The organism is Pseudomonas sp. MWU12-2037 (assembly GCF_023242345.1).
GTDB classification, from domain to species: Bacteria; Pseudomonadota; Gammaproteobacteria; order Pseudomonadales; family Pseudomonadaceae; genus Aquipseudomonas; species Aquipseudomonas gingeri_D.
In genome coordinates this window covers 1-57671 of the sequence record NZ_JALLIZ010000012.1, presented here as the reverse complement: position 1 = coordinate 57671, position 57671 = coordinate 1, and the positions used below count along the sequence as shown (strand labels likewise).

Genomic DNA, 57671 nt, shown 5'->3' with positions numbered 1-57671 from the left:
GCTCTGTTCTTCCTGCAACTGGCCCAGGGCGTCATAAGCAAAGCCGAGCTTTTGTTCATTACCGTCGTTGTCGGTAAAGGTGATGGCGATGAGTTGGTCCTGCGGGTTGTAGGCGTACTCGGTACGCCCATCATCGGTGAGCTTGGCGATCAGCCGACCTACCGCATCACGTTCCAACTGGTGGACGATGGGGGCCACCGGCTGCGTCGGTACCAGCGCCAGTCCATTGCCGAACGCTGCCGGAACGTATTCGACGCGAGTCGCGTTATCCAGCACGTCATAGGCATAACAGCGGGCGCTGCCGTCGAGATCGCGTTGTTCGATCAGGCGGTCGCCAGCATCCCAGGCAAAGCGATAACTCTCGCCATTCTCGTTGGTCAGCGCTTGCAAACGCCCATAGGCGTCATAGCCGAACTGCACCTGCCGGCCATGGGCATCGATGCGTTGGCGTACCTGGCCGCGACGGTCGTACTGATAACCGGTGCTGTGCCCGGCCGGGTCGACATAACCGGTGAGCTGGCCGCTGCCGTCGCGCAGGTACTGTTCGACGCGACCGTCCGGCAACTGGCTCTGCAACAGACGACCCTGGGCATCGTGCTGATAGGTCACGCGTTCACCGAGGGCATCGGTGACCACCTGCAGATGACCGCGCCGGTCGTAGCTGAAGGTGGTCGGCGAACCCGAGCAGTCGACATGGCGAATCAACTGCCCCAGGTCGTTCCACTGCAAGGTTTTGCTTTTACCGGTGGCGTCGATGATCTCGACCACCTGACCCTGGGCATCGAAACGGTATTGGGTGACTTGCCCCAGCGGATCGGTCTCGTGGGTGCAGTTGCCACGCGGGTCATAGCGGTATTGCCAGCTGTTGCCCGCCGCGTCGGTTTCCACCAGCGGCAACGACCAGTGTTCCAGCCACAAGGTCGACTCGCTGCGCCCCAGCGGATCGACGCTGGCGCTGAGATTGCCCGCTTCGTCGTAGCTGAACTGATGCCGCCCGCCCTGGGGATCGGTGGCGCCGAGCAACTGGCGTTCGTCGTTCCACTCGAAGTGCCAGGTGTGGCCGAGGTTGTCGCTGTATTCGGTGATCTGGTGCTGCGGGTTCCAGCGACGGATGCTCACACGCTTCAAGCCGTCGGTGACACGGGTGATGCCCTTGCTCAGGTCGTAGTCGAATAGATATTCGTCGCCGTCATCGGTCCAGTGCCGAACCACTCTCCACTCAAGATTCTCGACTTGCGCCCACTGATAGAAACAGCGCAGCCCGGTGGGCAACTGATGTTCGGCCATCCGCCGTCCGTTATCGTAGGCAAAGCGCCGTTGCACTTGACCAAGGTTGTCGCGCACTTCGGCCAGATCGCCGCTGCTGTCGTAGTCGTAGCTGACCAGCACTTCGCGTTGCTGATCAGGGAACAGGCGTTCAATCTGGCTGACACGCCGAGGCCACTGGGCACTGTAGATCAGTTCCACTTGCACCAGATCGAGGGTATCGCGCAGTCGAACCAGCCGCCCCGACTCGTCGTAATCGAGATAGATCCGGTTGTCATTGCGGTCGCCCAGTTGGCTCAGGCGCAGAGTCGAAGGATCGGCCAGGGTCGGTTCGAACAGACGATACAAGCCGTCATCGCTTTCGATCAGCAGTTGTCCATTACCGTTGCGCCGCACCGCGAGGCCGTCCCCCGGACTGAACACCGCGCCGCCCAACGGAATCGAGCCCATATCGATACGTCGCGCCTGTTCATCGGTATAGATCAGCCGCTCGCCGCCTTCGGGATGCACCTCGATACGCACGCCGACTTCATAGGGCAGGCTCCAGCCTGTACCGAGCAATGTGTCGCGACGCTCATCACGACTGTTGTAGAAACGCTGCCAGTCGATGGGCAGGATGCCGGGCAGGACAAAGTCCAGCTCGTCCTCGCTGCCCAGCACCTTGGCGCCCGTCGCGGCATGCACCGGATTCGGCGAACCCGCGATAGCGTTGGTCAGCGCACCGATGGCCTGGCTGGTGACGAAGGAGTTGACCCCGGCCAGCAACATACACGGCAGGTTGCAGAGGAATTTGCCCTTGCTGCCCTTGAGCATCATCAGCGCGGTAATCGCCAATCCCACGCCGGGTGTCTTGCCGCTACGGATCTCACGCACCACCACCGAACCGCCGCCGATGGTGACATTGGGCGAGATCAGCCCAGCCGAAACCACGGTGGCATCGCAGGTGCTGCGATCGCCACTGCGCACGGCGGGTTGCCCGTTGATGCTGACCTTTTCCGAACCTTCGGCAAGAAACTGCGGCGGCATCGGCGGATGCTTCATGCAGGTCACCAGGTCCAGCGGTTTGGGCACCGCACCTGGTGCCGGTGTCGCCACCGTGGGCCGCCACATCTGCGCGAAAAAGCCCTTGGCCATATCGAGGAAGCCCGGTTCCTCGGCCTTGTCACCCTCGGCGGGAGCGGCGTCTTCGCTCTCGGGCGTCCCCGCCGGCGCGACATGGGACGGCACCGCACCGGCGGCGCGGGCGGCTGGAATCGAGTTGATCAGGGTGTCGGTGGAGCCGCTGAGAATCGTCGCCTGCACCATGGGCGGAAAGAGGCCGTTGCCGATGTCCTCGCACATCTTGCTCAGGCCCTTGTCGGCGCCGGTCTTGCTCATCGCCACGCCGACAATGACCCCGACCACCGCGCCGAGGACACAGGCGCCCAGCCCGCCGGTCGCAACGGTGATCCCGGTCGCGGCAACCACCGCTGCCGTCGCCAGTGCGGTGATTGCCACATTGGCCGCCACCTCCAGCACGCCGCCGAGAATATCGGCCATCATCGAGGTATGGGACAGTCCATCGCCCAGCCGGGCGGCCCACAGTGCGTCAGACATGCACGGCTTCCGTCACACCACCCGGTCGAATTGCAGGGACTGCTTGATCGTCGCCCAATGCGCCGCTTCGGCATCCCCCAGCTTGTCAGCCTTGACGTAGCTCAGGGCGAGCATCTTGCGGGTGCCCGGCAACACCAGCGCGAGCTGGTACTGGAAGACCTTCTCCGCACCCTTGCTGAACTGGCTGCGCAATTCGATGCCGTCCACCGACTGATCGGCGCCCAGGCGCACGGCCTGGCCCGGTTGGTAGCGCAGTTCCTGGACCTGCTGTTCCAGGCGCTTGAGCTGAGCGTCGAAGTTGCTTTGCAGGGTTTCACCCTCGGCCAGCTGGCTGCGGCTGACGATCAGCGAAGTCCCCAGCTCCGGGAACTTGAGGATATTGATCGAGGCGTCCAGCAGCTCGCTCTCGGGCAGGGCGAACTGGAATTCATTGAGGCGGTAGGTCATGGCTCGCGAATCTCGTTATTTGGGCTTGGGGAACATCGCGTTGACGCTGGCGTCGATGCTGCCTTTGACGCCTTGGCCTTCGGGCGACGCGCCGGGGCCGCCGCCGTTGTTCAGGTGCAGGGTGCCGCCGGTGTTGAACTCGGCATCGCCCGAGGCATGGAAGCTGATCTGCACGCCGCTCAGGTTGATCTGTCCGCTGGCGTTCAGCTCCAGCACGCTTTCGCCGCAGACCAGGCGCAGGTTTTCGCCGACCTCGATGACATAGCTCTGGCTGATGCTGTCGGTCTTCTTGCGGCCGACCACCAGGATGTCGTCGTCCTTGACCGCGCGCAGGCGCACCGAGCCGATAGTCACCGTCTCGTCGCGCCCCACGCTCTTGTTGCGGTCGTGGCCTACCGCATGGCTTTCGTCGACCTCGACCACGATGTCCTGGTTGCGCTCGGCATGGATGTACAGCTGCTCGGCGCCTTTCTTGTCTTCCATGCGGATTTCGTTGAAGTTGGCCGGGCTGCCGCCCTTGCTCGAACGGCTTTTCATGCCGCTCTGGGTGGCGTTGGCGGGCAGGTCGTAGGGCACCGTCTGTTCGGCGTTGTAGACCCGGCCGGTGATGATCGGCCGGTCGGGATCGCCTTCGAGGAAACTGACAATGACTTCCTGGCCGATCCGCGGAATCTGCATCGAGCCCCAGTTCTTGCCGGCCCAGGCCTGGGACACGCGAATCCAGCAGGAGCTGTTTTCGTTGGATTGGTCGTGGCGGTCCCAGTGGAAGTGCACCTTGACCCGGCCGAACTGGTCGGTCCAGATTTCCTCGCCGGCCGGGCCCACCACCACGGCGGTCTGCGGGCCCTTGACGGTGGGCCGCGCGGTGTTCGCCAGGGGGCGGAAGCTCTGTTGCGCGTCGATGCAGCTCAGGCTGCTTTCGAACTGCGCGCCGGCCCCTGTCGCGCCGGACTCCAGGTTTTCCTGGGCGATGTAGTAACGGGCGCCGACGATCAGGTATTCGCGATTCTGGTCCTGGCGACCGAAGCCGGTGAGGCTGAACAGGTGCCCGGAACCCACACCACGGGCATTGCCGTTGAGTTCGACCCGTTCATGCAGGCTCTGGATCGCTTCGATACGGGTGCGGGCGTAGTGCTCGCCGTCCTGGCTCTGCACGTAGGTGCCGGGGTAGTCGTACAGCGGATAGTCGCCGGCGGTGTGCGGGCGCGGCATCGCCGAGCGCACGTCGATCCGCGCGCTGGGGCGCTGGAAGTCGTAGTCGTTGAGTTCCAGAGAGCCGGGCTGGACTTCCTGGGCCAGGTGCCAGCCGTTGAGGTGGTCGCGCTCGCGATGCTGGCCGTCCGGCGGGTAGTAGGGCAGCGATTCGTAGCCCGGGGCGCTGTGGTGGGCGCCGTAGGCGTCGGCCAGGACCAGCACATGGCGGTCCTTTTCATGGCGGAAGTAGTAGTAGATACCTTCCTGTTCCATCAGCCGGCTGACGAAGTCGAAGCTGCTTTCGCGGTACTGGACGCAGTATTCCCACTCGCGATAGGGCTGGCTGAGGGCGTCTTCGAAGTCGGAGAAACCGAGGTCGCGGAACACCTGCTTGATGATCTGCGGGATGCTCTGGTGCTGGAAGATCCGGCAGTCGGAGGTGCGGGTCAGCAGCCAGAGCCAGGGGCGCAGGGTCACCGAGTAGCTGGCGAACTGGCCTTGGCTGACGTTCTGGCTGCAGCGGGCGACGATGCCGTGGAAGTGGCGCAGGCCGCCCTGGACCTGTAGCGACAGGCTCATGGGTTTGCCCAGCAACTGGTTGAGGTCCAGGGCGCCGTCGTTGGAGGTCAGGTGCAATTCGTAGTCGAACAGCCGCCCCAGCTCCTCGCCGCCGCCGAAATCCTTGAGCAACAGGACATCCGGCCCGAGGGGGCTGTTGATCTGGGCCAGGCGGGTGGCTTGGGTGAATAGCATGGGTTATCTCTGGGTATTGTGGTGTTCGGGCGGGCCTCTGTGGCGAGCGGGCTTGCCCGCGTTGGGGTGCGAAGCACCCCTGAAACCAGCGAATTCGGTGTATCAGGTAGACCGAAGTGACCGGTTTTGCGACTGCTTCGCAGTCGAGCGCGGGCAAGCCCGCTCGCCACAATTCGCTATAGGCTCAGGCGCCCGCGTCGCTGAACTGGTAATGCAGCTCGTTATCCCGCTCACTGATCCGTACCCCCGCCAGCGCCTTGCCTTCGAGCATGCGCGTGAGGAATTCGCGGCTCATGTCCGGCAGCAAACTGTTGGTCAGGATGGTGTCGATCATCCGGCCGCCGCTCTCAGTCTCGGTGCAGCGCGAAACGATCAGGTCCACCACTCCGTCGTCGAAATCGAAGGCCACCTTGTGGGTGCTTTCCACGCGCTTCTTGATCCGTCCCAACTGCAAGCGGGTGATCGCCTTGAGCATGGTGTCGCTCAGCGGATAGTAAGGAATGGTCACCAACCGCCCCAGCAACGCCGGCGGGAAAATCTCCAGCAACGGCTGGCGTAGCGCCTTGGCGATCTCCTCCGGGTCCGGCACGTTGCCGGCGTCCTTGCACAGATGCGAGATCAGTTCGGTACCGGCGTTGGTGGTCAGCAGGATCAGGGTGTTCTTGAAGTCGATCACCCGGCCTTCGCCGTCTTCCATCACGCCCTTGTCGAAAACCTGGAAAAAGATCTCGTGCACGTCCGGGTGGGCCTTTTCCACTTCGTCCAGCAACACCACGCTGTAAGGCTTGCGCCGCACGGCTTCAGTCAGCACGCCACCTTCGCCGTAACCGACATAGCCGGGCGGGGCGCCCTTGAGCGTCGAGACGGTATGGGCTTCCTGGAACTCGCTCATATTGATGGTGATGACGTTCTGCTCGCCGCCGTACATGGCTTCGGCCAGGGCCAGGGCGGTTTCGGTCTTGCCGACGCCCGAGGTGCCGGCGAGCATGAACACGCCGATCGGCTTGCTCGGGTTGTCGAGGCCGGCGCGGGAGGTCTGGATGCGCTTGGCGATCATCCGCAGGGCATGGTCCTGGCCGATGATGCGCTTCTGCAGATGCTGGTCGAGATTGAGCACGGTTTCCAGTTCGTTGCGGGCCATGCGGCCCACCGGAATACCGGTCCAGTCGGCCACCACCGAGGCCACCGCCTGGTAGTCCACGGTCGGCAGGATCAACGGGGTTTCGCCTTGCAGGGTGCTGAGGCGCTGTTGCAGGTCGACCAGTTTTTCCCGCAGCGCGTGGCCCAGCTCGATATCGCTGTCCACCACGCCGGCGCTTGCGCGCAGCTCGGCGCGGGTGGCGAGCAGTTCGTCCACCAGGGCTTTCTCATCGGCCCAGCGCACTTCCAGTTCGGCCAGGCGCTCGCGTTCGGCGTTCAACAGGTTCTCGCTGTTGCTGCGTCGCGCGGCGGTATCGACGCCGATGGCGTGTTCGCGGGCAATGATCTGCAACTCGATTTCCAGCGCTTCGATACGTCGACGGCTGTCATCCACTTCGGCGGGCACCGCATGCAGGCTGATGGCAACCCGGGCGCAGGCGGTGTCCAGCAGGCTGACGGATTTGTCCGGCAACTGGCGCGCCGGAATATAACGGTGCGACAGCTTGACCGAGGCCTCCAGCGCTTCGTCGAGGATCTGCACCTGATGGTGTTTTTCCATGGTCGAGGCAACGCCGCGCATCATCAGCAGGGCCTTGTCTTCCGACGGCTCTGCGACCTGCACCACCTGGAAACGGCGGGTCAGGGCCGGGTCTTTCTCGATGTGTTTCTTGTACTCGGCCCAGGTGGTCGCGGCCACGGTGCGCAAGGTGCCACGGGCCAGTGCCGGTTTCAGCAGGTTGGCCGCGTCACCAGTGCCGGCGGCGCCACCGGCACCCACCAGGGTGTGGGCTTCGTCGATAAACAGGATGATCGGCTTGGGCGAGGCCTGGACGTCTTCGATGACCTGGCGCAGGCGCTGTTCGAACTCGCCTTTCATGCTTGCGCCGGCCTGCAGCAGGCCGACATCGAGGCTGCGCAGCTCCACATCTTTCAGGGCTGGCGGCACGTCGCCGGCGACGATGCGCAGGGCAAAGCCTTCGACCACGGCGGTCTTGCCGACGCCGGCTTCGCCCGTGAGGATCGGGTTGTTCTGGCGCCGACGCATCAGGATATCCACCAACTGGCGAATCTCCTCATCGCGGCCGACGATAGGATCGAGCTTGCCACTGCGGGCCTGTTCGGTCAGGTCCACGGTAAAACGCTTGAGGGCTTCCTGCTTGCCCATGGCGCTGGGGGCCATGGCGCCGCTGGCTTCGCCCGGCACCGCCCCGGCGGTGAAGCCGTCGCTGGCACCCAGGTGATTTTCCGGCGAGTCGCCGACGTATTCGTCAAAGCGTTCGCTCAGGGCCTCGACCTTGATCTTGTCGAACTCCGACGACAGCGCCAGCAAGGCATGGCGCAGGCTCGGGGTCTTGAGGATGCCGAGTATCAGGTAGCCGGTGCGTACCTGGCTTTCGCCGAACATCAGGCTGCCATAGACCCAGCCGCGTTCCACGGCTTCTTCGACGTGGGACGAGAGGTCGGTGATCGAGGTCGAACCCCGTGGCAGGCGGTCCAGGGCGTCGGTCAGGTCGCGGGCCAGGCGCGCCGGTTCGATGTTGAACTGGCGGATCAGGCGGTGCAGGTCCGAGTCCTGCAATTGCAGCAACTGGTGCAGCCAGTGGCTCAGCTCCACATACGGATTGCCCCGCAGTTTGCAGAACACCGTGGCGGCTTCGATGGCCTTGTAGGCGACGCTGTTGAGTTTGCCGAATAACGCGGCGCGGCTGATTTCACCCATGGTCCGGGCTCCTTGAATGGTGGGCCGAGGTGGCCTGATCGGCGTAGTGCCGGGCCAGGATCAGGTCCTTGGCGTCTTCTTGGGGTTGGCCGAGCCAGGTGTTGAAACCCAGGCGGAATTGGCCGTTGAGTTGCAGCTTGGGCACTTGCGGCTGTTCCAGGACCAGGTTCAGGTCCCAGTCCAGCTCGTGCCCCAGGTATTCGGCGACCCAGGCCACCAGGTGGCGGAAGGGTTCACCGTCGGGCAGCAGGCCCATGTAGTCGGCCAGCTTGAGCGGGCCGACGCGGATGCGGAATTTGTGCTGGCGGTCCCAGACATGCTGGCCCAGGCAGAAGTCGACGCCCAGCTGGTGCGCGCTGACGCCGACACGGCTGCGCTCCGGCAGGTGCAGCCATTGGCCGACGTACTCCTCGATCTGCACCGGCAGCCCGAAATACTCCTGGAGGATGGCGCGCAGGCCGTCGGGGTAGCGGGTCTGGGCGGCGAGGTGGCCGCTGAAGTGCAGCTTGGCGGTGTCCGGGATCAGCCCCTGTTTCAGCAGGCTGGGCATGCCCCGGCCACTCAGGGCGGCCAGGCGCGCGGACCAGTAGTCGTCGTCCGGGCGGTCATGGCTGACGGTCGGCCGCGCTTCGGCCCAGGCCCGGTAGAACAGGCTCAGCAGGCGATGGTGGAACACATCGAGGAAGCGCTTGCTGGTGCTGTCGGCATTGTTGCGCTGGCGCTCGCGCATGTACTCGGTCAGGTGCAGCGGCAACGGGCCGTTGGGGCCGCCGAGGCCGAAGAAGAACTGTTCGAGTCGCGCCGGCGTGGTCTCGCTGGCCGGTGTCATCGACGCCAGGGTCGCCGGGGCGAAGGCGCAGTCGAGCTGCTGGCCGAGGCGCAGCGGGTCGTCGGCCAGGCGCTGGGAGTGGCCGAAGCGCGGCAGGTGCGGCGATTCGCACTCGATACGCCGCAATGCCTGGAAGAAGTCGTATTCCCAGGGTTCGGCCTGCATCGCCGTGAGCGTGCTCACAGGGTCGGACGACGTCCGGGCTTGGCTTTCCATCGCATGATCTCGCCGCGTTCGGTGGTACGGATCACCGTCTCGGTAAAACTGTTGATCGACACGTAGCGTGCCAGGAAGCGTTCGAACACCGCGCCGAGGAGGAACACCCCGGTGCCGCGAAACGCATTTTCATCGAATTCCAGGGTGATCTCCAGGCCACGGCCGAAGACGATCGGCCCGGGCATCGGCAGGCGCCGGGTACAGGGTTTGCTGCTGACCTCGCGCAGGCCCTCGATCTGCAATTGCAGGGCGGCGTCGTTGCTTTCGCCATACAGGCGCAGCAATTCGCGCAGGGCGGCGGCACCCTGGCCGGCTTCGCTCAGCGACAGGTAGTTCAGCGACAGCTGGCTGATCAGGCGCCAGGCCTGGTTGTCGTGGGCATGGCTGGCCCGTGGCCGACTCGGCCCGGCCAGGCAGCGGATCGCCGAGACCGGGGCGCTGTCGGCCAGGGTGAAGTCGCTCTTGCCGCTGCCGACGTTCATGAACAGCGGCAGGTCGCGGTTGGTGCACAGGGCGCTGACGCCCAGCTGGCGCAGGTCGTGACCGTAAGGTGCCTGGCGGTTGTCCACCAGGCTGATGAAGGTTTCACTGCCGACGTAGGTCGAGCGGGTGCCTTTGCGCCGTTGTTCGCTGGACAGCACCCGGGGTTCGCGACGCAGGGTGTAGTAGGCCTGGTCGCGGCCATAGCGGGATGGATCACGCACGGCATAGAACGGCAGGAACGGCTGGTCGGGCCCGGTGCCGTGGCCGGTGACGCCGGTCAGCGAGTGGATCTCGAAGTCCATGGGCCGGGTGCGGTCGGCGATCACATGGTGTTCGTTGACCCGCTCGGACAGGTGGATACGGTCCACCCGACGTGGGAACAGGTTGATCGCCGGGGTGCAGAAGGGCACGAACTGCGTGGCGCCGACGCTGCTTTCCAGGCTCGGGTCAAAGCGCTCGAAGAGCACGATCAGTTCCAGTTCCTGGCCGGCGCAGCGTTTGACCGCGCGGCCCAGTTCGGCGAATTCGACGAACAGGTAGCGCTGGGGCAGGGCGAAGTATTCCTGCAGCAGCCGATAGCCCTGGAAGGCTTGGGCCACCACCGGCATCGCCGCTTCGCGGTCGTCGAAGCCGCAGGCGCGCAGGGCATCGGCGGGCAGGCGTTCGACCCAGTCGCCACCGGGGGCACGGGCGAACACCGCGCAGGCATTGCCCAGCAGTTGTTCGTAGAGGCGAAACGGTTGCTCGTCGGCACCGTTGAGGTAGAGCGGCAGGCTGTCCAGGTCGAGCTGGTTGAACGGCAGTTCGGCGCCGGTGCGCAGGGTCAGGCGCAGGCCGGCCTTGGCCTTCGGCTCGCTGGCGGCCAGGCGCCCGAGCACCGCCGACGGGTTGCCGAAGTACTCGGCATGGCTGACCTGCAACGGCCACAGCGTCACCGCGTGGGCGCTGCGGTACTCGCAGGAAGTCTGGGTGTCCTTGCCCAAGGTGGCGCGCAACACGCTGTCCCGGGGCAGGGTGAAACCGCCGGCCAGGGAGCCTTCGTCCGGATCGGTCTGCAACTGCACCACGGTCATCGACGGTGTTGGCGCCAGGTAGTGCGGGTAGGCGATTTCCAGCAGGTTGTGGGTGAAGGTCGGGTATTCGGCATTGAGCTTGAGTTGCACCCGCGCGGTGAGGTAGGCGAAACCTTCCAGCAGGCGTTCGACGTAGGGGTCGGCGCAATCAAGCCCGGACAGCGTCAGGCGCCCGGCGATCTTCGGGTATTCCTTGGCGAACTCGGCGGCGCTTTCGCGCACGTGTTGCAGCTCCTGGTTGTACAGGTCGAGCAGGCGCGGGTTCATGAGCGTCTCCGTTGCTCGGCGGGGACCACGCGGACATGGCCGGATTCCAGGTCGAGGTCGGTGCGCAGCAGCAGCGGCAATGAAGCCGGCAGCGCCCAGAGATCGCCTTCGATCTCGAAGCTCAGGGCGTTGTGGTTCATCTCGCCGTGGGCGACCTGGGCCCGGACCCGCAGCGTATGGCTGAGGATGCGCGGTTCGAAGGTGGTGATGGCAGTGTGGATCAGGCCTTCGAGGGCGGCCACATCGATGCTCGACGCGCTGTTGCCCGCCAGCGCCGGCAGGCCGTAGTTGATCACCGAAGTGCCGGCCGGGGTGTGCAGGGTGGCGTCGGCGTCGAGCAGGCTGGTGCTGTTGAGCAGCCAGGTCAGGTCACGCAGCACCGAGGCCTTGAGTTGGCTCAGGGACAGCACGCGTTTGTCGCTGCCTTCCTGGAGAGTGCCCGGTTCGTCGTCGGTCAGGCGGTCGAGCAGCGACGGTTGCAGGCGTTCGCGCAGGGTGAGGTCGCTCGGCACATTGCTCATCGCGCGACGTCACAGGGGCTGGACACTGCGCGGCGGCAGCGCCACTGAACGGGAAACGAAGGCTTGGCCATGCTCGGACACCGGGAGTGAATCGAATTCGGGGTAACACCGCATGCCCCCGACGCTGAGCGCCAGGGGCGTAGGGGTCAGAGCTTGATGTTCGAGCGGATGTTCCAGCCGAACTTGACCGGGCCGCCTTGCTTGGAGCCGTCGGCTTTCTGCTCCTGGTACTCGACCTTGACCTGGGCGAAGTTCAGGGTGACGTTTTCGGTCAGGCGATCATCGCTGCCCGAACCGCCGGTGCTCAGGGACGTGACCAGCACTTCTTCCAGGTCGATCTTCATGTACTCGACCTGGCTTTCGCCGCCGGCCTTGCGCACCACCAGGGTGACCTTGTCGATGTGCTTGCCGCTGGCGCAATGCATCATCAGGTTCGGCGACGCCTTGTCGACGTACTTGGTCAACGACAGGTCCTGGATATTGACCTTGCCGGCACCGCCGCCACCACCCATATGCATGTTGCCGGACTGGGACATGCCCCAGCTCCAGTTGAGGACGTCGATTTCCTCTTTGTGGGCCTTGTCCTGGGACTCGCCCTTGATGTCGCCGATCTTGATGAAGATATCAACAGCCATGTTTTCTCCAGTGTGGTCTTCACCACGATGTTGTTGGACAGGACCCGCCGGGTAGGGGGGCGGGTTCGCTGTTATCGCGGGTTACACGGTCCCTTGTGGGAGCTGGCTTGCTGGCGATCGGCCGCGAAGCGGTCGTAAATCCCGAGTACCCGGTCTTCCAGGAAGACCGCGTTCTGCGGTTTTGCGAGTGCTGCACACTCGATCGCCGGCAAGCCGGCTCCTACAGGGTGGGTGGCACCCACAAGGTTCGGGATTACGCCCCTTTTGCCGACGGCAGCTTCGACACCAGGCGCAACGACACCGTCAGGCCTTCGAGCTGGTAGTGCGGGCGCAGGAAGAACTTGGAGGTGTAGTAACCCGGGTTGCCCTCGACGTCCTCGACCACCACTTCCGCCGCGGCCAGTGGGTGCTGGGCCTTGGTGGTTTCGGTGGAGTGGGCCGGATCGCCGTCCACATAGTTGAGGATCCAGTCCTGCAACCAGCGCTGCATCTCGTCCTTCTCTTTGAACGAACCGATCTTGTCGCGCACGATGCACTTGAGGTAATGGGCAAAGCGGCAGGTGGCGAACAGGTACGGCAGGCGCGCGGCCAGGTTGGCGTTGGCGGTGGCGTCCGGGTCGTCGTATTCGGCCGGTTTCTGCAGCGACTGGGCGCCGATAAACGCGGCGAAGTCGGTGTTCTTCTTGTGCAACAGCGGCATGAAGCCGTTCTTCGCCAACTCGGCTTCGCGACGGTCGGAGATCGCGATTTCGGTCGGGCACTTCATGTCCACGCCACCGTCGTCGGTGGGGAAGGTGTGGGCCGGCAGGTTCTGCACTTCGCCGCCGGATTCGACGCCGCGAATCCGCGAGCACCAGCCGTAGTGCTTGAACGAACGGTTGATGTTCGCCGCCATGGCGTAGGCCGCGTTGGCCCAGGTGTACTTGGCGCTGTCGGCGCCGTCGGTGTCTTCTTCGAAGGCGAAGGCTTCCACCGGATCGGTCTTGGCGCCATAGGGCAGGCGTGCCAGGAAGCGCGGCATGGTCAGGCCGATGTAGCGCGAGTCTTCCGATTCACGCAGCGAACGCCAGCCGGCATATTCCGGGGTGGTGAAGATCTTGGTCAGGTCGCGGGGGTTCGACAGTTCCTGCCACGAGCCCATGCCCATCACGGTCGGCGAAGCGGCGGCAATGAACGGCGCGTGCATCGCCGCGCAGACCTTGGACAGCTCGCCGAGCAGCTCGACATCCGGTGGCGACTGGTCGAAGTAGTAGTCGCCCACCAGGCAGCCGTAAGGCTCGCCGCCGAACTGGCCGTATTCCTCTTCGTACATTTTCTTGAAGATCGGGCTCTGGTCCCAGGCCGTGCCCTTGAATTTCTTCAGGGTCTTGTGCAACTCCGGCTTGGCGATGTTCAGCACGCGGATCTTCAGCTGTTCGTCGCTTTCGGTGTTGTTGACCAGGTAGTGCAGGCCGCGCCAGGCGCTTTCCAGCTGCTGGAACTCAGGGTGATGGATCACCTGGTTGACCTGCGCGGTGAGCTTGGCGTCAATGGCGGCGATGATCGATTCGATGGACTTGATGGCGTCGTTGGACACCAGGTCGGTCTGCGCCAGGGCCTGTTCGGCCAGGGTGCGCACGGCGCCCTCGACGGCTTCGCGGGCGCGCTCGGTCTTGGGTTTGAATTCCTGCATCAGCAGGTTGGCGAATTCGCTGGGCTCGGTGCTGGTGCCGGGCAACGCCTGGTTGTCTTGCTGCAACTGGGTCATGATCGTTCGTCCTGATTAAGCGCTGGGCTCGGAGTCCTGGGGCTTTGGCGCACTCGCCAGGGCCTGGAGCAACGCCGGATCCTTGATGGCCTTCATGATGATTTCTTCGGCGCCGGTCTTGCCGTCCATGTAGGTCAGCAGGTTGGCCAGTTGAGTGCGGGCTTCGAGCAGCTTGTTCAGGGCATCGACCTTGCGCGCGACGTTGGCCGGGCTGAAGTCCTCCAGGCTTTCGAAGGTGATGTCCAGGCTCAGGTTGCCTTCGCCGGTCAATTCGTTCGGCACGTGGAACGCCACCCGTGGCTGCATGGCCTTGAGGCGCGAGTCGAAATTGTCGACGTCGATTTCCAGGAACTTGCGGTCGGCCACCGCTGGCAGCGGTTCGGCGGGCTTGCCGGCGAGGTCGGCCATCACGCCCATGACGAAGGGCAACTGGACCTTTTTCTCGGCACCGTAGAGTTCTACGTCGTACTCGATCTGGACCCGTGGCGCGCGGTTGCGCGCAATGAATTTCTGAGAACTGGTGTTCGCCACGTTGTTGCTCCTGGTCGCTCAAGCGACGGTGTTGGCGTTATCGGTGGTTGCCGTTAACTAAGCGGCGCGGTCTCGGCGGGCTTAGTCGCCCTCGGGGCCCCGCAGGTTTTCAAATTGGGACAGGCCGTCGGGAATCAGGTTGCGCACGATGGTCGCGAAGTCGGCGTGCACCAGGTTTTTCGCCCGGTTCAACAGCACCGGCAGCGGGCTGGAGGGCTCGTGGCGGGCGTAGTAGTTCAGCAGACGCTCGAGGCTGCGCAGGACATCGTCGCGGTTGCCGATCTCGCCCGGTGGCGCGCCGCGCGGGGCGATCGGGGCGGCGCTGTCTTCGCCATGCACGGCGGGGGCCGGCTCGGATGCGTTCGCGGTCGATTCGCCGGTGTCAGTGCCGGGCGCGTATTCGGCGAGGATCTGCAAGGCCAGCTTGAGCGGCTGGCGCAGGGCGGTGAGATCCACGCCTTCGGCCGAACCGACCTGGTCGCTGACGAAACGCTCGATGGCGTCGACGGCGCCACGGGCTTCGTTGAGCGCGGTGCGTACGGCGGCAAGCTGCTCGGGGTCGCTGTCGCGCAGGGCGCCGGACAGTTCGTCGGCGTTCAGGCTTTCGTCGGAGAAACCTTGCAGGCCGCTGGCGTTCAGCGCGGCGCGCAGGGTCACGGTGCCGAAGGCCCGGGAGCGGGTCAGCACGCTTTCGCGCAACAGGCGGATATTGGTTTCGCAGGCCAGCCCCGAGAGCGCGTTGATCCGCACCGTGGGGTCATTGTCGTCATCGGCATCGAGCAGCGGATAAAGTTCGGCCCAGTACTGCTGGAGCATCTGGCTGACCAGGGCCAGGGCATTGGCGAGTCCCGGAAAACCGTCGAGGGCCAGGGCGCTTTGCACGAGAAAATGGCTGATGCGCAGGTCTTTGCTGCGTTGCAGGAGCGCCGTGCTCGACTGCTCGATGGCGCGCCACGCCGGCGGTTCGGCCGCTTGCACCGAGTCGCCCATGATGCGCTCGGGTTTACCTTGGGCATCGCGCTCCAATTGCAAGAATTGCGCGTCATATTCCAGATCCTCGCCACAAGGCGAGTTCGCTGAAACAGCGGCGAGCAACAACGGCACATCCACCAAATTCGATCTCCTTATCGGCCTGCTGGATAGTCAGGCATTTGTTCCGAAAGTTCCTTCGGAAAACTCTCATATTTCTCGTGGGCATATACAGGGTGATATCATTGAGCTATCACCTGTAAACAAGAAGTTGTGCATTTTTGGTGTAGTAGTTATAGCTTGTCAAGGTAAGCTATCGGCCCTTTGTTACCGTTGTGACACACTCGTCAAGGCTGTCGACTGCTGAGTCAGAGCGTGTGCGTTTTTAATAATTTTGTAGGTAGAATTCGCTAGATTCGGCGAACTGGCTGAAAAAGATAGGTTTTTTAGCGGATTTTCGTGGCCATGACGGGGCTCGGCGCAAGGTGTTTGTGCCGGGTGGCTCGTGCGTGGATGTACTGCAAGGAGGCGCAATGTCGCTGTGTTTGACTATCACTAGTTATCACAAGATCACCCCTGGTCAATGTCCGGAGAAATCCATGGATACCGGGGTGATGGCAATTGGCCGTAGTTCCGAGAATGACTGGGTTCTTCCCGATCCGGAGCGGCTGGTGTCCTCTAAACATTGCGTTATTCAATACAAGGATGGTCGTTACTATCTGACGGACACCAGTACCAATGGCGTGGAGTTAGTTCAGGCCGGTATTCGTTTGCGTCGAGGTAACAGCGAACCGTTGCAGGACGGCGAGATCATCCGCATCGGTGAATACGAGATCCGTGCGCGTATCGATTTCAACCTGCAGCTGGCCCGGGACAGCCTGTCGGGGGGCGATTCGTCCAACAGTTTCGAAGCGTTGATGGGGCGCGCGGCCGCTGTTCCGGCCGCCTCGCCGGTGAGCACCCCGGCCGCGCATTTCCAGGGCGGTTCGGCGATGGATACGCTGCCGGACCTGTTTGATTTCCTGGCGCCGTCGAGCATTCCACCCGCGACCCAGTCGGACCATGTGCCGGCGCAGCAGCATGACTTTCGACCTCCCACGCCGGTGATCAGCCCGGCACCCGTGGTGCTGCCGAAAGCGCCGGGCGCCGGGGTGATTCCCGAAGACTGGGACTTGTTTGGCGACACGCCCAAGGCACCGGCCAGCGCGCCGATTGCGGCGCCTGTTCCTGTGGCGATTGCCGAGGCTGTCGCCGAGCCGACACCGATTCCCATGCCCACGCCGACAGTGGCCCCGGTCAGCCAGCCGGCACCCGTGGCGGTGTCGAGCGGTGCGCCCCAAGCCGATTTGCTGCAAGCCTTCCTGCGTGGCGCCGGCCTCGACCAGTTGCGTATCGACACCGCCCAGGTGGAGGCGCAGATGGAAGCCATCGGCCGCAGCTACCGGCTGATGGTCGAGGGCCTGATCGATGTGCTGCGGGCCCGCAGCAGTCTCAAGGGCGAGTTCCGCATGCAGCAGACGCTGATCCGCCCGGTGGAAAACAACCCGCTGAAATTCGCCCCGAATGCCGATGAAGCGCTGCTCCTGCTGCTGCGTCATGGCAACCAGGCGTTTATGGCGCCGGACCAGGCGGTCAGCGACAGTTTCGATGACCTGCGGGCGCACCAGATGGCGGTGATGGCGGGTGTCGAGGCGGCGATCAAACACCTGCTCAAGCGTTTCGAACCGTCGGCGCTGGAGACCCGCATGGGCAAGCCCGGCGGTTTGTCGAACCTATTCAGCGGTTCGCGCCAGGCCCAGTACTGGCAGCAGTTCACCGAGCTGTACACGAATATTTCCCGTGAGGCCGAAGAGGATTTCCAGGATTTGTTTGGGCGGGAGTTCAGCCGGGCGTATGAGGAACACAGCGCGCGGTTGCGCAAGGGATCGGGGCGTTTGTAGCCGCGCGGTTGTCTGCAAAACAGGATTTAACGGAAAGCTCATAACGTCATTGAGGACGCAGGATGATTCACCGAGTTTTACTGGCCGCAGCCCTTACGCTGCTGCTCGGCGCATGTGCCAAGGACGCGGCTGCCCCAGCGCCTGCTGACGCCCCCGTGGCCGACAGCGCTACCGCTTCCCTGCATTTCCACGCCATTGGCGGGCTCAACCCCGGCGCCGACGGCGTGCCCGCACCCGTGCGCGTGCGGATTTTCGAGTTGAAGAACAGTGCCAACTTCAACCGCGCCGACTACTTCGCCCTGGCCGACCGCGCCCAGGCGACCCTCGGCGCCGACCTGATCGACCAGGATGAAGTCCTGGTCCAGCCCGGCGAGCAACTGGATATCGAACGAGCGCTCAACCCCGCGACCCGCCAGGTCGGCCTGGTGGTGGGCTATCGCGAAGTCGACCAGGCGCTCTGGCGCACGCTGCTGGTCATCACGCCCAAGCAACTCAACGACTATCAGATCAGCCTCGATGTGCGCGCCGTACGCAGCGCCATTGTCGTGACCCCAACCCGCACCGCCCCCTAGGCAAACGGAGAAGCCATGTCCTGGAACAATCGAGTGGTCTGGTCGGAAGGCATGTTCATCGGAACGCAGCACTTCCAGCAGCATGACCGCTATCTGGAGAACCTGATCGACGCGCGCAGCCGACCCTTGGCCGTCGGTGCCTGGGGTTTTTCCGAGCTGCTGATCGACCAGGGTTTGCTGGCCCAGGGCAAGCTGGCCATCGTCTCGGCCCGGGGCCTGCTGCCGGATGGCACACCGTTCAATATCCCCCACGACGACCTGGCGCCAAGCCCGCTGACCATCGACGAAAGCCTGCGCGACGGCCTGGTCTACCTGGCCTTGCCGCTCAAGCGCGCCGGCTCGCGGGACACCGTCGACGAAGGCGAGGCCCTGGGCGGTGCGCGTTACCTGAGCCAGGTCCGCGAAGTCCGTGACGATAATGCGCCATTCGAGAACCGCGCGCCGGTGGCCTTGGGTTCGCGGGCCTTGCGTCTGTTGACCGCCGAAGATGGCCTGGGCGATTACGCCGCCATCGGTCTGGTGCGGGTCAAGGAAAAGCGTGCCGATCGCGCCCTGGTCCTCGACGACAGCTATGTCCCGCCGGTGCTCGATGTGACCGCGAGCAAGCCGCTGACGGCGTTTCGCAGCGAACTGCTGGGCCTGCTGCACCAGCGTGGCGAAGCCCTGGCCGGGCGCGTGGTGGCTTCGGGGGCCGGCGGGGCCTCGGAAATTGCCGATTTCATGCTGCTGCAACTGGTCAACCGCGCCCAGCCGCTGATCAGCCACCTGAGCCAGATCAGCCCCCTGCACCCGGAGCGCCTGTACAGCGAGCTGGTCAGCCTGGCCGGCGAGTTTGCCACCTTCTCCAGCAGCGGTCGGCGCCCGGCCACGTTCCCGGCCTATCAACACGATGACCTGGCGTTGAGCTTCGCGCCGGTCATGCAGGCCCTGCGCGAAGCTCTGTCTATGTTGATCGACAGCAAGGCGACGCCGATTCCGATTGTCGAGAAAGCCTATGGCATCCACGTCGCAATGCTGGCGGACCGCGGCCTGATCGACAACGCCAGCTTCATCCTCGTGGTGCGCGCCGATATCCCCAGCGAAACCCTGCGCGGGCGCTTCGCCCAGCAGAGCAAGGTCGGTTCGGTGGAGCACATCCGCGATCTGGTCAACCTGCAACTGCCGGGCATCGGCCTGCTGCCGCTGCCGGTGGCGCCACGGCAGATTCCGTTCCATGCCGGCTCCACCTACTACGAACTCGACCGGGGCAGCGAGCACTGGAAACAGCTGCAGAACTCCGGCGGTTTCGCCTTCCATGTCGCCGGCGATTTTCCCGGCTTGAACCTGGCCTTCTGGGCAATCCGAGGATAAGCCGCGATGAATGCCAACGATGATCTGTCGGGCCAACCGTTGCCTGCCAACGACCGTACCCAGTTTATGCCGCGCCCCGGTGGTCGGGCGCCTGAGCCTGCCCGTGCCGAACCGGCGGCCCCGCTGTCGGTGCCGGCCGCGCCGCTGCCGATCGGCCAGTCCCAAGGCCTGAACCCCTTGGAGAGCGCCGCCGGCCCCTTGCTCGCCTTGCTCACGCGCCTGCGCAACACCATCGCCCATCCGGCGCCGGCCAGCCTGCGGGCGCAATTGCTGGCTTATCTGCGCCAGTTCGAAGAGCGTGCCGAAGGTGCCGGTATGGCCCGCAACGAGGTGCTGCTGGCGCGTTACGCGCTGTGCACCGCCCTCGACGAAGCGGTGCTGAGCACGCCTTGGGGCAGTGCCGGCGACTGGGGCAAGCAGAGTCTGCTGATCACCGTGCACAACGAAGCCTGGGGTGGCGAGAAGGTCTTCCAGTTGCTCGACCATTGCCTGCAAAGTCCGCGCGAACGCCTGTATCTGCTGGAGCTGTTGTACCTGTGCATCTGCCTGGGATTCGAAGGTCGCTACCGGGTGATGATCGACGGTCGCAGCCAGCTCGATGCCCTGCGCGAGCGCACCAGCGCGGCGATCCGCAGTGCCCGTGGCGAATATGAGCGCGAGCTGTCGCCGCACTGGCGCGGCCTGACGGTGGTGCGGGATCGCCTGAGCCAGTTCATGCCGCCCTGGGTCGGCATCGCCGTCGGCCTGGCGCTGTTGCTGGTCCTGCTGTTCGGCCTGCGCCTGAAGCTGGCCGCCGACGCCGAGCCGGTGTTTCGCAATATCCATGCCCTGGGCGAGATCCCGGTGCAGACCATCGACCGTCCGGTGATCCAGCCCAAGGTGGTGGAACGGCCACGCCTGGCCGGTTTTCTCGCCGATGACATCAAGGCCGGCAAGGTCGCCGTGGAAGACAAGGTCGACCGCTCGGTGGTGACGATTCGCGGCGACGAACTCTTCGCCTCGGCCAGTTCCAGCATTGTCGACGACTACCAGCCGCTGATGCTGCGCATCGCCGATGCCATTCGCAACGTGAAAGGCCAGGTGCGGATCACCGGGCACAGCGACAACCGGCCCATCGCGACCCTGCGTTTCCCGTCCAACTGGGCATTGTCCCAGGCCCGGGCCGAGCAGGTGCTGCAGATCCTCGCGGCGAAAACCGGCACGCCTGCACGCTTCAGCGCCGAAGGGCGTAGCGACACCGAGCCGCTGGCTTCGAACGCCACGGCCGAGGGCCGGGCGAAGAATCGTCGGGTGGAAATCACAGTCTTGGCGGAGGGCGTCGAGTGAAGGCGTTTTTCAGTTTTGTCGTTCGCTGGGTGATTCCGCTGTTGGGGCTGATCGCCCTGAGCCTGATCATCTGGTTTGTCGGTCCGCTGCTGGAAGTGCTGGTGCCGGAAGGTCGGCGCTGGACGCTGATCATCCTGATCTTCGCGGTGTGGATCGCTTACCGCGTGTTCCGTCTGATCCAGGCCCGGCGCCAGGCCGCCAAGGTCATGCAGAGCCTGGCCGCGGAGACCCCGCCGGACCCCGCCAGTGTTGCCACCGCCGAAGAGCTGGCGACCCTGCGCCAGCGCATGGCCGAGGCCCTGGCGCTGCTCAAGAAAGCCAAGCTCGGCGGTGACGAACGTCGCAACCTCTACGAGCTGCCGTGGTACGTGATCATCGGCCCGCCGGGTTCGGGCAAGACCACCGCGCTGGTCAACTCCGGGCTGCATTTCCCCCTGGCCGCGCAGTTCGGCGCCGGGGCCATTCGCGGTGTCGGCGGTACGCGCAACTGCGACTGGTGGTTCACCGACGAAGCCGTGCTGCTGGACACCGCCGGCCGCTACACCACCCAGGATAGCCATGCCCAGGTGGACAAGGCGGCCTGGCTGGGTTTTCTCGGCCTGCTGAAAACCCAGCGTCCGCGGCGGCCCATCGACGGCGCCTTTATCGCCATCAGCCTGTCGGACCTGCTGCTCAGCACCGACGCCGAGCGCGCTGCCCATGCCACGGCGATCCGCGCCCGTATCCAGGAGTTGTACACCCAGCTCGGTGTACGTTTCCCGATCTACCTGATGCTGACCAAGCTCGACCTGGTGCCAGGGTTCATGGAGTTCTTCGATGCCCTGAGCAAGGAAGAGCGGGCCCAGGTCTGGGGCATGACCTTCGACCTGGACGACGGCAAGAACGCCGCCGGTCCGCTGGCGAGTTTTCAAAAAGAGTTTGCCGGGCTCGAGCAGCGCCTCAATGCGCGGCTGGTGGAGCGTCTGCAACAGGAACGCGACCCGGCGCGGCGCGACCTGATCTACGGTTTCCCGCAGCAGTTCGGCGCGTTGAAGACCTGTCTGCAGGATTTCCTCGACGGCGTGTTCAAGCCCAATGCCTATGAAGATCGCGCCTTGCTGCGCGGGGTGTACTTCACCAGCGGCACCCAGGAAGGCAGCCCCATCGACCGCCTGATCGGCGCCATGGCCCAGAGCATGAACCTCGACCGCCAACAGCTGGCGCGCCAGAGCGGCAGCGGGCGCAGCTACTTTATCGAGAAGCTGTTCACCGCCGTGGCCTTCGCCGAGCGCGGGCTGGTGGGGGTCGACCCCAAGGTCGAACAGCGGCGCAAATGGTTGGCCCGTGGGGTGCTGGCGACCACGGTCGCTGTGGTGCTGGTGGTCGGTACGCTGTGGTGGGTGAGTTTCCGCGCCAACGAGGCCTATATCACCCAGGTCGACCAGGAGGTCGCGCCCCTGGGCCAGAGCGTGCAGGAACTCAGCCCGGCGCAACGCGACGTGCTGGCGGTGCTGCCGTTGCTCAATGCGGTCAAGCACCTGGCCGGCGATGCGCCAAACTGGGCCGAAGGCCTGGGCCTGTACCAGGGCGATATGCTCGAAGCCGAGTCCGCCAGCGTCTATCGCAAGTTGCTGATCGCGGTGTTCGCACCGCGCCTGCTGACCCGGGTCGAAGAACAACTGCACGGCGGCGGCAATTCGGACTTCCTCTACGAAGGCCTGAAAGCCTACCTGATGCTGGCCGACAACGAGCATTACGACCCGCAGTTCATCAAGGCCTGGATCGCCCTCGACTGGGACCGCAGTCTGCCACGGGATCTGCCGCCGGAGCAGCGCGTCGCTCTCGGTGAGCATCTGCAAGCCTTGTTCGAACGCCGTCCACCGAATGCCCGGCTGGACGAACGGCTGATCGACGACCTGCGCCGCCAACTGCAACAACTGCCAGTGGCGCAACGGGTCTATGACCGGGTCAAACGCCAGAAGCTGCCGGAAGGTGTGCCGGATTTCCGTCTGAACGAGGCCGCCGGGCGGGATGCGGCGCTGGTGTTCAGTCGCAAGAGCGGCAAGCCCCTGGGCGATCCCCTGAGCGGCTTCTTCACCGCCAAGGGTTATCGCCAGGCCTTCCTGCTGACCAGCTTGAACCAGGCCAATACCGTTGCCGAAGAACAATGGGTGCTGGGCCGCGACCCGGCCGAACAGCAGAATGTCGCCAGCCTCGCGGCGGATGTGCGGCGCCTGTATTTCCAGGACTATCTGCGCCAGTGGGATGCCTTGCTCGCCGATATCGACTTCGTGCCCATCACCAGCGTGGCCCAGGCCTCGGATGTGCTGCGGGTGATTTCCGGTCCGACCTCGCCGCTGAAAAAGCTGCTGGTGGCGGTGGCCAAGGAAACGGATCTGCAACAGGACGAGCGTCTGCTGGCGGCCCAGGGCAAGCCGGTCGCGGGCAATGTCGATCAACTCAAGCAGCGCCTCGGTTCCCTGCTCGGTCAGGAACAGGCGACGGGCAATGCTGCGCCGGTGGAGACGCAAGACCCGGTGAGTGCGCACTTCGCCGAACTCAATGCCCTGGTCAACAAGGGTGAAGGCGAGCCGGCGGCCATCGATGCCTTGCTGGCGGACCTGAATGCGCTCTACGTGCAGGTCAGCGCCATGTCCGGTGCCAGTGGCGATGCCCTGCTCGGTGAGGCGAAGAACCAGGCCTCGGCCGCCGCCACGCGGGTCAGCCTGAATGCCGAACGCCAGCCACCGCTGGTCCAGGGGCTGGTCAAGTCGGTGGTTACTTCCACCACCAACAGCATGATGGGCGGGGTGCGCAATCAACTGAACGCGGCCTGGACCAGCGAAGTGGTCAACGTCTACCGACAATCCCTCAGCGGCCGTTATCCGCTGACTCCCGGCAGTGCCCGGGATGCGACGTTGGAGGACTTCGGCCTGTTCTTCGGCGTTGGTGGGGTGATGGACAACTACTTCCGCAAGTATCTGCAGCCCTATGTCGACACCTCGGCAACCCCTTGGCGGTGGCAGCCGGGGGCAGCGCAGAAACTCGGGATTGCCCCTGGTGTGTTGCAGACCTTTCAACGCGCGGCAGCGATTCGCGATGCGTTTTTCCGCTCGGGCGGTACCCAGCCGACCGTACGTTTCGAACTCAAGCCAGTGGCGATGGATGCGTCCATCACCCAGTTCCAGCTTGAACTCGACGGCCAGCAGGTCGGTTATGACCATGGCCCGAGCCGGCCGGTGGCGATGCAATGGCCGAACCCTGGCAGCGTCGGCGTGGTGCGCCTGTCGATCACGCCGCCGTCGGCCAGCGGGCGCTCCGGGATCACCCTCGACGGGCCCTGGGCCTGGTTCCGCCTGCTGGAGCAATCGGACCTGGTGGCCGGCAACGCGCCGGATCGTTTCAACCTGCGCTTGCGGGTGGACGGCGCGAGCATCTCCTACGAGTTGCGCGCCAGCAGTGCCTTCAATCCCTTCAAGAGCCGCGTGCTCAATGGCTTCAGCCTGCCGGAGCGGTTATGACAACGGTGGGTTTCTACGGCAAGCTGGCCAGTCGCGGCGATTTTGTCAGTCGCGGTTTGCCGCAGAGCTTTATCCAGCCCTGGGATGCCTGGCTGGCCTCGGGCTTGCTCGCCAGCCAGCAGCAACTCGGTGCTGACTGGTTGGGTGTGTACCTGGTCAGCCCGCTCTGGCGTTTTGTGCTGGCGCCGGGCGTCTGCGGGCCGGACGCGGTGGCCGGGGTGTTGATGCCGAGCATCGACCGGGTCGGCCGCTATTTTCCACTGACCGTGGCCGTGGCCCTCGATTCCGGGCACGCCCTGGCGGCGGTGGTCGGCGGCGCGGATGCCTGGTTCGAACGGGCCGAAGCCCTGTTGCTGGCGACACTGGAGGAAGACGCCGGTTTCGAGGCTTTCGACCAGGGAGTCCAGGACCTGGGTGGCCTGCCGTTCGCCAACAAGGCACCGAGCAGCGAGTTCGCCGGCCTGCAACGCTTTGCCGCGCTCGACGCAGCGAGCCGCGCCAGCGCCCTGGCCGAACAGGCCTGTGTCGGCAGCAGCCTCTGGTGGGGACGTGGTTCGCAGCGGATCGAGGCCGGCCTGATGCGCTGCGCGGGCCTGCCGGCGACCGCCGATTTCGGCAGTTTCCTTTTGGGCAGGGGGGCGTCGATCTAAATGGCACAGACACCTGCAATCACTTACCAGTCGGCCAGCTACAGTCATGTCGGCATGGTCCGCCAGATCAACGAAGACGCCTTCCTGGAGCTGCCCGGCGCCGGGCTCTGGGTAGTGGCCGACGGCATGGGCGGGCACGCGGCGGGGGACTACGTCAGCAGCCTGATCGTCGACACCCTGCGGCGCATCCCGCCCTCGGACGCCCTGGGGCTCTACACCTCGGCCTTGCGTTCGCGCCTGGCCGAGGTCAATGCCGCCGTGCGCGAGGAAACCGCCCACCGTGGCGTGGCGATGATGGGCAGCACCGTGGTGTTGTTGGCGGTACGTGGGGCCGAAGGCGTGTGCCTGTGGGCCGGTGACAGTCGCCTGTATCGCCTGCGTGACGGCCAGTTGGAGAGCATTTCCCGCGATCACAGCTATGTCCAGGACCTGCAGGACAGCGGCCTGCTCAGCGAGGCCGAGGCGCGGGTGCATCCACGAGCAAACATCGTCACCCGGGCGATTGGCGTGGAGGCGCAAGTGGAGTTGTCGATGGTGCCGTTCCAGGTACTGCCCGGCGACACCTACCTGCTGTGCAGCGACGGCTTGAACAAGACCGCCGAAGACGCCGAGATCCGCGACGTGCTGGCCCATGCCGACCCCTATGACGTGGTCCGCAGCCTGGTGCACCTGGGCCTGACCCGGGGCGCCCCCGACAACATCACGGCGATTGTCGTCAAAGCCACCTGAAGACCCCCGACACCATGGACATTCTGATTCCCGGATTCGATATAGGCGAGGAGATTGGCGAAGGCGCCATGGCAACCGTCTATCTGGCGACCCAACGGTCGCTGGAGCGCAAGGTGGCGCTGAAAGTAATGGCGGCCGCCCTGGCCGCCGACCCGACCTTCTGCGAGCGTTTCCTGCGCGAAGGCCGGACCCTGGCGCGGCTGTCGCATCCGAACACCGTGACCATCCACGATATCGGCAATGTCGGCGAGCTGTATTACATGGCCATGGAGTACCTGCCCAACGGCACGCTCAAGGAGCGGATCGCGGCGGGGCTGAGCCCTGAGCAGGGTTTGGCATATGTCCGCCAGATCGCCTCGGCCCTGGGGTATGCCCATGCCCAGGGGCTGGTGCACCGCGATGTGAAGCCGGCCAACATCCTCTTTCGCGCCGACGGTACCGCGGTGCTCTCGGACTTCGGCATCGCCAAGTCGCTGGATGATCGCACCCAGTTCACCCAGGCCGGGTTTGCCGTGGGTACGCCGAGCTATATGAGCCCGGAACAGGCCCGGGGCCAGGACCTCGACGGGCGTTCCGACCTGTATGCGCTGGGGGTGGTGCTCTATGAAATCCTCGTCGGCAAGTTGCCCTATATCGGCACCGATGCACTGTCCACGGCCTTGGCGCACCTGACCGAGCCGCTGCCGGAGTTACCGCTGCAGCATGGGCGCTACCAGGAAGTCCTGCGCCAGCTGTTGGCCAAGGACCCGGCGGCGCGTTTCGCGGATGCGGCGGCCCTGCTGCGGGCGCTGGATAACCTCCCGGCGGAAAATCTTGATGCCACTCTGCTCCAGCCGTTGGCGATTGTGCCGCCGACTCCGACTGCACCACCCGCCAGCGACCTGGGTGGACTGACACCGGTGTCGATCGAGATTCCCACTGCGCCCCCGACACCTGCGCCGCCACCAAGACCCGCGGCTACGCCGGTGCTCGACCGTTCCGCCGAGTCCGGACAACGGCGTGGCCCGGTGCTGACGCTGGTCGCCGTGGCGGTAGCCGCCGCCCTTGGTTTGGCGGGCGTCGGTTACTGGTGGTTGGGGCGTGACAGCCATCCCGCGACGCCGAGCACAGCGGCGCAGCCACCGGCAAAAACACCGTCGGTGCTGAATCCGCCACCGGCTTCCAACCCGCCGCCGACCCAGCCACCTGGCGTGACCCAAGCCGTGGCGGCGGATCTCGACGGCGGCCAGCGCCCCTTGTTGATGGCCGGCAAGAAGACCCTGTTCCAGCGGGTCCTGAGCAAGCCCGGGGCGAGTTTTGCCAGCGAGCCGGGGGCCAAGCCGGACAAGCCGCTGCCGGCGTTCTCGGTGCTCTATGTCTACCAGCGCAAGACTGTCGACGGCAGCGCCTGGCTGCGGGTCGGTGCCGCCACTGACGGTCGCAGCGAAGGCTGGTTGCCCCAGGATGCGGTCAGCGACTGGAAGCAGAGCCTGGTGCTGAAATTTACCGAGCGTTCCGGGCGTTCGCCGGTGATGTTCCTGCGCGACGCCGCCGATATCGACAAGCTGCTGGCCAATCCTTCGGCGGCGAAGAACCTGTTGCTCAATGCACAGAAAAATCCCCAGGATGACCAGCGCGTCCTGGCCCTGGAGCCGGCCGCCAGCGCGGTGCCGCAGAACCAGTTCTACCTGCTGCCGATTTTCGATTCCCGCGAAAGCCTGGATGAAAACGGCCAGCCGGTGCAGTTGCTCAATGTCGCCTCCATCGACCCCGGCAGCACGCCGAAAGCCGTCGGCAACGGTACCGTGCCGGCCGTCGCGGCCGACACCTTCCGCACCGCCATCGTGCTGGTGGTGGACACCACGGAGTCGATGCAACCCTATATCGATCAGGTCCGCGACGTGGTCCACGAGCTGCAAAGCCAGATTGCCCAGCGTGGCGAGCTGGACAGCGTGAGCTTCGGCCTGATCGGCTTTCGCAACAATATCCAGAAGACCCCGGGCCTGCAGTACCTGACCAAGACCCTGGTGACCCTCGACCAGGGCCGCGACCCGGAGCGCTTCCTGGAGTTGGCGCGGGATGTGAAAGCGTCGACGATCTCCAGTCACTCGTTCAACGAGGACTCCTTCGCCGGGGTCATGCAGGCGGTCGACGGCATGGACTGGTCGGGCTACGGCGGCCGGCTGATCCTGCTGGTCACCGACGCCGGTTCGTTGCGCAAGAACGATCCCTACAGCAGCACCAAAATGAACGAAGCGGAGATCCGCCAGGCCGCGCTCGGCAAGCAGATCAAGATCTATGCGCTGCATCTGCGCAGCGATGCCGGGAAAAAGAACCATGCCTTCGCCGAGCAGCAGTACCGCACCCTGACCGCCGACGCCAACCCGCAGATCGGCGATTTGTATATCCCGGTCCAGGGCGGCGACGTGCACAAGCTGGGCGAGCGGGTCGGCGAGATCGGTTCGGTGTTCGCCAACCTGGTGCACCAGGTGCGCAGCAACCAGACCCAGGCCGTGCCGCTGCTGGCCGCTTCGCCGAGCCTGGCGGACAAGACGGCGGCCATCGGTTATGCCATGCACATGGATTTCCTCGGCCACAAGGCCGCCAGCCAGGCACCGCAACTGGTCAGCGCCTGGACCGCCGACCGCGACCTGACCAATCCGGCGCTACCGGCGTTCCAGGTCTGCGTGATGCTGACCAAACTGCAACTCAACGAGCTGCAACAGTCGCTGAAACTGATCGTCGACGCGGCGCGCAAGACCCAGACCTCGCCCAAGGATTTCTTCCAGGAAATCGCCAGTGCCAGTGCTTACATGAGCCGCGATCCGCAGGCCCTGCGCAAGGGCGGCAACCTGGCCGACGGCGGCCTGCTCGGCGAGTACCTGGAAGGCCTGCCGTACCGCAGCAAGTCGCTGAACATGACCCAGGACCTGTGGCTGTCGCTGAGCGTGGCCGAACAGGAAGACTTTATCGACGAACTGGACTCGAAGATCCGCCTCTACGAAACCTTCCACAACGATGTGGCCAATTGGGTCCGGTTCGGCGATGCCGAGCCGGGTGATGCGCTGTACCGCGTACCGTTGTCGACGTTGCCGTGATGATCAGTCTGCGAGAAGTGCGCAAGACGCGGGGCGAAGGCGCCCAGCGTTACAGCCTGGAGGTGCCGCGCCTGAGCCTGGCGCCCGGCGCGCAGTGGGCGGTGGTCGGGCCCAGCGGTTGCGGCAAGAGCACCTTGCTCGACCTGCTGGCGCTGGTGTTGGCGCCGGACCGGGCGGGGTTGTTTGCCTTCGACGATTCGGCGGGTGCGCAGGATATTGCCGCGCTCTGGCGTCAGGGCCAGCACGATCGCCTGGCGGACCTGCGCAGCCGAAAGCTCGGCTATGTGCTGCAGACCGGCGGCCTGCTGGGGTTTCTCGATGTGCGCGGGAATATCGCCTTGTCGCGTCGGCTTCTGGGGATGAAGGAGGATGGCAGCGTCCAGCGGCTCGCCGAGCAACTGGAAATCGCCGATCAACTGGACAAGAAGCCCCAGGCGCTTTCAGTCGGCCAGCGCCAGCGGGTCAGTTGCGCCCGGGCCTTGGCCCATGGCCCACGGCTGCTGTTGGCCGATGAGCCGACGGCAGCCCTCGATCCGCTGAATGCCGGACGGGTCATGCAGTTGCTGTTGAACCAGGCTCGGGAGCAGGGTGCCTGTTGCGTTATCGCGACCCATGATGAAACCCTGGTGCGCGACCTCGGCGTGCCGGTATTGCGGATTGCCTGCCAGCGCGATGGCGACGGTGGTGTGACGGCGACTCTGGAGCAGACGCCATGACCCGCGCCGCCCTGATCGCCGGCCTGGCCTGGCAGGACTATCGCACCGACTGGCGGCTATCGGCCTGTGCGGTGCTGGCGTTGGTGGCGGTGATCGCGCCGTTGCTGGTGCTGTTCGGCCTCAAGTTCGGCCTGGTCAGCAGCCTCACTGAACGCCTGGAGCGCGACCCGACGGTGCGCGAGATCATTCCCCTCGGCGGCGGGCGTTTCAGTGCGGCGTTTATCGCCGGGCTGGGGCAGCGTGAAGACGTCGCCTTTGCCTTGCCGCGAACCCGGCAGATCGCCGCGACCGCCGATCTTTCGACCAGCGGCCAGGGGCCGGTGGTCAATGTGGAAATGCTGCCCACCGCCGAGGGTGATCCCCTGCTCGGTGCCTTGCCCGCGCCGGTCGGCCTGGCGGCGATGCTGCTCAGCCGGACGGCGGCGGAAAAGCTCGGGGTGAAAGCGGGCGACTGGTTGCAGGTGTCTTTCGGCCGGCAGGTGGCCGGTCGCCTGGAAAGCCGCCACACACAGATTCAGGTGCAGGCGGTGTTGCCGCTGGAGGCCTTCGAGCGTGATGCGTTGTTCGCCCCGCTGGGTCTGCTGGAGGCCGCCGAGGACTATCGCGACGGCCTTGGCGTGCCGGTACTCGGCTGGGCCGGCGAGCCGGCGGGCACCGCCGCGCAGCGTGTCTATCCGGGGTTTCGCCTGTATGCCCGCGGGCTGGCCGATGTCGAGCCGCTGCGACGTTATTTCGCCGAGCGCAACCTGCTGGTCTCGACCCAGGCCCAGACCATCGCCCAGGTGCAATCCCTGAGCCGCAACCTCGGCATCGTGTTCTGGGTCATCGCTGCGTTGGCCCTGGCCGGTGCCTTCGCGGCGCTCTTCGCCGGCGCCCTGGCGGCGGTCGAGCGCAAGCGCCGCGAGCTGTCGGTGTTGCGTCTGCTCGGGCTCGGCACCCGCGCACTGCTGCTGTTCGTGGTGCTGCAAGCGCTGTACAGCGGCCTGTTTGCGGTGCTGCTCAGTGACGTGCTCTACGGCGTGGCGGAGTGGGGCCTGAACCTTTTGTTCGTACAGGCGGCCGGCGAGTACGCCAGCCGCCTGTTGTTGCCGCACTACCTGCTGGCACTTTTCAGCGTGTCGGCGGTCTGTGCTCTGGCTGCCGCCCTGGGGGGCTGGCGCGTGGCGCGGATAGAAGCTTCGGAAGGAATCAGAGATGTATAAGTTGCGCGGCGCGGCCCTGGCGGTTCTCATCGCTTCCCTGTGCCTGGGGGGCTGGGCGCGGGCCGATGAGGACAGCGAAAAACTCGACAACCCCAAGCCCCTGGCCGATGACATCAGCCTGCCATTGCCCTGTGAGGGCGAGATGGTTTTCCGCGCGGTCTATGTGTTGGCGCGCGGCACCCTCGATGACCGTGAGATCAGCCTCGGCTATCCCTTCAGCGAGGATGAGCCGGGCTACAAGCAGTCGTTTATTTCCGGTTATCGCCGGGATTTTATCAACGGTCAGTTCACCCTCAAGGACCTGCCCGGCGCCTGGCAGAAATCCATTGCCCCGACCCTGCCGAAGACCGACGCCGACTCGCCGCTCAAGCCGATGTTCTATTTCATCGGCAAGTACCCGGTCACGGCGCGCCAGTACGCCCTGGTGATGGCCCAGGCACAAGCCCTGGCCAGCGGCGAGCCGGCGCCGGCCTGTGATGCGCCGAGTGGCGTGGCCGGGCGCCTGCCCAAGGTCAAGGTCTCGCGTTTTGACGCCGAGCGTTTCTCGGCGGTCTACAGCGCCTGGTTGATGAAGTATCACCGCGACCTGCTGCCGGTCAGCGGCCGTGGCTCGTCGGCTGACGACGGTGGCCTGGGCTTTGTCCGCCTGCCCACCGAAGTCGAGTGGGAGTTCGCTGCCCGTGGCGCCCAGGCGGTCAGTCGCCAGGACCTGGAAGGCCGCCTGTTTCCACGGCGGGCGCCGGGGAGCGACAGCGACGGGCCGCTGTCCGACTACGCGGTGTTCAACCAGGTGGCCGGCGGCACCGGCCAGGCGGCGCGGCTGATGCCGATCGGCACCAAGCTGCCCAATCCCATCGGTATGTTCGACGTGATCGGCAACGCCGCGCAGATGGTCCAGGAATCCTTCCAGCTGGTGCATGCCGGACGCCGCCAGGGCACCTACGGCGGTTTTGTGGTCAAGGGCGGTAACTACCTGGAAGGCGAGGGCACGTTGTTTACCGGCATGCGCCGCGAGTACCCGCTGTTCGCCGCCGACGGCACCGAGCAGAGCAACGAGACCACCGGTTTCCGTGTGGCCGTCGGCGCACTCTCGGCGCCGCGCTCGCGCTACAAGGAGCTGTTCAGCCAATGGCAGCAGGAAGGCCGGCTGGCTTCCCTGACCGACGCCATCGACGATGCCCAGGACCCGACCAAGCGCCTGGACGGGATCATTTCCGCCAGCACCGATCCGAAGCTGCAAGCCGAGCTGGGGCTGGTCAACGAAGAGCTCAAGCGCAACGTCTCGTTGATCGCCCGCCAGCGTGAAGAGGCGGCCGGCAACCTGATCCAGTCGGCGGCCCTGGTGGCCGAGACGGTCAATAACTACAACATTCGCCTGACCAACCTGAAGAAGAGCCGCCAGCAGGCCGTCGATGCCAAGGACGAGGCCGCCGCCAAGCTGTTCGCCGGGGCCATCGAGAACGGCACCAGCGCCCTGGACGGCGCGGTGGCGATCTATATCGACAACCTGGCAACGGCCACGCGCTATACCGATGCGGTGATCCAGGCGCAGTTCCAGCGGGTCAAGGAAGAACTCAATCGCAAACCCGTGCTCGGCAACAGCCTGGTCGCACGGGCCACCTTGTTCGTTCGTCATGTCGGGGATTACCGCAAGCAACAGCGGGCCGATCCGGCGGCGATCTTGAAAGCGTTACTCGCATCGACCGCCCAGCAGCCATGAGCGGTCGGTATCCGGCGAGTGTAGAGGGGACTCGGACGGCAGGGTGCCGTACCGGGCAAGTCAAAACCAAAAAAGGGAAATAAACATGATCTTCTCCAGCAAACCCCTTGTTTCGACCTCCAAGTGCCGTGCCGCGCTGTGGGTTGCCGCCGGATTCAGCACCGTGCTGATGGGCGGTTGCGCCACTTCACCGACCTCGAAAGTCGGCGCGACGACCAAGGTCGAGTTCTACCCGACCTGCTACGAGCCGGTGCAGCACCTGCGTGCGACTGACTCGGACATGACCAAGTCGATCGCCACCGGCGCGGTGATCGGTGCGTTGGGCGGTGCCGCTCTCGGCGCGCTGACCGGCGACGACTCGGCCAAGCGTGGCCGCAATGCCGCCATCGGCGCGGCCGGCGGTGCCCTCGCGGGTGGCGCGGCGGGTTACTACACCGAGAAGCAGAAGCAGATCACCGATGACAACCAGCGCATCGGCTCCTATGCCCAGGACATCAACAAAAGTGCCGCCGACATGGACCGCAACACGGCCTATGCCAAGGCGTCGCAGAGCTGCTACCAGCGTGAGTTCGCCAACCTGGTGTCGGCACGCAAGGCCAAGACCGTCGGCGACGCCGAAGGTCGCAAGCGCCTGGCGGAAATCGTTTCGGGCCTGAAAGAGTCCAATGACCTGATCGTCGCCGTGAACGGGCGTTCGGCCGAAGACCTGAACAACTACACCCAGGCCTATGAGCAGGATCTGCGTCAGGTCGGTGTGCAGCGTACCGACGTGGTCACCGTGGCGACCGCCGACAGCAACCCGGTCGTGCCGACCACCACCAAGGGCAAGAAGGTGAAAGTGGCGAAGAAGGCGGCGCTGCCGGTCGTGCCTAAGGAAGCGGTCGCCACCGAGAAGACCCTCCAGGACGCCAACGCCAAGAAAGCCGTCAGCCAGGACGTGGCCACCAGCGGTCAGTCCCAGGTCAACAGCATGTGCAAGAACCCGGACCTGGGCGACTGGGCACCGGTGCCTTGCCCGAACGCCTAAGCGACGGATCGTCTGACAATTTGTCGGTATAAGCGTTAAACGCCTGCCGATCTCCCGGGTAAAACGGGAGATCGGTGGCGTTCTTCAGGTAAAGCGCTACACTGCGCCGGCCGTTAATCTTTTCTGCCGAGGCTGTGTGCATGAAATTTCGTTTTCTTCTCTGGGCACTGGGTCTGTTGATGGCCCGGGCCAGCCGTAAAAAACCCGCCTTCCAGCAGCAACTGGCCGACAAGGCCCTGGTGTTCCAGCTGCAGACGCTCGACGGCAAGGTTGCCCGTCACTTTATCGTCAAGGATCAGCGCATCAGCAGCCGCTCCGGGACTTATCCGGAGCCTGCGTTTGCGATTGCCTTCAAGGATGCCGCCTATGGCTTCGCCACGCTGCAGGCGAAGAACAAGCAACTGGCGTTCATGACGGGGATTCAGGACAAGTCGATCCAGATCAAGGGCAATCCGGCACTGGTCATGTGGTTCCAGGGCTTGATGAAGTACCTCAAGCCGCGGAAGAAGAAGGCCTGAGTCGGCTCTGATTTTCACCACATGGCTGGAAATCGGCGCCGAATTGTAGGGGTAGGGCTTGTCGGGACGCTGCACCGCCGCGAAGCTTTTGGCGGTCTCAAGGGCCTCTTCGCTGGCAAGCCAGGCTCCTACAGTTCCGTGTCGTTCGCACAATTTGTGATCGACGCCGGACTGTAGGAGCAGGGCTTGCCCGCGAAGCTTTTGGCGGTCTCAAGGGCCTCTTCGCTGGCAAGTCAGGCTCCTACAGTTCCGTGTCGTTCGCACAATTTGTGATCGACGCTGAACCTGTAGGAGCAAGCTTGCTCGCGATAGCGGTGTTCCAGACGCCGCTTCAGCCCTGGCTGAACTGCGAAGCCAGTTCGCGCAACAGCACTTCGGCTTCCAGCACCTTGTTCACCACATCGTCGGCCTTGTCGCGGGACAGCCCCAGGCGTTCCAGCAAGGCATCCGGAATCTCTTCATCCGGGCCCGAGCCGATATTGCGACTGCGCAGCAGACGTACCGCCAGGCACACCAGGTTCGGATAAGCGGCATAGTCGCCGTCGTAGCTCGGGTCGTGCTGGAAGCGCAGCGCGGTGGACAGCTCCTCCGGCATATCCCAGTAACGCATCAGCCAGGCACCGATCTGCTCGCGGCTGATACCCAGCAAATGCTGCTCGATATAGCTGTGGCACAGGTGCGGATTGACCTCCAGGTGCCGGCAGATCAGCGAGAAATGCGGCGGGAAGACGTGGGCCAGCAGCAGGTAGCCGAAGTTGTGCAGCAAGCCGGCCAGGTAGGTCAGGCCCGCTTCCGGGCGCTGGGCGCGGGGCATGGCGCGGGTCAGGCCTTCGATCACCGCGGCGGTGTAGATCGATTGCTGCCAGTAAGGCGTGCTGTGTTGCGGGTGGTCCTTGGGCAGGCTCAGGGTCTTGCCCAGGGCCAGGCCCAGCGCCAGGTTGATCACCAGGTCGAAACCGAGCACGCGGACAATCGCATCTTCCACCGAGCGGATCTTGCCTGGCGAGGCGTAGTAGGGCGAGGCCGCCCAACTCACGACCTGGGCCGCCAGCGACGGGTCTGTTTCGACCACGCCGGTGATGTCGTCGATGGTCGCGTCGGGGTCGACCCGCAGCTTGATGATCTTTTGTGCGGTTTCCGCCAGGGGCGGAATCTCGATGGTCGCTTCCAGGCGCTGCTGGATCCGCCGCGCGGTGAAGGCTTGCACGGCCTGGGTGATTTCCTCGCGGTCATCATGAGGGCGGTCGAGGTTGGGGCGGATACTGGATACGGCTTCGCCGAAACTGGCGGCGCTGGCCTTGCTCAGCATGCCCTTGAAGTCGTCGCTGGAAATTTCCAGCAGCAGGCCGGCTTCACCGGAGTCGATCAGCAGGCTCGGTACACGCAGCAGTTGCTCTTCGTACAGGCACGGCGAACTGGTCAGTCCGGGCAAGCCCGGCAGCAGGTGCAGGCTGTGTTTGCCGAGCATGCGTTCCATGCGTTCGGTGGGCACCGCCGTCAGGCGCCGGCCGGTCAATTCGGTCAGGCGGTTGAGGTCGAGCAGTTGGTCCTGGGGAAACAGGACCATCAGTGCACCGACTGCATCGTCGAGCAGCACGGCCTGGACTTTGCGCGCGGCCGGCAGACCAGGGTGGTCCAGGACTTCGCTATAGCGGATGGCGAGCTTGTCGAGCAGCAGCCGGACCACAGACGGGGTGTGCGGGGTTGCATCGATGAGGGCAACTTCTGTCATGGTCTGTATCCGGGTTCCTACAATTTTCCCAGTATAACCAGCTTGGCCGTCCTAATGGTCCATAAACTGTGAGGTCTATCACACTTGGCCGTATTGCTGGCCATGGCGCAGCCAGCGGTCGAGCAGCGGGCTGACATGCTGCGGCCAGCGTGCCATCAGGGCTTGTGCGGCATCGCGGACCGCCGGCAACAGATCGGCGTCGCGCATCAGGTCGGCGACCTTGAATTGCAGGAGCCCGGTCTGGCGGGTACCGAGCATTTCCCCGGGGCCGCGCAGCTCCAGATCCTTCTCGGCGATGATGAAGCCGTCGTTGGTCTCGCGCATGATGCCCAGGCGTTGGCGACCGATCTGTGACAGTGGCGGATGGTAGAGCAGCACGCAGTGGCTGGCGGCGCTGCCCCGGCCGACCCGGCCACGCAGCTGGTGCAGTTGCGCCAGGCCCAGGCGCTCGGGGTTCTCGATGATCATCAGGCTGGCATTGGGCACGTCGACGCCGACTTCGATCACCGTGGTTGCCACCAGCAGTTGCAGGGCGCCGGCCTTGAATTCAGCCATCACCGCCGCCTTTTCCGCCGGTTTCATACGTCCGTGGATCAAGCCGACGCGCAGTTCGCCGAGGGCTGCGGTGAGCTCTTCGAAGGTGGTCTCTGCGGCCTGGCAGGTGAGTTCCTCGGATTCCTCGATCAGTGTGCAGACCCAATAAGCCTGGCGGCCTTCGGCACAGGCGGCACGCACCCGTTCCACCACTTCGAAGCGCCGGCTGTCGGTCACCAGCACGGTGTTCACCGGCGTGCGGCCTGGCGGCAGTTCGTCGAGGATCGAGGTGTCGAGGTCGGCATAGGCGCTCATGGCCAAGGTCCGCGGGATCGGCGTGGCGGTCATGATCAACTGGTGCGGGCACATCCGTCCGCCGACGCCTTTCTGGCGCAGGGCCAGGCGTTGCTGGACGCCGAAGCGGTGCTGTTCGTCGATGATCACCAGGGCCAGGTTCTTGAACTGCACTTCGTCCTGGAACAGCGCGTGGGTGCCGACCACCATCGGCGTGCCGCCGGCGATCTGCTCCAGGGCGGCGACCCGGGCCTTGCCCTTGAGCTTGCCAGCCAGCCAGGCGGTTTCGATGCCCAGCGGTGCCAGCCAGCGCTGGAAGTTGATGAAGTGTTGTTCGGCCAGGATCTCGGTCGGTGCCATCAATGCCACCTGGTAGCCGGCTTCCAGGGCCTGCAAGGCAGCGAGGGCGGCGACCACGGTCTTGCCGGCGCCGACGTCGCCCTGGATCAGCCGCAGCATCGGCTCCGGCTGGCTGAGGTCATAGGCCACTTCGTTGCCGACCCGTTGCTGGGCGCCGGTCGGTGGGAAGCCGAGGTTGGCGAGGAACTGCCCGGGCAGCCGTTGCGCTTTCGGCAGGGCCGGTGCGCGCAGGGCCTTCAGGCTTTCGCGCAGGCGTTGCTGGGACAACTGATGCGTCAGCAGTTCCTCGAAGGCCAGGCGGTGCTGGGCCCAGTGATGACCGAGGGCGAGTTCGTCGACATCGGCATCGGCGGGTGGTTGGTGCAGATAGCGGATGGCTTCGTCCAGCGGTGCCAACTGGTAGTCGCGGGCCAGTTCCTGGGGCAGCCAGTCCGGCAGGCTGCGCGGGCCGAGCATCGCCAGGCTTTGCTGGCAGAGTTGGCGCAGGCGTTGCTGGGTCAGGCCCTCGGTCAGCGGGTAGATCGGCGTCAGGGTGGTGTCCACCGGCGGCGGTTCGTCGCCGCTGATGGCGCGGTATTCCGGGTGGTAGATTTCCAGGCCGGAGGCGCCGGGGCGGGCTTCGCCGTAGCAGCGGACATGGGTGCCGCGCTTGAGGCCGTCCTTTTGCGCTGTGCTGAAATGGTAGAAGCGCAGGCTCAGGCTACCGGTGCCGTCGTTGAGGCGCACCAACAGGCTGCGGCGCTTGCCCATGACCACATCGGCGCCGCTGACCACGCCCTCGATCACCGCGTCCTGGCCCGGACGCAGGGCGCCGATGGGCACCACGCGGGTGCGGTCCTGGTAGCGCAGGGGCAAGTGGAAGAGCACGTCCTGGAGATTCTCCAGGCCGACCTTGGCCAGCTTTTCGGCCATGGCCTCGCCGACACCCTTGAGTGCCGTGACCGACACTTGCGACAGTTCAGCCACGTCGATCAGCTCGCTGCGGGAGGCTTGGCCACCGAGCACAGGCGGATCGAGTCGGCGAGGATTTCAATCGCCTTGGGCCGCGGGAAGCTGGCGCGCCAGGCGATGGCCACGGTGCGGAACGGCACCGGCGGCGTCAGCGGACGTACTTCGATCACGCCGGGAGCGTAGTGATGGCTGTCCACGGCCGACAGCGGCAGGACCGAAATGCCCAGGCCGGAAGCGACCATATGGCGGATGGTTTCCAGCGAGCTGGACTCGACCGTGGTGTGCCGGGCCGCGTCGCCGCCCTTGGCCAGGGTCGGGCAGGCTTCGAGGACCTGGTCGCGGAAGCAGTGGCCTTCGCCCAGCAGCAACAGGCTCTTGTCGTTGAGCAGGGCGCTGTCGATGGTTTCCTTCTTGGTCCAGGGGTGCGAGGCCGGCATCAGGACGTAGAACGGTTCGTCGTAGAGCGGCAGGGTCAGCACGTCGGCTTCATTGAACGGCAGGGCGATGATCACCGCGTCCAGTTCGCCGTTGCGCAGCTTGTCGCGCAGCACGTGGGTGAAGTTTTCTTCGATATACAACGGCATCTGCGGGGCGACCCGGTGCAGTTGCGGGATCAGGTGAGGGAACAGGTAGGGACCGACGGTGTAGATCGCGCCGACTTTCAGCGGTGCGGTCAGCTGGTTCTTCCCGGCCTGGGCCAGTTCGCGGATGCCCTGGGCCTGTTCGAGGACCTTCTGCGCCTGGGCAACGATGGTTTCGCCGACGGGGGTCAGGCGCACGGCGCTCTTGCTGCGCTCGAAAATCAGCACACCGAGTTCGTCCTCGAGCTTTTTCACGCCGACCGACAGGGTCGGCTGGCTGACATGACAACGCTCGGCCGCGTGGCCGAAGTGTTGTTCCTGGGCGAGAGTGACGATATAGCGTAGTTCTGTAAGAGTCATAGCGAGCGTCCATGAGGTTGCCGGGCCAAGCATAACGGCTGCAATCGATAGACGCACGTTATCAGACGCAGGAAGAACGACGATTGTCGTTCAGGGCGGTTTTAGTGGGTTTTTGTTCGGGCGGTAGGACGTGAACTTGTGTGAGGGCGTAGCGGAGATTTTGTGGGAGCGAAGCTTTTGGCGACCTTGAGGGCCTCTTCGCTGGCAAGCCAGGCTCCTACAGTTCTGGGTCGTTCGCACAATTTGTGATCGACGCCGGACTTGTAGGAGCAGGGCTTGCCCGCGAAGCTTTTGGCGGCCTTGAGGGCCTCATCGCTGGCAAGCCCGGCTCCTACAGTTCTGGGTCGTTCGCACAATTTGTGATCGACGCCGGACTTGTAGGAGCAGGGCTTGCCCGCGAAGCTTTTGGCGACCTTGAGGGCCTCTTCGCTGGCAAGCCCGGCTCCTACAGTTCTGGGTCGTTCGCACAATTTGTGATCGACGCCGGACTGTAGGAGCAGGGCTTGCCCGCGAAGCTTTTGGCGGCCTCAGGGGCCTCTTCGCTGGCAAGCTCCTGCGGTGTCTAGCGGTTGCGCTTGTCGATGGAGTAGACGAACGGCGCGACGATCTCGATGCTGCCGTTGGTCAGCATATCGGCCGGCGGCTTGGGCAGCGGTTGGGCGCGACGGATCATTTCCAGGGTGGCCCGGTCCAGATCGGCGTTGCCGGAACGACCCACCAGTTCATACGAGAGCACCTTGCCTTCGGCATCCACGACGAAGCGCAGGCGGTTCAGACCTTCCTTGCCCCGTGACTGTGCAGCCGGCGGGTACTTCTTGTACTTGCTCAGGTGAGCCAGCAAGGTGCCTTCCCAACTGGCTTTCGCCGCGATCTGCTGGGGCGAAGGGCCCGGCGCCGGTGCCGCGGATTTCTCCGCTGGCGTGTTGGTCGGCGGCGTATCGGAAGGTTTCTCTTCCGTCGGCTTTTCCTTCACCGGCTCCGGCTTCGCCTGGGGCTTGGGCGGCTGCGGCTTGGGTTTCGGCTTGACCGGCTTGGGCACCGAGATCGTCGGCTTCGGCGCTTCGGCCAGCTTGGGCAACGGCAGCTCCTCCACCGGCGCGGGGGGCTGTGGTGGCGTGATGACCTTGGGCGGTGCCGGTGGCGGTGGAGCCGGGGGCAGTGGCGCCAGTTCGACCATCATCGCCTGGGGCGGCAGCTCGATGGGCTTGGACACCGACCAGTTGAGGGTGGCGATGATCGCCGCCGCATGAATGCCCAGCACCAGGCCCAGGCTGGCGCCATAACGCGTCAGCTTTTGGCGCGTATTGATCATTTCTTGGCTGCCGTCTCGAGTCCGACCAGGCCGACCTTCAGGTAACCGGCGGCGCGCAGGGCATCCATCACGCGCATCAGGTCGCCATAGTCCACGCCTTTATCGGCCTGGAAGAAAATGGTCGTGTCCTTCTTGCCGTGGGTCCGGGCGTCGAGGGTCGGGCCCAGGGCCTCGGCCTTGACTTCGTCTTCACCGAGGAACAGGCGCTGGTCGGACTTGACGCTGAGGAACACCGGCTTTTCCGGTCGCGGTGCCGGTTTGGCGGTGGACGCGGGCAGGTCGACCTTGATATCCACGGTGGCCAGGGGGGCGGCCACCATAAAGATGATCAGCAGTACCAGCATCACGTCGATAAACGGCGTGACGTTGATTTCGTGGTTTTCGGCGAGATCGTCGCCGCCTTCGTTCAAATGCAGGCCCATGGCAGATTACCCCACTTTCACCATATGCGGCGCTTGCGTGGAACGCTCGTGCGGCTGGTGGTCGAGGTCACGGCTGACCAGCAGCAGGACCTGGGCGGAGGCGTCGGAGACCTGGGCCTTGTAGCCGGCGATGGAGCGGGCGAAGACGTTGTAGATCACCACGGCCGGGATCGCTGCGACCAGGCCGAAGGCAGTGGCCAGCAGGGCTTCGGCGATACCCGGCGCGACCACGGCAAGGTTGGTGGTCTGGGTTTTCGCGATGCCGATAAAGCTGTTCATGATGCCCCACACAGTGCCGAACAGGCCGACGAAGGGCGCGGTGGAACCGATGGTGGCGAGCACGCCGGTGCCGCTGCTCATGGTGCGACCGCAGGCGGCGACCAGGCGTTCGAGGCGGAAGCTCACGCGCTCCTTGATGCCTTCTCTTTCGCGGCTGTTGACCGACAGGTGCATTTCTTCCAGGGCGTCGTGGACCAGCAGGTGGGCGAGGCTGCCCTCCTGGTTGGCGGTCTCGCTGGCCTCCTTGAGGGTGCGGGCCTTTTTCAGGGCGAGCATCTCACGGCGCAGGCGACGCTTGGCGCCCATCAGCTCGAAGCCTTTGGCGACCCAGATGGTCCAGGTGATGATCGAGGCGATGGCCAGGCCGATCATCACGATCTTGACGATGATATCGGCGTTCTTGTACATGCCCCAGGGTGACAGGTCGTGGGCCATGCCCAGGCTGTTGTCTTCGGCAGGCAGCGCGTCGACATCGCCGGCGGGTGCGGCATTCTCGGTCTGGACTGGAACGGTGGCGGTCGGTGCGACGACAGGCGCGGCATGATCGGCCGGGGCCGGAGCGACCGTCGCCGCAGGGGCATGGGGCGGGGCTTCGTCGGCGAAGGTCAGGGTCGGCGCCAGCAACAGGCTGAGCAGCAAAGCCGCCGTCGAGCGCCAGGCGCGCGAGGGGCTATGGGGCTGGGGTGACGAAGCGGGGCGTTTATTGCGTGTCATGCTGGCCGGACCTGAGAGAAGATATGAAGAGGGTCTTGTCCTTCCAGGCCTCGTGGGGCCGAGAACATTTGGACGTGCATTATTGCAATTAATTCTTGTTAACAAAAGTAATAGCTTCTCTTTTTTTCTTCCATTGCTAACCGCTGGTCAATTTTCAGCACTCGTTTGTGGCTTTTTTCCTGGAGATCCGTGATGTCTGCTCCTTCTGTTCTGATTGCCGGTTGCGGCGATGTCGGTAGTCGCCTGGCGACGCAGTTGCTCGCCCAGGGTTGGCACGTCCATGGCCTGCGCCGCTCGATCGCGCGTTTGCCGGAGGGTGTCGTCGGGGTGGCGGGCGACCTGTTCGCCGAGCAGCGGCCTGACCGCTGGCCGAGTGGCCCGCTGGATTACCTGGTGTATTGCGCCGCGGCGACCGATCACGACGAGGCGGGTTATCAAGCAGCCTACGTCGATGGGTTGCGGCATGTATTGAGCTGGCTCAGGCAATCGGGCCAGCAGCCACGGCGCCTGCTGTTCGTCTCCAGCAGCAGCGTGTATGTGCAGCAGACCGGTGAGTGGGTCGACGAGACTGCGCCGACCGAAGCCGAAGGTTATTCCGGGCGCTTGATGCTGGAGGCCGAGCAAGTGGCGCTGGACAGCGGCATTCCGGCGACACGGGTGCGCCTGACCGGTATCTACGGTCCGGGTCGCGAGTGGTTGTTGACCCAGGTCCGGCGCGGTTATCGGGTGGCGGTGGAGCCGCCTTTATATGGCAATCGGATTCATGCCGACGACGCGGCCGGACTGTTGGCGTTTCTGCTGGAGGCTGATCGGGCCGGGAAGGTGTTGGAGGATTGTTATATCGGTGTCGATGATGCGCCGGCGCCCTTGGCAGAGGTGGTGGGCTGGTTGCGCGAATACCTGGGGGTGACCGAGTGGGCCGAGGGCGCCAGCGTTCGCCGCACCGGCAGCAAGCGCTGTAGCAATGCCCGGGCGCGGGCCCTGGGTTGGGCACCGCGTTATCCGAGTTTCCGCGAGGGTTATGCGGCGATTCTTGAGGGGCGTTGCTGAGGTTACTTCTCCAGCAACCACTGGCGAGGACCGGGGTTGAGCTGCGGCTGTTCATCGGCCTGGGCCGAGTTCAACGCCTGGAAGATTTCCAGTTGCTTGCCCTTGCGCACGAAGATCCAGGCGGCGCCCTTGCCGCCTTGCTGCAACCAGATGCTGTCGTTCTCGCCGCTCATGGAGGCGCAATCGCCGGCCAGGCACAGCGCGTAGCGATCGGCACCGGGCAAGCCTTCCAGGCGTCCGTCCGGCAGGAATTTCACCTGGCCGCCTTCGCCCGGGCCACTGCTGATCTTCCAGTCGCCACCCATGTAGGCCGCGTACAAGGCCTGCTCGAAGCTGGCGCCCACCGGCGCATTGGCCGGCAGTTCGGTCTGGGCCCGCACGAATGGCTGTTCAGGCTCCGAATCGCTGGCACTCTGGATCAGCTCCTTGCCGTCACGCGCCAGCGCAGTCCCGGCGCTGCCATAGAAGTCGACATGCCACTGCTTGCCGTCCGCGCGCACATGGCCCTCGGGGCGCTCGAAACCGTTGCTGTAGCGGGCCTGGCCGTTACGGGTGTCGATGCTCCATTCCAGGTTCGGCCCGTAGGTCTCCAGGGCTTCGCGCAAGCTGCCCTTTTTAACGGCGGCATCGATGGCGGCCTGGTTGATCCAGGTGCCGCTGATGTCGTATTTGGCAGGGTCGCTGGCGCAACCGCCGAGCAGGAGGGCAAACACCGAGAAGGCAAGCGCTTTGCGCATGGTGGAATCCTTTGCAGACGAAGCTGGCGCAGCGGGAGGGCTGCACCAGGCAGTGCGGGGTTGTTCGAGGGCGGCGTGGCTGGCAGTTACTCGAGGACCAGGATCGCGTCCATCTCGACCTGCGAGCCGCGTGGCAGGGCGGCAACGCCGATGGCGGCGCGGGCCGGGTAAGGCTGCTGGAAGTACTTGCCCATGATCTCGTTGACCTTGGCGAAGTGGCTCAGGTCGGTGAGGAAGATGTTCAGCTTGACGATGTCCTTGAACGAACCGCCAGCCGCTTCGGCCACGGCCTTCAGGTTTTCGAAGACCTGTACGGTCTGGGCTTCGAAGCCTTCCACCAGTTCCATGGTTTTCGGGTCCAGGGGAATCTGGCCGGACATGTAGACGGTGTTGCCAGCCTTGATCGCCTGGGAGTAGGTGCCAATGGCGGCTGGGGCTTTGTCGCTGCTGATAACGGTCTTGCTCATGAACGGGTTCCTTGTAATGGGCGGCTACGTTGGGGAGCTATGCGCGCATGCGGGTGATGCGGATCACCCCGGTCAGGGCGCGCAGTTTCTTGATCACGCGGGCCAGGTGCACGCGGTCGTGCACGCTGACCACCAGTTGGACCACGCTGATGCGACCATCGCGTTCGTCCATGCTGATTTTCTCGATATTGCCGTCGGCGGCATTGACGCTGCTGGCCAGCAGGGCGATCAGGCCGCGCTGGTGTTCCAGCTCGACGCGCAGCTCGACGTTGAATTCGCCGGTGACATCCTTGGCCCAGGAGAGCTGGATGCATTTTTCCGGATTGTGGCGGATTTCGCTGATATTGCGGCAGTTGTCCAGGTGCACCACCATGCCTTTGCCGGCGGACAGGTGGCCGACAATCGGGTCGCCCGGGATCGGCGTGCAGCACTTGGCGTAGCTGAGTACCAGGCCTTCGGTGCCACGGATCGCCAGCGGCCCTTCGGGGCTGGGCAATTGTTCGCCTTCGCCGAGCAGGCGACGGGCGACCACATAGGCCATGCGGTTGCCCAGGCCGATGTCTTCCAGCAGGTCTTCGATCAGTTCCAGGCGGTATTCGTGGAGCATGGCCTGCACGCGCTCGCCGGAAATCTTGTCCAGGGCGCTGTCGAAACCGTTGAGCACCTTGTTCAGCAGGCGTTCGCCGAGGCTGATGGATTCGGAGCGGCGTTGCAGCTTCAGGGCATGGCGGATATGGGTGCGGGCCTTGCCGGTGACGACAAAGTTGAGCCAGGCCGGGTTCGGGCGCGCGCCGGGGGCGCTGACGATCTCCACCGTGGAGCCGCTTTGCAGCGGTTCGGACAGCGGTGCGAGACGGCGATTGATCCGACAGGCAATGCAGCTGTTGCCGACATCGGTGTGCACCGCGTAGGCAAAGTCCACCGCCGTGGAGCCTTTTGGCAGCTCCATGATCCGGCCCTTGGGCGTGAACACGTAGACCTCGTCCGGGAACAGGTCGATCTTCACGCTTTCGATGAATTCCAGGGAGTTGCCGGCCCGTTGCTGCATTTCCAGCACGCCCTTGACCCACTGGCGGGCCCGGGCATGGGTGCCCTTGGGCTGCTCGTCGCCGCTGGACTTGTACAGCCAGTGGGCGGCGATGCCGTTGTTGGCCATCTCTTCCATCTCGCGGGTGCGAATCTGGATCTCGATCGGGACGCCGTGCATGCCGAACAGGGTGGTATGCAGCGACTGGTAGCCGTTGGCCTTGGGAATCGCGATGTAGTCCTTGAAGCGGCCGGGCAGGGGTTTGTACAAATTATGCACGGCGCCGAGGACCCGATAGCAGGTGTCGACCTTGTCGACGATGATCCGGAACGCATAGACGTCCATGATCTCGTTGAAGGCCCGGCGCTTGCCGCGCATTTTGGTGTAGATACCGTACAGGTGCTTCTGCCGTCCGCTGACCTCGCCCTGGATACCGTCGACGGCCAGGCAGTGGCTCAGGGACTCTTCGATCTTGTTGACGATTTCCTTGCGGTTGCCCCGGGCGCGCTTGACCGCCTGGTAGATCCGCGCGGAACGCATCGGGTGCATGGCCTTGAAGCCGAGGTCTTCGAATTCGATGCGGATCGCATGCATGCCCAGGCGGTTGGCGATGGGGGCATAGATCTCGAGGGTTTCCTTGGCGATGCGCCGGCGTTTTTCGCCGGACAGCACTTCAAGGGTGCGCATGTTGTGCAGGCGGTCGGCGAGCTTGACCAGGATCACGCGAATATCGCGGGCCATGGCCATGGCCATCTTCTGGAAGTTTTCCGCCTGGGCTTCGGCCTTGGTCTCGAAATTCATCTGGGTCAGTTTGCTGACCCCGTCGACCAGTTCGGCCACGGTTTCACCGAACTGCGCTTGCAGCGCTTCCTTGGCGATCCCGGTGTCTTCGATCACGTCATGGAGCATGGCCGCCATCAGGCTCTGATGGTCCATGTGCATGTCGGCAAGAATATTGGCCACCGCCAGCGGATGCGTGACGTAGGCTTCGCCGCTGCGACGGCGTTGACCGTCATGGGCTTGTTCGGCGTAGAAGTACGCCCGGCGGACCAGGTTGACCTGGTCGGCGCCGAGGTAGGTCGATAAGCGATCGGCGAGGGCGTCTATGCTCGGCATGAGGTTTCCCCCGGCCGAAGCCTTGTACCCTGCGCCGTGCTACGTCGACCAGGCATAGGCTTAGACGGCCTCGTTGGACTCGTCCTCGAAGGCGGCGAAGACCGGGTCTTCATGGACGATATCCTGTTCAGCGATGAACGCGTCCGTCACGTAGCCTTCGGCGATTTCCCGCAGGGCCATTACGGTTGGTTTGTCATTTTCCCACGCCAGCTTCGGCTCTTTGCCGCCGGTCGCCAGTTGACGAGCACGCTTGGTGGAGAGCATGACCAGCTCAAAACGGTTAGCCACATGTTCTAGGCAGTCTTCAACGGTTACGCGGGCCATGGTGTTCCTCGTAGCAAATGCGGTAATCACGCTACCCGGATGGGCGAGCGGACTGAACAGTTTAAAAAATCACCAGCGTTTAGGGAAGCGCTGATTTTCCCGGTCGCTTCACCAACGCGCTACGAGTACCAATGTAAAGCCCTCGCGGCGCTTTTGGGAAGTGTTGCTTATGCCAGTAATTCACTCAAGAGCTGAGTGAAATGTTGCTGTTGGGGCAGCTGTTGCAAGCGATTGGCGCGGAAAATCGCCTTCAGATCGTCCAGTGCGTGGGCAAAATCGTCGTTGATGATCAGGAAATCATATTCGATGTAGTGGCTCATTTCGCTGACCGCTTCGCGCATCCGCCCTTCGATGATCGCGTCGCTGTCCTGGCCACGGTTGGTCAGGCGCTGGCGCAGGGCCTGCTGGCTCGGCGGCAGGATAAAGATCGAGCGGGCCGCGGGCATTTGCCGACGTACTTGTTCGGCGCCCTGCCAGTCGATCTCCAGGATCAGGTCGTGGCCTTCGTCCAGGGTCTGTTGCAGGTGGCTCTGGGAGGTGCCGTAGAGGTTGCCGAAAACTTCCGCCTGCTCGAGGAAATCACCGTGCTCGACCATCCGCACGAACTCGGCGCGGTCGACGAAGTGGTAGTTCACGCCGTTGGCTTCGCCCGGGCGCATGGCGCGGGTGGTGTGCGAGACCGAGACGCGGATCTGCGGTTCGGCATCGATCAGGGCCTTGACCAGGCTGGTCTTGCCTGCGCCCGACGGTGCGGAAATGATGTAGAGGGTGCCAGTGCTGTGGGTCATGTCGGGTTAGCCTTACTCGATGTTCTGTACTTGTTCGCGCATTTGCTCGATCAACACCTTGAGGTTGACCGCCGCCTGGGTGCTGCGCGGGTCGAAGGCCTTGGAGCCGAGGGTGTTGGCTTCGCGGTTGAGTTCCTGCATCAGGAAGTCCAGGCGTCGGCCGGCCGCGCCGCCGGACTTGAGCACCCGGCGGACTTCGATGATATGGGTGGCGAGGCGGTCGAGTTCTTCGGCCACGTCGCTTTTCTGCGCCAGCAGGACCATTTCCTGCTCCAGGCGGGTCGGATCCAGCTCGGCTTTCATGTCGGCGAAGCGGTCGAGGACTTTCTGGCGCTGGGTGGCGAGCATCTGCGGAACCTGTTCGCGCAGGGTCGCGACATCGCCTTCGATGGCGTCCAGGCGCTCGACGATCAAGCGGGCCAGCTCCGCGCCTTCGCGCTGGCGGCCGTTCTTGAGTTCTTCAAGGCCTTGGGTGAACAGGGCCAGGGCTTCGTTGTTCAGGGCCTGCGGGTCGCTGGCGTCGGCCACCAGCACGCCGGGCCAGGCAAGCACTTCCAGCGGGTTCAGCGCGGCGGGCTGCTTGATCAGGCCGGCGACGGTTTCGGCGGCGGCGATCAGTTGGGTGGCGCGCTCGCGGTCGATCTGCAGGGCCTTGCCGGTGGTTTCCTCGGTAAAGCGCAGGGTGCATTCCAGCTTGCCCCGGGACAGGCCCTGGCGCAGGGCTTCGCGAACCGCGCCTTCGAGGTCGCGGAAGGATTCCGGCAAACGCAGGTGGGGTTCCAGGTAGCGGCTGTTGACCGAGCGCAGCTCCCAGCTCAGGGTGCCCTGGCTGACGGCGCTTTCGACGCGGGCGAAGGCGGTCATGCTGTGGACCATGGAAGTACCTCGCGATTCAGGTTCGCCGCCGTTTGGGCGGGCAATACCGATGAATGAATTAAAGCCGACGGGCAGCAAGGCGCAGGATTGTAGCGCAGTGCGGGCGCTGCCCCCAAACCCCCCGTAGGAACGAGCTTGCTCGCGATGGTAGTCCAGGCACCGCGGGGTATCAGGTTTCCCGCGTTATCGTTGACGTCCATCGCGAGCAAGCTCGCTCCTACAGGGTCGGCGGGTGGCATCAGGTATTTAGAGGTGCCCAGCGCAGTCCCTGGCCTCTATAATGCCCAGTAGATTTCCGTCCTCGTACAGGTATTCCCAATGAAACGTCCAAGTGGTCGCGCTGCCGATCAGCTTCGCTCGATCCGCATCACCCGCAACTACACCAAACACGCCGAGGGGTCTGTACTGGTCGAGTTTGGTGATACCAAAGTGATTTGCACGGTCAGCGTCGAGAACGGTGTGCCGCGTTTCCTCAAGGGCCAGGGCCAGGGTTGGCTGACCGCCGAGTACGGCATGCTGCCGCGCGCCACCGGCGAGCGTAACCAGCGTGAGGCCAGCCGCGGCAAGCAAGGCGGCCGGACCCTGGAGATCCAGCGCCTGATCGGCCGTTCGCTGCGCGCCGCGCTGGATATGTCCAAGCTGGGCGATGTGACCCTGTATGTCGACTGCGATGTGATCCAGGCCGACGGCGGCACCCGCACCGCGTCCATCACCGGTGCCATGGTCGCGCTGGTCGACGCTTTGGCAGTGATCAAGAAGCGTGGCGGCCTGAAGGGCGGTAGCCCGCTCAAGCAGATGATCGCCGCGGTATCGGTGGGCATGTACCAGGGCGAGCCGGTGCTCGACCTGGACTACCTGGAAGACTCGGCCGCCGAGACCGACCTGAACGTGGTCATGACCAGCACCGGTGGTTTCATCGAAGTCCAGGGCACAGCCGAAGGCGCGCCGTTCCAGCCGGAAGACCTGAACGCGATGCTGGCATTGGCACAGAAAGGCATGAACGAAATCTTCGAATTGCAGAACGCCACCTTGGCCGACTGAGGATTCGAACCGTTACCAGCATAAGGAGAGCGCCATGAGTGACGAGCAACTACCCGTACCGACACCGAGCCAGGAAGTCAGGCAATGGGCGATGTTCTGTCATTTGTCGGCGTTTCTCGGTTATTGGTTTCCGTTCGGCAGCCTGATCGGGCCGCTGATCCTGTGGCAGATGAAGCGCGAGCAGGATCCGTTTATCGACGCCCAGGGCAAGGAAGCGCTGAACTTCCAGATCACCGTGGCGATTGCGGCGATGGTCTGCATCCCGCTGATGTTCGTGCTGATCGGCATTCCGCTGTTCGGTTTGCTGGTGATCGCGGCGGTGGTGTTGACCATCATTGCCGGGGTCAAGGCCAATGAAGGCGTGGCTTACCGTTATCCTTTCACCTGGCGGCCGGTCAAGTAGGTCCTGGTGCTGTTCCTGCGAGGTTTGCGGCGTTTTTGAGGGCCTGTTCGCGGGCAAGCCCTGCTCCTACAGTATTGTGTCGTACACAGATTTTGTGCTCGACGGCGAACTGTAGGAGCAGGGCTTGCCCGCGAAGACGGCTGCACAGGCACCGCCATATCCAGCGGCGACACGCAAAAAAGCCGACGTGATGTCGGCTTTTTTGTCACTGCGAAAAGACCCTTAGATGGTCAGCGTCCAGTCGTAGTCGACGATCAGCGGCGCGTGCTGCGAGAAACGCGGCTGGCGCGGCAGGCGTGCGCTACGGACAAAACGGCGCAGGCCCGGGGTCAGCAACTGATAGTCGAAACGCCAGCCGAGGTTGAGCATTTCGGCCTGTTCGTTATCCGGCCACCAGCTGTACTGGTCGCCTTCGCGGCTGACTTCGCGCAGGGCATCGACATAGCCCATGTTGCCGACAATCTCGTCCATCCAGGCCCGTTCCGGCGCCAGGAAGCCCGGGGATTGCTGGCTGTCGCGCCAGTTCTTGATATCCAGCTTCTGTTGCGCGACGTACAGCGAGCCACAGTAGATATATTCGCGACGTTTGCGCCGCTGCTTATCCAGATAGCGGGCGAAGTCGTCCATAAGCTTGAACTTCTGGTTCAAGTCTTCATCGCCGTTCTGCCCCGAGGGAAGCAGCAAGGTCGCGATGCTGACCTTGTCGAAATCGGCTTGCAGGTAGCGCCCGTAGCGGTCTGCCGTCTCGAAACCGAGACCGCTGATGACAGCCTTCGGTTGCAACCGCGAATACAGAGCCACGCCACCCTGGGCGGGGACTTCGGCATCGCAGGCATAAAGGAAGTAGCCATCCAGTTGGAAGGCTGGGTCGTCCAGTTCAAAGGCGGAGGCGCGGGTGTCCTGCAGGCAGATGACGTCGGCATTCTGAGCTTGCAGCCAACTGAGCAAACCACGCTCGACTGCGGCCTGAATACCATTGACGTTCACACTGATGATCCGCATAAATGGCCCCAAAAATCACGTGCGTGTATGATACCCCAAGGTCTACCTAATTAGCTAAATCCGTGGTATTTGGGGCTTTTTTCATGCAGGCGTATCAACGCGACTTCATTCGTTTTGCCATCGATCGCGGGGTTTTGCGCTTCGGTGAGTTCACCCTGAAGTCGGGACGTACCAGTCCTTACTTCTTCAATGCCGGTCTGTTCAACAGCGGTTCGGCCCTGGCCCAGCTGGGGCGTTTCTATGCGTCGGCGATCGTCGAGAGCGGCATTGCGTTCGACGTGCTGTTCGGCCCGGCCTACAAGGGTATCCCCTTGGCGGCGGCCACCGCCGTGGCCCTGGCCGAGCATCACGGGCGTGATCTGCCCTGGTGTTTCAACCGCAAGGAAGCCAAGGCCCACGGTGAGGGCGGCAGCCTGGTCGGCGCGCCGCTGGCCGGCGATGTGCTGATCATCGACGACGTGATCACCGCCGGCACCGCGATCCGCGAGGTGATGCAGATCATCCAGGCCCAGGGCGCCAAGCCTGCCGGCGTGCTGATCGCACTCAACCGCCAGGAACGCGGCAATGGCGAGCTGTCGGCGATCCAGGAAGTCGAGCGTGACTTCGCGATCCCGGTGGTCAGCATCGTGTCCCTGACCCAGGTCCTGCAGTTCCTGGCCGACGATGAGCAGCTCAAGCAGCATTTGCCTGCGGTTGAGGCTTATCGCGCGCAATACGGAATCTGACCTCCCTTGCGCCGTGGGTATCGGTGGTTGCCCCTGATGCTCTGTGTGTCCTTTGCCGTTCAGGCCGAGGACGCATCCGGCGTGCTGTTGTATCGCTATGTCGACGGCAAGGGCGTCACGGTGCTCGACCGCCAGGTGCCGCCGGAGTACGCGGGCAAGGGTTATCAGGTGCTGAACTCGCGTGGTCGGGTGGTGCAGACGATTGCGCCGGCGCCGACGGCCGAGGAGCTGGCGCGCTTGCAGGCGCAGAAAGCCCAGGCTGATGCCAATGCGCAGCTGTTGCAGCGTTATTCCAGCGTCGGCGAGGTCGACAAGGCCCAGGCTCGGAAACTCGCTGAGCTGGACGCGATGATTGCGAGTATCCAGACCAACCTCAACGCCTTGTTGGCGCAGCAGGCCAGTTTGCAAGGCCAGGCGGCGGAGCAGGAGCGGGCGGGGCACGAGGTGCCGCCGCAATTGCTCGGGCAACTCGCGGGGCTGCGGGATGAGCAGGGGCGGATGAGGGCCGATATTGCCCGCTACCAGGCGGCACGGGTCCAGGCGCAGCAGGACTTCGCGGTGGATCGGGCGCGGGTGGAGCAGCTGACGCGCTGAGGTGTGGTCGGCACGAGCCTGTAAATACTGCCTTGACCCTCGCTCGTAGCGACGGCCGACGCGATCCTTGTAGGAGCCTGGCAAGCCAGGCTCCTACAAGGGGTATTGCGTTTTCGAGTCCGTGCTTCGGCTTGATCAGTGACGCTTGCGATTGCTGATCAGGGTGCCCATGCCGGTATCGGTAAAGATCTCCAGCAGCACCGCGTTCGGCACGCGACCGTCGATGATCAGCGAGCTGCCAACCCCGCCCTGTACCGCTTCCAGTGCGCAACGGATCTTCGGCAGCATGCCGCCATAGATGGTGCCGTCGGCGATCAGTCCATCCACCTGGGTGGTGCTCAGGCCGGTCAGGACCTTGCCTTCCTTGTCCATCAGGCCGGCAATGTTGGTCAGCAGCATCAGCTTCTCGGCCTTCAGGGCCTCGGCGATCTTGCCCGCCACCAGGTCGGCGTTGATGTTGTAGGACTCGCCATTGGCACCCACGCCGATCGGTGCGATCACCGGGATGAAATCACCCTTGACCAGCAGGTTCAGCAGATCGGTGTTGATCCCGACCACTTCGCCGACCTGGCCGATGTCGATGATTTCCGGCTGGGTCATTTCCGGGGTCTGGCGGGTCACGGTGAGCTTTTTCGCGCGGATCAGCTCGGCGTCCTTGCCGGTCAGGCCGATGGCGCTGCCGCCGTGACGGTTGATCAGGTTGACGATGCTCTTGTTTACCTGGCCGCCGAGAACCATTTCCACCACGTCCATGGTCTGGGCGTCGGTCACGCGCATGCCGTCGATAAAGTGGCTCTCGATGGACAGGCGCTTGAGCAGGTCACCGATCTGCGGGCCACCCCCGTGGACCACCACCGGGTTGATCCCCACCGCTTTCATCAACACGATGTCGCGGGCAAAACCGGTTTTCAGCTCTTCGCTTTCCATGGCGTTGCCGCCGTACTTGATCACCAGCGTCTTGCCGACGTATCGGCGGATGTAAGGCAACGCTTCGGAAAGAACCTTGGCGGTATTGGCAGCGGCATCGCGTTCGAGGGTCATTCAGGGCTCCGGTGGAACAAGTGGTCGGACGGTGCAAAGACTACGCTTTTACACCGTCCAGAGGTCAGAACGGTAGTGGGAGATCAGGCGCAACACGTTTCAATTGGGCGTGGAACACGTCCTTGATGCGCTGCAATTCGGCTTCGCTGTCGGCTTCGAAGCGCAGGACCAGCACCGGGGTGGTGTTGGAGGCGCGGACCAGGCCCCAGCCCTGGGGATAGTCGACCCGCACACCGTCGATGGTGGTCAGGTTGGCATCGCCCCAGTCGGCGTCGCGTTGCAGTGCATCAATGATGCTGAATTTGCTCTCGTCGGTCACATTGATATTGATTTCCGGCGTGGAAATATCGTTCGGGAAGGTCGCGAACAGCTCCTCGGCGCTGGATTTCTCCTGGCTGAGGATCTCCAGCAGGCGCGCGGCGCTGTAGATACCGTCGTCAAAACCGAACCAGCGTTCCTTGAAGAAGATATGGCCGCTCATTTCGCCGGCGAGCAGGGCGCCGCTTTCCTTCATTTTTTTCTTGATCAGCGAGTGACCGGTTTTCCACATCACCGGGCGACCACCGTATTCGCGGATCAGGGGCGTCAGGCGGCGGGTGCACTTGACGTCGAAGATGATGTCCGCGCCAGGGTTGCGCGCCACCACGTCCTTGGCGAACAGCATCAGCAGGCGGTCGGGGAAGACGATGCTGCCGGTGTTGGTCACCACGCCGACACGGTCGCCGTCGCCGTCGAAGGCCAGGCCCAGGTCGGCATGGCTTTCCTTGACCTTGGCGATCAGGTCCACCAGGTTCTCGGGCTTGCCCGGGTCCGGGTGGTGGTTGGGGAAGTGGCCGTCCACCTCTTCGAACAACGAGATCACTTCACAGCCCAGGGCTTCGATCAGCCTGGGGGCGATGACCCCGGCGGCGCCGTTGCCGCAGTCGACCACCACCTTGAGTTTCCGCGCCAGCACGATGTCGTTGCGGATCTGCTCGAAGTACGGGGTGAGGATGTCGACTTTCTCGACGCTGCCCTTGCCGCTGCTCAGGTCGTTGTTCTTGAGGCGGGTGTGCAGGGCCTGGATCTGCTCATTGGCCAGGGTGTCGCCAGCGATGACGATCTTGAAACCGTTGTAGTTCGACGGGTTGTGGCTACCGGTGAGCATCACCCCGGACTTGCCGGCCAGCACGTTGGCGGCGTAGTACAACGCCGGGGTCGGCACCAGGCCGACATCGCTGACGTGGCAGCCGCTGTCGTGCAGGCCCTGGATCAACTGCTGGACCAGCTCCGGCCCGGACAGGCGACCGTCACGGCCGACCGACACGTTGGGCTCGCCCTGGGCCAGGCTCTGGGCGCCGATGGCGCGGCCGATCCAGTAGGCGGTTTCGCCGTTCAGGGTCTCCGGGACCGTGCCACGGATGTCGTAGGCGCGGAAGATGCTGTCAGGGAAGCTCGGGATGGCAGGTGCGGTGCTGTTCATGGTGTGGGGGGGCTCCGTTCCCAGGAAATCCTGGTGTTCGTCGAGAATATCGATATCGAGAATGTCGGTGTCTTGGAACAGCGGATCGGCCCAGACGGTACTTGGCGTCGTGGACTGGATCGGCGCGGGGGCGCTGCGGATCGCGGTGCCTGGATCACTGCCGACAGGCTCGGGATGACCATTGCGCAAGGAAAAGCGCGCCAGTTCCTGGGCCAGCCCATTGAGGGCCGGCAGGCTCAAGCTGAAGGCTTTGACGGCTTTGCCGCCGGAGAGTTCGCGAAACAGTTGCTCCAGCTGTCGGGCATCGCCGTCGAGACGGTTCCGCAGGCGTTTGTACGGCAGGTAGGTGCCCAGCAGGGCGCCGCCGAGGGCGAGCAGGGCGGCGAGGGCTGTCAGGGCGTAGGCGCTCAGGGGATAGGACAGTTTGAGCGAGGGGCCTGGGCTGAATTTCAGCGTCCAGTTGGGGTTGCCGGTACCAAAGGCAACGATTTCGTCGGTTGCCGCCGTTCCGCGCTGGTCCAGCACCTGTTCCGGGCTGCCGAGGACGCTTTGCGTCAGGCGCAGTTCGCCGGTCTCCGGGTGGAATGTGCTGAGGGATTGGAGCAGGCGTTGCAGGTCGAAGACCAGCAGCAGGGTGCCGCTGCTTTGGGTGGCGGCGGGTGCCTTGAGTGAGGCCACGCTGTAGACCAGCCAGCGCTGGCCGATCTTGTAGGCTTCCGGTGCGGGTCGGGTGCCGCGCTCGGCGCGGGTGATCAGGTCCAGCGCCGAGAAATTCAGCGGCGCGGCGCGGTCATTGCTCGGTTGGGCCTGGCCGGGCAGGTAGAGTTGCGCGTCCACCAGGCCGCTGGCGAAGCGCAAGCCGGCTTCCGCGGCCTTGACCTGGTCGGCGTTCTGGCTTTGCAGGGCCTTGAGCAGCGAAGGATCAAGGGCCGTCGCCTCGGTCTGGGCGATCAGGTCGCTGCTGGCCTGGCTCAGGCCTGCGGCCGCGACGGCACCCGGGGTCTGCACCAGGCTGCCGCGCAGCGCCTGGTTCCAGGGCGCGACTACGCCAAACCACAGGAGCGCGGCGGCCAGGGCCAACCCGCCCAAGGCAATCTGCAATCCCGGTAACAGGGGCCTGGTGGCGTCGCCTGGAGGCGCATGGCCGTTGCTTTCATGACCGCCGGCGGTCTTTGCACTGCGCTTGAAGCCTTTCAAATACTGCCTCCGAGAGGGTCATCCTGAAATTCAACGCGCACCGTTCGGACCGGGCCTGGACCAGCTTAGGTCAATGGCTGCCCGAATGCCCGAAGCCGCCGGCACCGCGTTGGCTTTCGTCAAAGGTTTCAACCAGTTCGAAGTGCGCCTGGACCACCGGCACCAGCACCAGTTGGGCAATCCGCTCGCCGACGACGATGTTGAAGGCGGTCTGGCCGCGGTTCCAGCAGGACACCATCAGTTCGCCCTGGTAGTCGGAGTCGATCAGGCCCACCAGGTTGCCCAGCACGATGCCGTGTTTGTGGCCCAGGCCGGAGCGCGGCAGGATCAGGGCCGCAAGGCCCGGATCGCCGATGTACACCGACAGGCCGGTGGGGATCAGCAAGGTCTGGCCCGGTTCCAGTACGGTGTCCTGCTGGAGCATGGCGCGCAGGTCGAGACCGGCGGAGCCGGGCGTGGCGTACTGCGGCAGCGGGAATTCGCCGCCGATGCGTGGGTCGAGGATCTTGGCTTGCAAAGCGTGCATGAAAATTAAACCTGGTTCAGTCGTTCGGCGATAAAGGAAACCAGCTGGCGGGCAATCTTGCCCTTGCTGGTCTGGGCAAACAGCGTCGCGTGGAGCTCGCGGTCGATCACGCTGCAGGCGTTTTCCTCGCTGTTGAAGCCAATGCTGGGGTTGGCCACGTCATTGGCGACGATCAGGTCGAGGTTCTTGTCCTTGAGCTTGCGCGCGGCGTAGTCGAGCAGATGTTCGGTTTCGGCGGCGAAACCGACACTGAACGGGCGGTCGGCGCGGCTGGCGATGGTGGCCAGGATGTCCGGGTTACGCACCATCTGCAGCAGCAGGCCGTCGCCGTTCGTAGGGTCTTTCTTGAGTTTTTGCGGGGCAACGACTTCCGGGCGGTAGTCCGCGACCGCTGCCGAGGCGATAAACAGGTCGCAAGGCATGGCCGCTTCGCAGGCGGCGAGCATGTCGCGGGCGCTGACCACGTCGATGCGGGTCACCCGGTCCGGGGTCGGCAGGTGCACGGGGCCGGTGATCAGGGTCACCCGGGCACCGGCTTCCACCGCGGCTTCGGCCAGGGCGAAGCCCATTTTCCCGGAGCTGTGGTTGGTGATGTAGCGCACCGGATCGATGTTTTCCTGGGTCGGGCCGGCGGTGATCAGCACGTGTTTGCCGGTCATGGCCAGGTGCTGGAAGCAATCGGCGGCGCATTGCGCCAGGTCCGTGGCTTCGAGCATGCGCCCCAGGCCGACGTCGCCGCAGGCCTGGCTGCCGGAGGCCGGGCCGAAGACTTTCAGGCCGCGGCTTTGCAGCAATTGGGTGTTGGCCTGGGTGGCCGGGTCGCGCCACATGGCCTGGTTCATCGCCGGGGCGATGGCCACGGTGGCGTCGGTGGCGAGCACCAGGGTGGTCAGCAGGTCGTTGGCGATACCCTGGGCCAGGCGCGCGATCAGGTCGGCGGTGGCCGGGGCGATCAGCACCAGGTCGGCCCATTTCGCCAGCTCGATATGGCCCATGGCGGCTTCGGCGGCCGGGTCGAGCAGGTCCAGGTGCACCGGATGCCCGGACAGCGCCTGCATGGTCAGGGGGGTGATGAACTCGCTGCCGCCACGGGTCATGACCACGCGCACTTCGGCGCCCTGGTCGAGGAGTCGGCGAACCAGCTCGGCGCTCTTGTAGGCAGCAATGCCGCCGCCGACGCCGAGAACGATGCGTTTCCGATACAGCCGCTGCATAGACCTGCCTTTTAGTCCGGTGATGGCGACCCCCTGACGACGCCTCCCCAGGCCAGATCAGGGGTAAAAATGATGGGCTAAGATAACACAGCGACCGCCAGGGAACAGCGGCGCCACAAGGACAGGGAGGTGGAATGAGTATTCGTGATTGGCCGGCGGCGGAGCGGCCCCGGGAGAAATTGCTCGAGCAGGGGGCGGCGAGCCTGTCGGACGCCGAGTTGCTGGCGATCTTTCTGCGTACCGGGGTTTCCGGGAAGAGCGCGGTGGACCTGGCCCGGCACCTGTTGAGTCGGTTCGGCAGCCTGCGCAATCTGCTGGAGTCCGACCAGCAGGCGTTTGGTCGCCAGTTGGGCCTGGGGCCGGCCAAGTTCGCGCAATTGCAGGCGGTGCTGGAGATGGCCCGACGGCATCTGGCCGAGCGCCTGCGCCGCGACTCGGTGCTGGAAAGCCCGCGGGCGGTCCGCGATTACCTCAAGGCGATGCTGCGTCATGAGCCCCATGAGGTGTTCGCCTGCCTGTTTCTCGACAGCAAGCACCGGGTGTTGGCGTTCGAGCCGCTGTTTCACGGCTCCATCGACAACACCAGTGTCTATCCTCGGCAGGTGGTCAAGCGGGCGCTGGCGCACAATGCGGCGGCGTTGATCCTGTGTCACAACCACCCTTCGGGGGTTGCCGAGCCCAGCCAGGCTGATCACGTGCTGACCAAGCGACTGAAAACGGCGCTGGAATATGTCGATGTGCGGGTGCTCGATCACTTTATCGTCGGCGAGGGCGAGCCCTTGTCGATGATGGAGCGTGGCTGGATGTAACGGTCCGGGAACGATCCCC

At 64.4% G+C, this 57671-nt stretch carries 47 protein-coding genes (1 of these 47 running past the window's edge); 19 read left to right on the top strand and 28 right to left on the bottom strand.

The features are described 5' to 3' along the window. The 11 genes from M5B42_RS21270 to tssA form a co-directional block, all read right to left on the bottom strand. Positions 1-2862, bottom strand: the 5' portion of a protein-coding gene (locus tag M5B42_RS21270; protein ID WP_248746911.1) for an RHS repeat-associated core domain-containing protein. The gene continues 1533 nt to the left of window position 1, outside the view; 2862 of the gene's 4395 nt are visible here — the first part of the coding sequence; its start codon is at positions 2860-2862; the stop codon falls past the left edge of the window. A 12-nt stretch (positions 2863-2874) separates the two neighbouring features. Then, the gene (locus tag M5B42_RS21265) at positions 2875-3309 is read right to left on the bottom strand and encodes a DcrB-related protein (protein WP_100939801.1); all 435 of its coding nucleotides are present in this window, start codon (positions 3307-3309) and stop codon (positions 2875-2877) included. Positions 3310-3324: 15 nt separating this feature from the next. Next, positions 3325-5256 (bottom strand): type VI secretion system tip protein VgrG, encoded by a 1932-nt coding sequence (locus M5B42_RS21260; RefSeq protein ID WP_248746910.1) that lies wholly within the window; start codon positions 5254-5256, stop codon positions 3325-3327. 184 nt (positions 5257-5440) lie between these two features. Beyond that, positions 5441-8116 (bottom strand): type VI secretion system ATPase TssH, encoded by a 2676-nt coding sequence (tssH, locus tag M5B42_RS21255; protein ID WP_248746909.1) that lies wholly within the window; start codon positions 8114-8116, stop codon positions 5441-5443. Further along, complete coding sequence (gene tssG, locus M5B42_RS21250; RefSeq protein ID WP_248746908.1) at positions 8109-9161, bottom strand: type VI secretion system baseplate subunit TssG; 1053 nt, start codon at positions 9159-9161, stop codon at positions 8109-8111. The genes tssH and tssG overlap by 8 nt, the downstream gene beginning before the upstream one ends. Next, positions 9125-10984 (bottom strand): type VI secretion system baseplate subunit TssF, encoded by a 1860-nt coding sequence (tssF, locus tag M5B42_RS21245; RefSeq protein ID WP_248746907.1) that lies wholly within the window; start codon positions 10982-10984, stop codon positions 9125-9127. The genes tssG and tssF overlap by 37 nt, the downstream gene beginning before the upstream one ends. Beyond that, positions 10981-11496: a type VI secretion system baseplate subunit TssE gene (tssE, locus tag M5B42_RS21240; RefSeq protein ID WP_103495526.1), complete on the bottom strand. Its 516-nt coding sequence runs from the start codon at positions 11494-11496 to the stop codon at positions 10981-10983. The genes tssF and tssE overlap by 4 nt, the downstream gene beginning before the upstream one ends. Positions 11497-11651: 155 nt before the next feature. Beyond that, complete coding sequence (locus M5B42_RS21235; RefSeq protein ID WP_103495522.1) at positions 11652-12140, bottom strand: type VI secretion system tube protein Hcp; 489 nt, start codon at positions 12138-12140, stop codon at positions 11652-11654. Positions 12141-12393: 253 nt separating this feature from the next. After that, positions 12394-13887 (bottom strand): type VI secretion system contractile sheath large subunit, encoded by a 1494-nt coding sequence (gene tssC, locus M5B42_RS21230; RefSeq protein WP_248746906.1) that lies wholly within the window; start codon positions 13885-13887, stop codon positions 12394-12396. Positions 13888-13902: 15 nt separating this feature from the next. Further along, on the bottom strand, positions 13903-14418 hold the full coding sequence (tssB, locus tag M5B42_RS21225; protein WP_103495520.1) for a type VI secretion system contractile sheath small subunit: 516 nt from the start codon (positions 14416-14418) through the stop codon (positions 13903-13905). 81 nt (positions 14419-14499) lie between these two features. Beyond that, positions 14500-15528 (bottom strand): type VI secretion system protein TssA, encoded by a 1029-nt coding sequence (tssA, locus tag M5B42_RS21220; protein WP_248746905.1) that lies wholly within the window; start codon positions 15526-15528, stop codon positions 14500-14502. A 392-nt stretch (positions 15529-15920) separates the two neighbouring features. On the opposite strand from tssA, the gene tagH reads away from it, so the two are divergent. The 13 genes from tagH to M5B42_RS21155 all read left to right on the top strand — a co-directional run bounded on the left by tagH (position 15921) and on the right by M5B42_RS21155 (position 33714). Beyond that, positions 15921-17327: a type VI secretion system-associated FHA domain protein TagH gene (gene tagH / locus M5B42_RS21215; protein WP_248746904.1), complete on the top strand. Its 1407-nt coding sequence runs from the start codon at positions 15921-15923 to the stop codon at positions 17325-17327. A gap of 62 nt (positions 17328-17389) precedes the next feature. Further along, on the top strand, positions 17390-17899 hold the full coding sequence (gene tssJ / locus M5B42_RS21210; protein WP_103495517.1) for a type VI secretion system lipoprotein TssJ: 510 nt from the start codon (positions 17390-17392) through the stop codon (positions 17897-17899). Between the two features lie 15 nt (positions 17900-17914). After that, on the top strand, positions 17915-19249 hold the full coding sequence (tssK, locus tag M5B42_RS21205) for a type VI secretion system baseplate subunit TssK (RefSeq protein WP_152736658.1): 1335 nt from the start codon (positions 17915-17917) through the stop codon (positions 19247-19249). 6 nt (positions 19250-19255) lie between these two features. Next, on the top strand, positions 19256-20575 hold the full coding sequence (locus M5B42_RS21200; protein ID WP_103495515.1) for a DotU family type VI secretion system protein: 1320 nt from the start codon (positions 19256-19258) through the stop codon (positions 20573-20575). Beyond that, on the top strand, positions 20572-24075 hold the full coding sequence (tssM, locus tag M5B42_RS21195; protein WP_248746903.1) for a type VI secretion system membrane subunit TssM: 3504 nt from the start codon (positions 20572-20574) through the stop codon (positions 24073-24075). The genes M5B42_RS21200 and tssM overlap by 4 nt, the downstream gene beginning before the upstream one ends. Beyond that, positions 24072-24725: a type VI secretion system-associated protein TagF gene (gene tagF / locus M5B42_RS21190; protein ID WP_248746902.1), complete on the top strand. Its 654-nt coding sequence runs from the start codon at positions 24072-24074 to the stop codon at positions 24723-24725. Before tssM ends, tagF begins: the two co-directional genes overlap by 4 nt. Beyond that, positions 24726-25454 (top strand): protein phosphatase 2C domain-containing protein, encoded by a 729-nt coding sequence (locus M5B42_RS21185; protein ID WP_103495512.1) that lies wholly within the window; start codon positions 24726-24728, stop codon positions 25452-25454. Positions 25455-25468: 14 nt separating this feature from the next. After that, positions 25469-28531 (top strand): serine/threonine-protein kinase, encoded by a 3063-nt coding sequence (locus M5B42_RS21180; RefSeq protein WP_248746901.1) that lies wholly within the window; start codon positions 25469-25471, stop codon positions 28529-28531. Beyond that, positions 28531-29247, top strand: a complete 717-nt coding sequence (locus M5B42_RS21175; RefSeq protein WP_248746900.1) for an ABC transporter ATP-binding protein — start codon at positions 28531-28533, stop codon at positions 29245-29247. The genes M5B42_RS21180 and M5B42_RS21175 overlap by 1 nt, the downstream gene beginning before the upstream one ends. Then, positions 29244-30449, top strand: coding sequence for an ABC transporter permease (locus M5B42_RS21170; RefSeq protein ID WP_248746899.1), 1206 nt, complete (start codon positions 29244-29246; stop codon positions 30447-30449). Before M5B42_RS21175 ends, M5B42_RS21170 begins: the two co-directional genes overlap by 4 nt. After that, a complete protein-coding gene (locus M5B42_RS21165; RefSeq protein WP_248746898.1) occupies positions 30442-32169 on the top strand; it encodes an SUMF1/EgtB/PvdO family nonheme iron enzyme in 1728 nt (575 codons plus the stop codon). The genes M5B42_RS21170 and M5B42_RS21165 overlap by 8 nt, the downstream gene beginning before the upstream one ends. Before the next feature lie 85 nt (positions 32170-32254). Then, positions 32255-33196, top strand: a complete 942-nt coding sequence (gene tagQ / locus M5B42_RS21160) for a type VI secretion system-associated lipoprotein TagQ (protein WP_103495507.1) — start codon at positions 32255-32257, stop codon at positions 33194-33196. Between the two features lie 140 nt (positions 33197-33336). Further along, the gene (locus M5B42_RS21155) at positions 33337-33714 is read left to right on the top strand and encodes an SCP2 sterol-binding domain-containing protein (protein ID WP_248746897.1); all 378 of its coding nucleotides are present in this window, start codon (positions 33337-33339) and stop codon (positions 33712-33714) included. Positions 33715-34045: 331 nt separating this feature from the next. On the opposite strand, the gene M5B42_RS21150 is transcribed toward M5B42_RS21155, so the two are convergent. From M5B42_RS21150 to exbB, 6 genes are all read right to left on the bottom strand, one after another. After that, on the bottom strand, positions 34046-35446 hold the full coding sequence (locus tag M5B42_RS21150; RefSeq protein ID WP_103499763.1) for an aminoacyl-tRNA deacylase and HDOD domain-containing protein: 1401 nt from the start codon (positions 35444-35446) through the stop codon (positions 34046-34048). A 78-nt stretch (positions 35447-35524) separates the two neighbouring features. After that, positions 35525-37600, bottom strand: a complete 2076-nt coding sequence (gene recG, locus M5B42_RS21145; RefSeq protein ID WP_103499765.1) for an ATP-dependent DNA helicase RecG — start codon at positions 37598-37600, stop codon at positions 35525-35527. 5 nt (positions 37601-37605) lie between these two features. Next, on the bottom strand, positions 37606-38526 hold the full coding sequence (locus tag M5B42_RS21140) for a hydrogen peroxide-inducible genes activator (RefSeq protein WP_103499764.1): 921 nt from the start codon (positions 38524-38526) through the stop codon (positions 37606-37608). A gap of 562 nt (positions 38527-39088) precedes the next feature. Beyond that, the gene (locus tag M5B42_RS21135) at positions 39089-39838 is read right to left on the bottom strand and encodes an energy transducer TonB (RefSeq protein WP_177100781.1); all 750 of its coding nucleotides are present in this window, start codon (positions 39836-39838) and stop codon (positions 39089-39091) included. Continuing rightward, positions 39835-40260 carry a TonB system transport protein ExbD gene (gene exbD, locus M5B42_RS21130; RefSeq protein ID WP_100942193.1) on the bottom strand — a complete coding sequence of 142 codons (426 nt, stop codon included), beginning with the start codon at positions 40258-40260 and terminating at the stop codon, positions 39835-39837. The genes M5B42_RS21135 and exbD overlap by 4 nt, the downstream gene beginning before the upstream one ends. 6 nt (positions 40261-40266) lie before the next feature. Beyond that, positions 40267-41253 (bottom strand): tonB-system energizer ExbB, encoded by a 987-nt coding sequence (gene exbB / locus M5B42_RS21125; protein ID WP_248746896.1) that lies wholly within the window; start codon positions 41251-41253, stop codon positions 40267-40269. Positions 41254-41445: 192 nt separating this feature from the next. Between exbB and M5B42_RS21120 the strand changes: the two genes are divergently transcribed. Then, the gene (locus tag M5B42_RS21120) at positions 41446-42303 is read left to right on the top strand and encodes an SDR family oxidoreductase (protein WP_248746895.1); all 858 of its coding nucleotides are present in this window, start codon (positions 41446-41448) and stop codon (positions 42301-42303) included. Positions 42304-42305: 2 nt separating this feature from the next. Here M5B42_RS21120 and M5B42_RS21115 read toward each other — a convergent pair whose 3' ends face one another. The 6 genes from M5B42_RS21115 to M5B42_RS21090 form a co-directional block, all read right to left on the bottom strand. Beyond that, positions 42306-43040: a hypothetical protein gene (locus tag M5B42_RS21115; RefSeq protein WP_103499219.1), complete on the bottom strand. Its 735-nt coding sequence runs from the start codon at positions 43038-43040 to the stop codon at positions 42306-42308. 86 nt (positions 43041-43126) lie between these two features. Beyond that, positions 43127-43507: a RidA family protein gene (locus M5B42_RS21110; protein WP_040071713.1), complete on the bottom strand. Its 381-nt coding sequence runs from the start codon at positions 43505-43507 to the stop codon at positions 43127-43129. A 37-nt stretch (positions 43508-43544) separates the two neighbouring features. Then, positions 43545-45650: a bifunctional GTP diphosphokinase/guanosine-3',5'-bis pyrophosphate 3'-pyrophosphohydrolase gene (gene spoT / locus M5B42_RS21105; protein ID WP_103499220.1), complete on the bottom strand. Its 2106-nt coding sequence runs from the start codon at positions 45648-45650 to the stop codon at positions 43545-43547. 60 nt (positions 45651-45710) lie between these two features. Further along, positions 45711-45974, bottom strand: a complete 264-nt coding sequence (rpoZ, locus tag M5B42_RS21100; RefSeq protein WP_103499221.1) for a DNA-directed RNA polymerase subunit omega — start codon at positions 45972-45974, stop codon at positions 45711-45713. Positions 45975-46141: 167 nt separating this feature from the next. After that, positions 46142-46762 (bottom strand): guanylate kinase, encoded by a 621-nt coding sequence (gmk, locus tag M5B42_RS21095; protein WP_248746894.1) that lies wholly within the window; start codon positions 46760-46762, stop codon positions 46142-46144. A 12-nt stretch (positions 46763-46774) separates the two neighbouring features. Next, entirely contained in the window at positions 46775-47638 is an 864-nt protein-coding gene (locus tag M5B42_RS21090; protein WP_103499223.1) for a YicC/YloC family endoribonuclease, read from the bottom strand. Positions 47639-47956: 318 nt separating this feature from the next. On the opposite strand from M5B42_RS21090, the gene rph reads away from it, so the two are divergent. Both rph and M5B42_RS21080 read left to right on the top strand, forming a co-directional pair. Continuing rightward, complete coding sequence (gene rph, locus M5B42_RS21085; RefSeq protein WP_103497884.1) at positions 47957-48679, top strand: ribonuclease PH; 723 nt, start codon at positions 47957-47959, stop codon at positions 48677-48679. 34 nt (positions 48680-48713) lie between these two features. Continuing rightward, positions 48714-49082 carry a DUF4870 domain-containing protein gene (locus tag M5B42_RS21080; protein WP_177143046.1) on the top strand — a complete coding sequence of 123 codons (369 nt, stop codon included), beginning with the start codon at positions 48714-48716 and terminating at the stop codon, positions 49080-49082. A gap of 222 nt (positions 49083-49304) precedes the next feature. Here M5B42_RS21080 and M5B42_RS21075 read toward each other — a convergent pair whose 3' ends face one another. Then, on the bottom strand, positions 49305-50084 hold the full coding sequence (locus tag M5B42_RS21075) for an exodeoxyribonuclease III (RefSeq protein ID WP_003176915.1): 780 nt from the start codon (positions 50082-50084) through the stop codon (positions 49305-49307). Positions 50085-50167: 83 nt separating this feature from the next. Between M5B42_RS21075 and pyrE the strand changes: the two genes are divergently transcribed. After that, on the top strand, positions 50168-50809 hold the full coding sequence (gene pyrE, locus M5B42_RS21070; protein WP_152736668.1) for an orotate phosphoribosyltransferase: 642 nt from the start codon (positions 50168-50170) through the stop codon (positions 50807-50809). Between the two features lie 36 nt (positions 50810-50845). Beyond that, entirely contained in the window at positions 50846-51403 is a 558-nt protein-coding gene (locus M5B42_RS21065) for a DUF4124 domain-containing protein (RefSeq protein ID WP_248746970.1), read from the top strand. Positions 51404-51538: 135 nt separating this feature from the next. Here the strand turns inward: M5B42_RS21065 and argB are convergent, their stop codons facing one another. The 4 genes from argB to coaBC all read right to left on the bottom strand — a co-directional run bounded on the left by argB (position 51539) and on the right by coaBC (position 56843). Next, positions 51539-52444 (bottom strand): acetylglutamate kinase, encoded by a 906-nt coding sequence (gene argB / locus M5B42_RS21060; RefSeq protein ID WP_103497890.1) that lies wholly within the window; start codon positions 52442-52444, stop codon positions 51539-51541. Between the two features lie 64 nt (positions 52445-52508). Further along, complete coding sequence (locus M5B42_RS21055; RefSeq protein WP_248746969.1) at positions 52509-53906, bottom strand: phosphomannomutase/phosphoglucomutase; 1398 nt, start codon at positions 53904-53906, stop codon at positions 52509-52511. Between the two features lie 1267 nt (positions 53907-55173). Next, the gene (dut, locus tag M5B42_RS21050; RefSeq protein WP_100942178.1) at positions 55174-55629 is read right to left on the bottom strand and encodes a dUTP diphosphatase; all 456 of its coding nucleotides are present in this window, start codon (positions 55627-55629) and stop codon (positions 55174-55176) included. A 5-nt stretch (positions 55630-55634) separates the two neighbouring features. Beyond that, positions 55635-56843 carry a bifunctional phosphopantothenoylcysteine decarboxylase/phosphopantothenate--cysteine ligase CoaBC gene (gene coaBC / locus M5B42_RS21045; protein ID WP_100942177.1) on the bottom strand — a complete coding sequence of 403 codons (1209 nt, stop codon included), beginning with the start codon at positions 56841-56843 and terminating at the stop codon, positions 55635-55637. Positions 56844-56977: 134 nt separating this feature from the next. Here coaBC and radC point away from each other — a divergent pair, with 134 nt between their 5' ends. Continuing rightward, positions 56978-57652, top strand: coding sequence for a DNA repair protein RadC (gene radC / locus M5B42_RS21040; protein WP_100942176.1), 675 nt, complete (start codon positions 56978-56980; stop codon positions 57650-57652). Positions 57653-57671: the final 19 nt, after the last annotated feature.

What these genes read in the sequence shown, in the direction of transcription:
- M5B42_RS21200 (WP_103495515.1), top strand. Translation starts at nt 19,256, where the DNA reads ATGAATGCCAACGATGATCTGTCGGGCCAACCGTTGCCTGCCAACGAC.
- M5B42_RS21090 (WP_103499223.1), bottom strand. Translation starts at nt 47,638, where the DNA reads ATGGTCCACAGCATGACCGCCTTCGCCCGCGTCGAAAGCGCCGTCAGC.
- M5B42_RS21110 (WP_040071713.1), bottom strand. Translation starts at nt 43,507, where the DNA reads ATGAGCAAGACCGTTATCAGCAGCGACAAAGCCCCAGCCGCCATTGGC.
- M5B42_RS21265 (WP_100939801.1), bottom strand. Translation starts at nt 3,309, where the DNA reads ATGACCTACCGCCTCAATGAATTCCAGTTCGCCCTGCCCGAGAGCGAG.
- M5B42_RS21175 (WP_248746900.1), top strand. Translation starts at nt 28,531, where the DNA reads ATGATCAGTCTGCGAGAAGTGCGCAAGACGCGGGGCGAAGGCGCCCAG.
- M5B42_RS21155 (WP_248746897.1), top strand. Translation starts at nt 33,337, where the DNA reads ATGAAATTTCGTTTTCTTCTCTGGGCACTGGGTCTGTTGATGGCCCGG.
- tssH (WP_248746909.1), bottom strand. Translation starts at nt 8,116, where the DNA reads ATGGGTGAAATCAGCCGCGCCGCGTTATTCGGCAAACTCAACAGCGTC.
- exbB (WP_248746896.1), bottom strand. Translation starts at nt 41,253, where the DNA reads ATGACACGCAATAAACGCCCCGCTTCGTCACCCCAGCCCCATAGCCCC.
- coaBC (WP_100942177.1), bottom strand. Translation starts at nt 56,843, where the DNA reads ATGCAGCGGCTGTATCGGAAACGCATCGTTCTCGGCGTCGGCGGCGGC.
- tssK (WP_152736658.1), top strand. Translation starts at nt 17,915, where the DNA reads ATGTCCTGGAACAATCGAGTGGTCTGGTCGGAAGGCATGTTCATCGGA.
- M5B42_RS21185 (WP_103495512.1), top strand. Translation starts at nt 24,726, where the DNA reads ATGGCACAGACACCTGCAATCACTTACCAGTCGGCCAGCTACAGTCAT.
- M5B42_RS21165 (WP_248746898.1), top strand. Translation starts at nt 30,442, where the DNA reads ATGTATAAGTTGCGCGGCGCGGCCCTGGCGGTTCTCATCGCTTCCCTG.
- M5B42_RS21055 (WP_248746969.1), bottom strand. Translation starts at nt 53,906, where the DNA reads ATGAACAGCACCGCACCTGCCATCCCGAGCTTCCCTGACAGCATCTTC.
- tssJ (WP_103495517.1), top strand. Translation starts at nt 17,390, where the DNA reads ATGATTCACCGAGTTTTACTGGCCGCAGCCCTTACGCTGCTGCTCGGC.
- tssC (WP_248746906.1), bottom strand. Translation starts at nt 13,887, where the DNA reads ATGACCCAGTTGCAGCAAGACAACCAGGCGTTGCCCGGCACCAGCACC.
- M5B42_RS21075 (WP_003176915.1), bottom strand. Translation starts at nt 50,084, where the DNA reads ATGCGGATCATCAGTGTGAACGTCAATGGTATTCAGGCCGCAGTCGAG.
- tagF (WP_248746902.1), top strand. Translation starts at nt 24,072, where the DNA reads ATGACAACGGTGGGTTTCTACGGCAAGCTGGCCAGTCGCGGCGATTTT.
- M5B42_RS21065 (WP_248746970.1), top strand. Translation starts at nt 50,846, where the DNA reads ATGCTCTGTGTGTCCTTTGCCGTTCAGGCCGAGGACGCATCCGGCGTG.
- M5B42_RS21115 (WP_103499219.1), bottom strand. Translation starts at nt 43,040, where the DNA reads ATGCGCAAAGCGCTTGCCTTCTCGGTGTTTGCCCTCCTGCTCGGCGGT.
- M5B42_RS21120 (WP_248746895.1), top strand. Translation starts at nt 41,446, where the DNA reads ATGTCTGCTCCTTCTGTTCTGATTGCCGGTTGCGGCGATGTCGGTAGT.
- tagQ (WP_103495507.1), top strand. Translation starts at nt 32,255, where the DNA reads ATGATCTTCTCCAGCAAACCCCTTGTTTCGACCTCCAAGTGCCGTGCC.
- tssF (WP_248746907.1), bottom strand. Translation starts at nt 10,984, where the DNA reads ATGAACCCGCGCCTGCTCGACCTGTACAACCAGGAGCTGCAACACGTG.
- M5B42_RS21150 (WP_103499763.1), bottom strand. Translation starts at nt 35,446, where the DNA reads ATGACAGAAGTTGCCCTCATCGATGCAACCCCGCACACCCCGTCTGTG.
- tssG (WP_248746908.1), bottom strand. Translation starts at nt 9,161, where the DNA reads ATGGAAAGCCAAGCCCGGACGTCGTCCGACCCTGTGAGCACGCTCACG.
- exbD (WP_100942193.1), bottom strand. Translation starts at nt 40,260, where the DNA reads ATGGGCCTGCATTTGAACGAAGGCGGCGACGATCTCGCCGAAAACCAC.
- M5B42_RS21235 (WP_103495522.1), bottom strand. Translation starts at nt 12,140, where the DNA reads ATGGCTGTTGATATCTTCATCAAGATCGGCGACATCAAGGGCGAGTCC.
- M5B42_RS21080 (WP_177143046.1), top strand. Translation starts at nt 48,714, where the DNA reads ATGAGTGACGAGCAACTACCCGTACCGACACCGAGCCAGGAAGTCAGG.
- spoT (WP_103499220.1), bottom strand. Translation starts at nt 45,650, where the DNA reads ATGCCGAGCATAGACGCCCTCGCCGATCGCTTATCGACCTACCTCGGC.
- dut (WP_100942178.1), bottom strand. Translation starts at nt 55,629, where the DNA reads ATGCACGCTTTGCAAGCCAAGATCCTCGACCCACGCATCGGCGGCGAA.
- M5B42_RS21140 (WP_103499764.1), bottom strand. Translation starts at nt 38,526, where the DNA reads ATGACTCTTACAGAACTACGCTATATCGTCACTCTCGCCCAGGAACAA.
- pyrE (WP_152736668.1), top strand. Translation starts at nt 50,168, where the DNA reads ATGCAGGCGTATCAACGCGACTTCATTCGTTTTGCCATCGATCGCGGG.
- gmk (WP_248746894.1), bottom strand. Translation starts at nt 46,762, where the DNA reads ATGACCCACAGCACTGGCACCCTCTACATCATTTCCGCACCGTCGGGC.
- argB (WP_103497890.1), bottom strand. Translation starts at nt 52,444, where the DNA reads ATGACCCTCGAACGCGATGCCGCTGCCAATACCGCCAAGGTTCTTTCC.
- tagH (WP_248746904.1), top strand. Translation starts at nt 15,921, where the DNA reads ATGTCGCTGTGTTTGACTATCACTAGTTATCACAAGATCACCCCTGGT.
- M5B42_RS21260 (WP_248746910.1), bottom strand. Translation starts at nt 5,256, where the DNA reads ATGCTATTCACCCAAGCCACCCGCCTGGCCCAGATCAACAGCCCCCTC.
- radC (WP_100942176.1), top strand. Translation starts at nt 56,978, where the DNA reads ATGAGTATTCGTGATTGGCCGGCGGCGGAGCGGCCCCGGGAGAAATTG.
- rpoZ (WP_103499221.1), bottom strand. Translation starts at nt 45,974, where the DNA reads ATGGCCCGCGTAACCGTTGAAGACTGCCTAGAACATGTGGCTAACCGT.
- M5B42_RS21135 (WP_177100781.1), bottom strand. Translation starts at nt 39,838, where the DNA reads ATGATCAATACGCGCCAAAAGCTGACGCGTTATGGCGCCAGCCTGGGC.
- M5B42_RS21180 (WP_248746901.1), top strand. Translation starts at nt 25,469, where the DNA reads ATGGACATTCTGATTCCCGGATTCGATATAGGCGAGGAGATTGGCGAA.
- M5B42_RS21170 (WP_248746899.1), top strand. Translation starts at nt 29,244, where the DNA reads ATGACCCGCGCCGCCCTGATCGCCGGCCTGGCCTGGCAGGACTATCGC.
- rph (WP_103497884.1), top strand. Translation starts at nt 47,957, where the DNA reads ATGAAACGTCCAAGTGGTCGCGCTGCCGATCAGCTTCGCTCGATCCGC.